Source organism: Pseudomonas sp. BAV 4579 (genome assembly GCF_009765395.1).
Classification (GTDB): Bacteria; Pseudomonadota; Gammaproteobacteria; order Pseudomonadales; family Pseudomonadaceae; genus Chryseomonas; species Chryseomonas aestiva.
Map to the genome: position 1 here is coordinate 1 of NZ_WHOV01000035.1, position 56,311 is coordinate 56,311.

The window sequence follows — 56,311 nt, forward strand, 5'->3', positions numbered from 1 at the left end:
AGATGTGTATAAGAGACAGGGCTTGAGCAGGGCTTGCAGGCGAAGGGCCTCATGGGGCGGCAGGCGCAGGGCGGTGCCGTCCTGCAGCAGGGCGCCGTTCACGTCGCCGCGGGGACCGTGCAGCAGCTGGACGATCTGGCCCTGGAGGCTGTCGCCATCGCGCTCGGTGCCAGGTGCCGGGGGCGCCGGCGGACGGCGACCGCCCACGCGATCCGGGCCTTCATCGGTGACCGTCTTGCCGGTCTGGACATTGGTCAGGGAGACCGCCTGGACCAGTGGCAGGCTGGCGGCGCGCAGGCCGGCGACGTTGATGCTGTCACCCGGCTTGAAGGTGGCGGCCAGTTGCTCGGACAGGTGCGGCGGGGTGTTGACCTCGGTGCCGTCGGCCAGGATCAGGCCGTCGATATCGCCGCGGGGATTGAGCAGGAACTGCTTGAGCTGGCCCTGCTGGGTAGGGATCTGGGCGCTGGCTGCGGTGGTGGTGGCGGTACTGCCGGCGGGTGCGGTTTGTGCCAGGACGAGGCCGCTGACGGACAGCAGGGCGAAGGTCCCGATCACGAGGGTTTGGGTCTTGGTAGGCATGGATGACTCCTGCGGTGGTTGACGATTAGGCTATTGCAGGGCCTGTGCCAACTTTAATTTATTTTATAAATCAATAGCTTGCGAATTTAAGTGGCCATCCGGGCCAGGCATTGCGTCCGGCTGGCGGACAGTCCTGTCGGCAAAGCGGACAGCCTAGGCGGGGCTGTCGTCTGCACCGACACCCAGGCCGAGCCGACTCAGCTTTGTATAGAGCAACTGGCGATGGATGCCCAGGCGGCGGGCCGCTTCGGCACGATTGCCGTCGCTGCGCTGCAGGGCGCGCTCGATCAGCAGGCGTTCCAGGCGTGCGGTAGCTTCGGCCAGGGTCTCCTCTGGCCAGCTGGCGTCGATGGCTAACTCATCCGGCGTCTCGCCCTGTAGGAAGGCCAGGTCGGCGGCGACGATGCGCTCGCCCTGGGCCAGGGTCGCGGCGCGCTGGATGGCGTTGCGCAATTCCCGCACGTTGCCGGGCCAGGAGTGGCGCAAGAGCAGGGCGGCGGCATCGTCCGCCAGCACGCGACCGCTGGCGGCGAGGAAGTGCTCGGCCAGCGGCAGGATGTCGGCTCGCCGCTCGCGCAGCGCCGGCAGGTGGATGGGCACCACGTGCAGGCGATAGAAGAAGTCTTCGCGGAAGTCGCCGCTGGCGACCCGCTGGGCCAGGTCGCGGTGGGTGGCCGCTACCAGCCGTACGTCCAGCCGTACCGGTGCGCCACCCACTGGGGTCACTTCGCGTTCCTGCAGGGCGCGGAGGATCTTGGCCTGCATCGGCAGCGGCATGTCGCCGATCTCGTCGAGAAAGAGGGTGCCGCCCTGGGCCTCGCGAAAGGCACCGAGGCGATTGGCGGTGGCCCCACTGAAGGCGCCGCGCACATGGCCGAAGAGTTCGCTTTCCAGCAGGTCCGGCGGGATGGCGGCGCAGTTGACCGCCACGAAGGGCGCCCTGTGTCTCTTGCCGTGTTCGTGGATGGCGCGGGCCACCAGTTCCTTGCCGGTGCCGGTCTCGCCGGTGACCAGCACCGTGGCCTCGCTGTCCACCAGGCGGCCGATGGTCTTCTGCACCTGGCGCAGGGCGTCGCTGCCGCCCACCAGCGTATGGCCTTCGACCGCGGTCGGCGGCACGCTGGCCGGGCCGCGCTGGGCGGTCATGCCAGCCAGCACCCGGATTAGTTCTTCTCGGCCGATGGGCTTGGTGAGGTGGTCGAAGGCGCCCAGGCGCATGGCCTCGATGGTGTTGCCGGCGCTGGCGAAGGCGGTCAGCACCGTGACCGCGGGCGGCTCGGGGCGGGCGCGAATGCGCGCCAGCACCTCCAGGCCATCCAGCCCGGGCATGCGCAGGTCGAGCAGCACGGCGTCCACCGGTTCCTGCGCCAGGCGCTGCAGGCCCGCTTCACCCCCGTCGGCCTGCAGTACCCGGTAGCCCTGGTCTGCGGCGGTTTCCGCCAGGGCGTCGCGCAGACCGGCGTCGTCGTCGATGATCAGCAGGGTTGGCATGGCAGGAGGATCTCGAAGCGAGTGGGAACGGAGGGGTCGATCAGGCGCGCCTCGCCGCCGTGGGCGCGGGCGGTCTCGCGGACCAGGGCCAGCCCCAGGCCGGTGCCTTCGGGGCGACCGGTGACGAAGGGCTCGAAGAGCTGGGCGCGCAATTCTGCAGGTGGTCCCTGGCCCGCGTCTTCCACCGCCAGTACCAGCCAGTCGCCGCGGCGGCTGACGTCGAGGCGGATCTCGCTGGCGGCCGGGGCGGCCTGGAGGGCGTTGAGCAGCAGGTTGTCCAGGGCGCGGGCCAGGGCGTCGCGATCGAAATAGCCCTGCTCGACGGCCACCCTGGCGGTCAGGCGGATGCCGCGCTGGGCGGCCTGGTCTTCGTGACCGGCCAGCACCTCGCCGCAGAAGACCGGCAGTTCGATGGCGGTCGGTTGCAGGTGCAGCGGCTGGGTGAGATCGAGCAGGCGGCGCAGCAGGCGGTCGAGGCGGGTGACCTGCAGCAGGATGGCGCCCAGCGCGCGTTGCTGACGGCCGCTGTCGCCGGCCAGGGCGTTCTCGGCCTTGAGGCGCATGGCGGCCAGCGGATTGCGGATCTCGTGGGCGACCCCAGCGGCTACCCGGCCAAGGGCGGCTAGCCGTTCACTGGCGTGGACCTGGGTGGTCAGCCGCTGGGCCTCGTCCCGTGCCTGGGTCAGGCGCTGCCCGGCCTGGTTGAGCGCCGCCAGCACCCGATCCAGCTCGCGTTCGCCGGTGAGGGCGAGGGTGGGCAGGTCGTGGCTGTCGCTGGCGCCCAGATCGCGCTCGACTCGCGCGACATGCCGCGACCACTGCCAGGTGAGTCGACCGAGCAGCAGGGTGGCGGCGAGCATGGCCAGCAGCAGCAGGCCCAGGCCCAGTTTCAGCTGGCGCTGACCGCTGCCCTCGGCGAAGGTCAGGCGGGTCAGGGTCCAGGCGGCGAGATCGGGGATGGGGCCGGACAGTGGGCAGGCGGCGACCAGCACCGTGGCGCCGTCCGCGCTGAAGCTGTCGCTCAGGCTGCGTGCCTCGGCCAGGGTCGCGGCGGAAAGATCGGCCAGGTGCTGGCGTTCGGCGGCGGACAGGGGGAAGGGACTGGCATCGGCCAGCAGTCCCGCCTGTTCCTGCCAGAGACCGCCGGCCATGCCGTGATAACGCAGCAGGGCGACACTGGCCACGCCGCCGAGACTGCGCTGCAGCGCCGGATCGGCGAGGCCAGCGGTAGGGCCGGACCAGCCATTGCTGTAGAAACGATAGCTGCTGGCGATGGCCTGGCAGGCCTGCTCGGCCTCCACCGTGGCCTGGCCGAGCTGGGCGCTTTCCGACTGGCGCAAGAGCAGGATCATCAGCCAGCCGACCCCGACGGCCATGCCGCCGAGCATCAGCAGCAAGGCAATCAGACGACTGCGCAGCGATCCGAACATGGGCGTTCTCTTCCAGGCCTTGGCCTGGATAGAGTGCCACACCCCGGCGGAGTTCGAGTGCCAGAGCGAGGGTCAGGCGCGCCGGCCGAATTCCGCTTCCTGCGCCGTCCAGCCGGGTACCCGCTCGCTCAGGGACAGCCCGAGACCCGGACGGGTCGGTACCTGCATCCGCCCGTCACGGGTTTCCAGGCGTTCGTTGAACAGCGGCTCCAGCCATTCGAAGTGTTCCACCCAGGGCTCGGTGGGATAGGTGGCGGCCAGGTGCACGTGCAATTCCATGGCGAAGTGCGGTGCCAGCATCACGCCAGCCTGCTCGGCCAGGGCGGCCACCTTGAGGAAGGGCGTGATGCCGCCAACCCGCGGCGCGTCGGGCATCAGGAAGTCGGCACCGCGCAGGCGGATGAATTCCTGGTGCTCGGCAATGCTGGTCAGCATCTCGCCAGTGGCGATGGGGGTGTCGAAGGCCGCGGCCAGGGCGGCGTGACCCTCGGCGTCGTAGCAGTCCAGCGGCTCCTCGATCCAGATCAGGTTGAATTCCTCGAAGCGCCGGCACATACGCTGGGCGGTGGGTCGGTCCCATTGCTGGTTGGCGTCGACCATCAGCGGGAAGCTGTCGCCCAGGTGGCGGCGCACGCGGGAGACACGTTCCAGATCCAGGACACAGTCGGGCTGGCCGACCTTGAGCTTGATGCCGCCGATGCCTTTCTCGCGGGAGACATCGGTGTTCACCAGCAACTGCTCCAGCGGCGTGTGCAGGAAGCCGCCGGAGGTGTTGTAGCAGCGCACCGAATCGCGCTGGGCGCCCAGTAGGCGCGCCAGGGAAAGGTTGGCGCGACGGGCCTTGAGGTCCCAGAGGGCCACGTCGAAGGCGCCGATGGCCTGGGTGGCGAGACCGCTGCGCCCCACCGAGGCGCCGGCCCAGCAGAGCTTGGTCCAGAGCTTCTGGATGTCGCTGGGATTCTCGTCGAGCAGCACCGGGGCGATTTCCCGGGCGTGGGCGAACTGGCCGGGGCCACCGGCGCGCTTGGAATAGCTGAAGCCCAGGCCGCGCTGGCCGTCGCGGGTCTCGATCTCGACGAAGAGGATGGCGATCTCGGTCATTGGCTTCTGCCGGCCGGTGAGCACCTTGGCGTCGCTGATGGGGGTGGCCAGCGGCAGGAACACGGAAGCCAGGCGGACCCAGGCGATGCGGTCCTGGTCGGCGCTGTAGGAGGTGTCGGTCATGAGGATGCTCCAGGGTGAGGGATCAGGGACGGGTGGCAGGCAGGGCGGCGTCGGCGGTGGCGGCTGGCTCGTCGTTGAGTTCGCCAAGGTCCAGGCGCTTGAGCGGACCGACGATGACCAGGTAGGAGAAGGCGCCGAGCAGGCCCATGGCGGCGACGTAGGTGAGGGCCACGTCGAAGGAGCCGAGCTGGTTGATCATCAGGCCGATGGCCAGCGGGGTGACGATGCTGGCGATGTTGCCGCAGAAGTTGAAGAGGGCGCCGCTCACACCCATGGCGCGCTTGGGCGAGACGTCGCCGACGATGCACCAGCCGAGGTTGCCCACGCCCTTGGCGAAGAAGGCGATGGACATCACCAGGGTGACCAGGTCGATGGACTGGGTGTAGTTGGCCACCACGATGCTGCTGGAAAGCAGCAGGCCGACGATGATCGGCGTCTTGCGCGCGGCGGTGAGGCTGTAGCCGCGGCGCAGCATGCCGTCCGACCAGAGTCCGCCGATCACGCCGCCCAGGCAGCCCGCCACCGGCGGGATGGCGGCGATCAGGCCGACCTTGAGCATGGTCAGCCCCTTGGCCTCGACCAGGTAGGTCGGAAACCAGGTGAGGAAGAACCAGGTGATGGTGGTCAGGCAGAATTGCCCCAGGTAGATGCCGAGCATCATGCGGTTGCCGCTGATGGCCTTGAAGGTGCGCCAGCTGAAGGGCGCCCGGGTGTCGCCCAGGTCGGGCAGACCGCCGCCGGCTTCGATATGGTCCAGCTCGCTCTGGCTGACCCTTTTGTCGTGCCGGGGCTCCTGCACGGTGGCGAACCACAGCAGGCCGATGAGGATGCCGGCGCCGCCGGTCCAGAAGAACACGTGCTCCCAGCCGAACTGGTTGAGCAGGATCACCATCAGTGGCGTGAACACCGCCAGGGCGAAGTACTGCGCCGACTGGAAGATGGCGGTGGCCAGGCCGCGCTCCTGGCGCGGGAACCACATCACCGTGAGACGGTTGTTGGCCGGAAAGGCCGGCGACTCGGCCACGCCCATGAGGAAGCGCAGCACGAACAGCGCCAGCAGCGCCGAGGAGAAGAATTCGACGTAGCCCTGCAGGAAGGTCAGTACCGACCAGAGAATCAGGCTGGCGCCCAGCACCAGCCGCGAGCCGAAGCGATCGAGCACGATGCCGCCGGGAATCTGCATGGCGGTGTAGGCCCAGCCGAAGGCCGAGAAGGCCAGACCCATGGCCACGGCGTCGAAGCCGAGGTCGTGACGCAGGGCCGGCGCGGCGATGGAGAGAGTGGCGCGGTCGACGTAGTTGAATACCGTCACCAGAAAGATCATCGCCAGGACGAGATAGCGGACGCGAGTGCGCCGCGACGGCTCAGGGGAAGTGCGCATTGTTATTGTCCTTTTCAGCGGGCAAAGCCGGCGGCGAGGCCGGCACCTGCAGGAGGACGCTAAGCTGATTACGCAATCATTCAAGCGTCAGCGCGTACTCTCGCGCATGACCAGTTCGAAGCCGGTATCCCGTTGCAGCTGTGTCTCCGCGCCTGCCAGACGGGCGAGCAGGGCCCCCGCGGCATGGGTGCCCATCGCGGCGCCGCGCACGTCCACGGTGCTCAGCGCCGGGATCAGATGGGCGGCGCTGGCCAGGTTGCCGAAGCCCATCACGGCCAGCTCTTCCGGTATTCGCAAGCCGCGGGCATGGGCTTCGGCCAGCACTCCGTGGGCGAGGGTGTCGGAGCTGCAGACCACCACCTCGGGGTAGGCGCCAGCGGCGAGCAGGCGGGCCAGGCCCTGGCGACCCAGTGCCGGGGTGGCCGGCGGTGGCAGGCTGACATCAACTGGCGCGGCCAGTCCGTGGATGGCCAGTTCGTCACGGAAGGCATCGCGACGCAGCCGTCCGCGGGGATCGTCCAGGGTCAGGCTGACGAACTGGGAATAGCCGCGCGCCAGTAGCTCCTGGGCGACGGCCTGGCCCACCGCGACATGGGAAAAGCCCACCAGCATGTCCAGCGGTCGCTCGCCCTGGTCCCAGCATTCCACCAGCGGAATGCCGGCCTGTGACAGGCGCAGTCGGCTGGCGGCCGTGTGCAGGGTGCCGGTCAGCACCATGGCGTCGGGGCGGCGACGCAGTAGGGCGTCCAGCAGCCGCTCCTCGCGTTCGGCGGAATAGTCGGTCAGGCCCAGCAGGGTCTGGTGGCCGGCCTCGGTCAGGGTCTGCATGAGCGCCTGCACGGTGTCGGCGAAGATGGAATTGACGATGGTGGGTACCAGGATGGCGATCAGCCGACTCTCCAGGGGCGCGCTGCCGGTGGTGAGCATGGCCGGCTGGTAGCCGCTCTCGCGCACCGCGCGAAAGACTTTCTCACGCAATGCCGGGCGGACGATTTCCGGCTGGTTGAGGGTGCGCGAAACGGTGATCGGCGAGACCCCGGCCAGGCGGGCCACGTCCTTTAGGGTCGGTGGCTTGCCAGCGGGACGACCAGGCCAGGACGGGGCGTTGCGATCACCGGACAAGAGCGACTCCGCGACAGGACAGGGAATGGCCGATTCTGCCGAGTCATACGATGACTCTCAAGGTGAAAGAGCCACAGACGTACAAGCCAGGACCGGACGTGCTGGCTAGCCTGGGTCTCCTTCTCGAAGCCTGACAGGTGTCCCTTGGAAATCGTCCTCTATGCCCTGAGCGTCATGTACAGCCCCGGTCCGGTCAACGCCCTGGGGCTGAACGCCGGTCTGCGCGGCCAGGCCCGCCGGGCGCTGGGTTTCTATGCCGGGGTGGGCTGCGCCATGCTGATCCTGTTTCTGGCCCTGGGCTATGCCGGCGCGGTTCTGGTCTCGGGGGCGCTGCTGCCGTGGCTGGCGCTCCTGGGCGGTGGCTATTGCCTGTACCTCGGCTATCGCATCGCCCGGGCCGCGCCGCCGACGGCGGCGGGAGAGGAGGAGGGCGCCGCAACGCGGCTGACCTTCGCCCGCGGCTTGCTGATCCAGGGGCTCAATCCCAAGGGCTGGCTGGCGGTACTGCCCATCGCCACGGTGATGTTTCCGGCGGCTCAGGTGACCGGTGGCAAAATCGCCCTCTGGTCGCTGCCCCTGGCCCTGTCGGCGGGCGGTGCCCCGGCCAGCTACGCGGTGCTTGGCGCGCTGCTCGGGCGTTACCTGGTGCAAGGACGTGGCTTGCGCGGAGTAAATCTGCTGCTGGGGCTGAGTCTGGTCGCGTGTGCCCTGCTGCTGTTCCATGACGCCTGGCGCGGTCTGCTAGGCTGAGCGCCGGAGGAGTCGCCATGAGTACCCAGATCGAATTGCCCGGTGCCACGGACTGGGTACGTCACGCCCCGGCCTTTGATGAGCTGGAGTCCATCGAGGCCTTTTTCAGCGGCCATGCCTTCGATCCCCATCGCCATGCGACCTATGCCATCGGCCGCACCCTGGCCGGGGTGCAGAGCTTTTCCTATCGCGGCGCCAAGGCCAGCAGCCTGCCGGGCGAGACCATGGTGTTCCACCCGGACGAGGTCCACGACGGCCGCGCCGGCGCCGCCTGCGGCTTTCGCTATCGGATGCTCTATGTGCCGCCGGCCCTGGTGCAGGACATCCTTGGCGGGCGGCCCTTGCCCTTCCATCGTGAGGGTGTCTCCCTGGATCCGCGCCTGGCACGCGCCACCGATGCGGTGTTCGCCCGCCTCGACGAGCACCCCGATGCCCTGGGGCGCGACGATGCCCTCTATGGCCTGGTCGCCACCCTCGCGGAGGTCTGCCAGGCCTGGCCCAGTCGCGGGCGGGTCGATTTCGCCGCGGCGCTGCGCGCTCGTGAATACCTGGAGGACAACCTCGACCAGGCCGTCACCCTCGACGACCTGGCCCGTTGCGCTGGCCGTGACCGCTGGAGTCTGACCCGGGATTTTCGCGCCTACTTCGGTACCAGTCCCCATCGCTACCTGACCCTGCGCCGCCTCGACCGGGTACGGCTACACGTGCGCCTGGGACTGGGGCTGGCCGACGCGGCCGTGGCGGCGGGCTTCTACGACCAGAGTCACATGACGAAACATTTCCGCCAGGCCTTCGGCATGGCGCCAGCCCGCTGGTTTCGTGGATTGGCCAGAGCGCCCGCCAGGTAGGTCATGGCTGGCGCACCCAGCCCTTAGCGTCGCAACGATCAGGACGATCTCGCCAAGCGGCATGTGCCGTTCAACGGACGCCGTCAGCGAAACGATTCAGGCCGAGGGCAGTCAACCTGTGCGCACTTCATGAACAGGAGCCCTTTTATGACCGGCCAGGGAGAATCTGCCGCTCGTCCCACCTTCAGTCCTCCGGTCTTCTGGACCTCGACCTTGCTGCTACTCGCGCTAGTGCTCTATGCCAGCCTGTTCCAGGCGAATGCCCAGTGGCTGTTCGCCGCCATTCAGGGCTGGATCATCACCAACCTGAGCTGGTTCTACATCCTCGCCGTGGCCATCATCCTCGGCACCGTGGTGTTTCTCGGCATGAGTCGCTATGGCGACATCAAGCTCGGCCCGGACCACAGCGAACCGGACTACGCCAACACCACCTGGTTCGCCATGCTGTTTTCCGCCGGCATGGGCATTGGCCTGATGTTCTTTGGCGTCGCCGAGCCGGTGATGCACTTTCTCAATCCGCCCTATGCCGATGGCCAGACGGTGGACGCCGCGCGCCAGGCCATGCGCATCACCTTCTTCCACTGGGGCCTGCACGCCTGGTCGATCTACGCCATCGTCGCCCTGATCCTGGCCTATTTCAGCTATCGCCATGGCCTGCCGCTGACCCTGAGATCGGCGCTCTATCCGCTGATCGGCGAGCGCATCTACGGCCCCATCGGCCATGCGGTGGACATCTTCGCCATCATCGGCACGGTGCTGGGCGTCGCCACCTCCCTGGGCTTCGGCGTGTCGCAGATCAACACCGGGCTCAATGTGCTGTTCGGCGTGCCGGTGTCCACCCCGGTGCAGATCGGCCTGATCGTCATCACCACGGCGCTGGCCACCCTCTCGGTGGTCTCGGGGCTGGACAAGGGCGTGCGGCGGCTGTCGGAACTCAACCTGGGGCTGGCGGTGCTGCTGATGCTGACCGTGATCATCCTCGGTCCCACCGTGCTGATCCTGCAGACCTTCGTCGAGAACACCGGCGGCTATCTCAGCGAGATCGTCAGCCGCACCCTCAATCTCAACGCCTATCGACCCACCGACTGGATCGGCGGCTGGACGCTGTTCTACTGGGGTTGGTGGCTGGCCTGGTCGCCCTTTGTCGGGCTGTTCATCGCGCGCATCTCGCGCGGCCGGACCATCCGCGAATTCGTCTCCGGCGTGCTGCTGGTGCCGGCCGGCTTCACCCTGCTGTGGATGACCGTGTTCGGCAACACCGCCATTCACATGATCCTCACCGAGGGCATCACCGACCTGGCCGCCGCCGTATCCCAGGACAGCTCCCTGGCGCTGTTTGCCTTCCTGGAGCACTTCCCCTTCGCCAGCGTGATCTCGCTGATCGCCATCGTCATGGTGGTGGTGTTCTTCGTCACCTCGGCCGACTCGGGCGCCATGGTGGTGGATATGCTGGCCTCCGGCGGCCAGGACCAGACGCCGGTCTGGCAGCGGGTGTTCTGGGGCGCCAGCATGGGCCTGGTGGCCATCGCGCTGCTTCTCGCGGACGGCCTCAAGGCGCTGCAGACCGCCACCATCGCCAGTGCCCTGCCGTTCACCATCGCCCTGCTGTTCAGCATGCATGGCCTGCTCAAGGCCTTGAAGCTGGACGCCACCAAACGCGGCCTGCGCCATCAATCGCTGAGCCTCACCCCGCCGACCAGTCGCACGCCGGGGGGCTGGCAGCGCCGGCTGCGCGGCCTGGCGATGTTTCCGCGGCGTAGTCACGTGGTGCGCTTCATCGGCGAGGTGGCCAAGCCGGCCTGCCTGGCGGTGGCCGAGGAATGGCGCAAGCAGGGCTATGTCTGCGGCGTGGAAGACCGCGAGGATGGCGGGGTGCGGCTGTATGTCGGTCCGGCCGAGCAGCCCCAGTTCGTCTACCAGGTAAGACCCCACGCCTACGCCATGCCCAGTTTCGTCATGGGCAGCGAGCCGGGGGAGGAGCGCAAGTACTTCCGTGCCCAGGTCTATCTGCGCGAGGGGGGCCAGGACCATGACGTTATGGGCTGGTCGCGCGAGGACGTCATCGGCGACATCCTCGACCAGTACGAACGCCACATGCATTTCCTGCATCTGGTGGGCTGAAACGAAAAAGCCGGGCGCAGTGCCCGGCTTTTTCATGGTGCGGCGTCTGGGTCACTTCACCCGGAAGCGCCGGACCACCGCGATCAGCTGCTCATTGGACGACTGCACCGCCGCGGTGCTCTCGGCGGTGCGCTGCCCGCTGGTGACCAGATCGTCGACGATATAGCGTACGGCAACCATGTTCTGATTGATCTCGCCAGCCACCGCGCTCTGCTCCTCGGCGGCCGCGGCGATCTGGGTCGACAGGTCGCTGATGCGCACCACCGAACCGCTCATCTCGTCCAGGCCGTTGGTGACCTCGCGGGTATTCTCGGCGGTGCTCTGGCAACTGGTCTTGGTCACTTCCATGGCCGCCACCGCGGAACTCACGCCCTGCTGCAAGCGGCTGAGCATCTCGTTGATCTCGGCGGTGCTCTGCTGGGTGCGTCCGGCCAGGGCGCGGACCTCGTCAGCCACCACTGCGAAGCCACGCCCCTGCTCGCCGGCCCGGGCCGCCTCGATGGCGGCGTTGAGCGCCAGCAGATTGGTCTGGCCGGCGATCTCGCCGATCACCCCAAGGACATCGTTGATGCGCTGGGCATCGCCCTGCATGGCCTGCACCTTGAGGGTGGCGTCTTCCACCTGGTCGACCAGGGCGAACACGCTGGCGGAGGCCTGCTGGACCACGGCGCGGGAACGCTCGGCCTGGCCGTTGGCGGCCTGGGTGAGGGAGGCGGTATCGCTGGCACTGCGGGCCACGGAGTCGGAGGTGGCACTCATCTCGGTGATGGCGGTCACCGCCTGGTCGGTTTCGCTGGCATGGCGGGCCAGGATGGCACCGTTCTGCTGGGCCTGGCCGTGCAGTTGCTTGAGGCCGGTGTCGATGCGGTCGGTGGCGTCGCCCACCTCGCCGATCAGTCGCTGCAGATAGCCGATGAAGCCGTTGACCGCGCCGGCCACTGCATCCACCTCGTCCTTGCCGTGCACCGGGATGCGTCGGGTCAGGTCGGCATCGCCGGCGGAGAGCGATTCGATGTTGCGTTGCAGCAGGCCCAGGCGACCCATCAGCTTGCCGAGCGCCAGCACCATGATGCCCACCAGCAGCAGGACCAGCGGCAGCTGGATCGCCGCCAGGGTCTTGAGGATGCCGGTGTTGGTCGCCGCGATGAGCGAAGTGGGCAGCGCCGTGGCCAGCAGCCAGGGTGTGCCGGCCAGCGGGCGCAAAAAGAAGGTGTGCGGCGTGCCGTGCTCGTCGACATAGGTGTCGCGCACCACCGCCTCACCCTTGAGCTTGCCGAGGTTCTGCTGGATGGCGGCGACGAAGGGCGAACGGGCGGCATAGCCCGAGACGTTGTTCAGGATCTGCGAATCACCGAGTTCGCTGAGGTTGCTGAGGATCTTGCCATCGGCCTCGACGATCATCATGTCGGTGTCGTCGAGTTCCTTGCGCAGGCTGTCCACCAGGGGATTGAAGAAGCCCAGGGTGAGGTCGATGGTCGAGACGCCAAAGGCCTTGCCGTCGCGCTGGATGGCCATGGCGCAGTTGGTGCGCGGCTCGGCGCTGGCGGCGTCCTTGTAGGCGGCGGCCCAGACGCACTGGCCGGCGGGGCTCTTGAGGCCGGCCTGGAACCAGGGCTGCTCCCAGTAGTTGAGCGACTCGGGGGAGTTCCAGTGGGTGTTGACGATCAGCTTGCCGCCGGCATCGCGGTGATAGAAGGTGCTGAACTTGTCGCGCCCCTGTTCGCGCTGGTTGGGCAGCGGCCAGATACCGCCGCCGAACACCTTGGCATCGCCATACTGGTCCACCAGGCCGGGCAGTACCCGGTCGATGGCGGCGCTGTCCAGCAGCGGCACGGTCTGGGTGATGGAGCGCTGCTGCGCCTGGATCTGGTTGAGTTCGCGATAGATGCGGGTGCCCACCTCGTTGACGCGGGTGAGCACGGCGGATTCACCCGCGGCGACCAGATCCGGGGTCACCCACAGGCGGATGCCGATGACGGTGGCCGCGAGGGTCGCGCCGATGAAGCCGAAAAAAATCAGGGTATAGCGGGTCCGAATGGTGTTCAAGGCCATGGTGTCGCTCCTGCGGTTACAGCGTCTTTCACGCTGCGAAAGGCATCCTTGGCGATGTTCTGAACAGGGATGTCAGAGCCTTATCGGCGTGTGATGTGTGACCTTTAGTCGCAGAAGGATCGGGATATCAAATTGCCATTCCGGTCGTGGCGTGACCCGCTAGCCGCTTTTTAGTCAGAGGATTGCGCCGTGCAGCGATCAGGATCGCAAGGCGCGTAGCTCGCCCTGCCAAACACCGGCGTGCCGGCGGACGATCACCAGGCAGGGGCCGTCTCCTGGCGCCGCGACCAGGCACTGGCCATCGGCCTGCCAGAAGGCACTGCGACCCACGCAGGCATAGCCGCCGGTGGGTCCGCCGTGGTTGGCCATGAGCACGGCCATGTTCAGCCGCCGGGCATGGCCGGCCAGTTGGGCGCTGTCGGCGGGATAGCCGGTCGGACCTATCACTGCCGAGGCCAGGTAGAGATCGGCGCCCCGGGCGCGGGCGGCATCGACATGGGCCGGGTGATTGCTGTCGGCGCAGATGGCCAGGGCGGCCTTTACGTCCCGTACCTCCAGCAAATCCCCGCCGTTACCGGGGACGAAGGGCGGTGTCTCGCCTGGATGCAGGTATTGCTTGGTGTGGACGCGACAGCGGCCATCGGCGCCGAGGATCAGCGCACCGATCTGCAGCCCCGTCGGACCCTGGATCGGCGCCCCGACCACGGCCGTGAGCCCGGCGACGCGGCAGGCCTCGCGCAGGGGCCGCAGGCGCGCATCGGCACCGTCCAGCGTCAGCGCTGCCGCCAGGGTCGGTTCATAGCCGGTCAGGGACAATTCCGGAAACAGCGGGAGCTCCACTCCGGCGTCGGCCGCGGCAGCGATGAAGTCGAGATGGGTGCGCAGATTGGCGGCAAGATCGCCGGCGAGCGAAACGGATTGGGCGGCGGCCAGGGTAAGGGTGGGCATCGAGACTCCAGAGCAAGAGGTAGCGACCAGGCGATCCGGGCCCGTGCACCGCGGGTGTTGGGGCGTCCAGCGAGGGCGCACGATAGCTCCGCGCTACCTGAATACGCTGGGTTGCCTCCCGGTTATACCGCTATCGCTACCTCTCAGTATTTGGCGCGGAAGCGCCTCGCTATAGTCGGGCCGTCTATCAATTTCAAGAATAACAGGACGGGTCATGGCGATAATCAACTATGTAACGGAGATCCGCTTCGGCGCCGGCTGTGCGGCCGAACTGGCCGAGGTCAACGCGCGGCTGGGCTTCCAGCGACCGCTGATCGTCACCGATCGGGGCGTGGTGGCTGCCGGTCTCATCGAGCAACTGATGGCGCTCAATCCCCTGGCCGCCTACCAGGTGTTCGACGCCACCCCGGCCAATCCCACCGAGGCCGCCACCCGCGAGGGCGTCGCCTGTTTCCGGGACGCGGACTGCGACGGCATCATCGCCGTCGGCGGCGGGTCGCCCATCGACCTGGCCAAGGCCATCGCCGTGTCCGCGCGCCATCCCGGACCGCTGAAACAGTTCGCCCTCATCGAAGGCGGCCTGACGCGCATCACCGCGGCGACGGTGCCCATCGTGGCCATTCCGACCACGGCCGGCACCGGCAGCGAGGTGGGACGCGGCGCCATCATCATCCTCGACGATGGCCGCAAGGTCGGCATCCTCTCGCCCCATGTCATCCCGCGGGTGGCCATCTGCGATCCGCTGCTGACGCTCAGCCTACCGCCGCACCTGACCGCCGCCACGGGCATGGACGCGGTGGCCCACTGCATCGAGACCTTTCTCGCGCCCGGCTTCAATCCGCCGGCCGAGGGCATCGCCCTGGACGGCCTGCGCCGGGCCTGGCGCCATCTGGAGCTGGCGTTCAACGAGCCCAACAACCTGGAAGCCCGTACCCAGATGCTCAGCGCCTCGCTGCAGGGGGCACTGGCCTTCCAGAAGGGGCTGGGCTGCGTGCATAGCCTGAGTCACTCGCTGGGTGGCATCGATCCGCGGCTGCACCATGGCACCCTCAACGCGGTCCTGCTGCCGGCCGTGGTGGCCTTCAACCGGAGCGCGGAATCGGTGATCCGCGACGAGAAACTCGAACGCCTCGCCCAGGCCATGCAATTGCCGACGCAACTGTCGGTGGAGCAGGCGCTGGCGCACAAGGCCGAAGCCCTGCGGCTGCCGACGGGACTGGCGCAGATGGGCGTCGATACGGGACTCATCCCGCGCATCGTCAGCGGCGCCCTGGCCGATCACAGCCATCAGACCAATCCCCGGGAAGCCTCGGCGGAGGACTATGCCCAACTGATCAGGGCCTCGCTCTGAGGTCCTGTCGTCCGTAGCAGCAAGCCCTTCCGCTGCAGCGTCGTCCGCCGTCCTGCCTTGCGCCTCGACTCGTTCCGGGCGGGCAATGGGCTGCGGATGAGCGACGGCTGCCCTGCAACACCCTCGCGACAATCACAACAATTAAAGGACGCGAAACATCATGGCCCATCCCAGTACCACCACAGCCCCGGTGCCGTTCGATCCGCTCTATCGCAAGGTCGCCTGGCGCGTGCTGCCCCTGCTGCTGCTCGGCTACATCATCGCCTATCTCGATCGGGTCAATGTCGGCTTCGCCAAGCTCGCCATGCTCAGCGACCTCGGTATGTCCGACGCGGCCTACGGCCTGGGCGCCGGCATTTTCTTCATCGGCTACTTCATCTTCGAAGTCCCCAGCAACCTGATGCTGCATCGCGTCGGCGCCAAGCTGTGGATCGCCCGCATCATGATCACCTGGGGCCTGGTCTCGGCGCTGATGGCCTTCACCGGACCCATCGCCCAGTGGCTGGGCATCAGCCACGAGCTGACCTTCTACGGCTTGAGGTTCCTGCTCGGCGTCTGCGAGGCGGGCTTCTTCCCAGGGGTCATCCTCTACCTGACCTACTGGTTTCCCTCGGCGCTGCACAGCCGCATGATGGCCATCGTCATCCTCGGCAATCCGGTGTCCTTCATCTTCGGTGGTCCGCTCAGCGGCGCCATCATGTACTACATGGGCGGCAGCAGCCTGCTGGCCGGCTGGCAGTGGATGTTTGTCATCGAGGCCGTACCGGCCGTGGTGGTCGGGGTGGTGGTGCTTTGCCTGCTGGACAACGGCATCCAGGATGCCAAGTGGCTGAACGTGCAGGAAAAGGCCGAGCTCACCCGGCGCCTCGCCGTGGAGGCCGCGGAAAAGCCCCGCATCGCCCTGAAGCGCCTGTATGCCCTGCCCATCATCTGGCTGCTGACCGGCATCTACGTCTTGCTGATGCTCGGCAACTACGGCATCAATTTCTGGGTGCCGACCATCATCAGGAACGCCGGGGTGGCCTCGGTCCTGGACATCGGCCTCATCACCGCCATCCCCTATGTGTTCGGCGCGGCGACCATGGTCTGGATCACCCGTCAGGCCCAGCGCACGGGTAACCAGCGCGCCTATGGCGCCCTGATGTCGGTACTGGCCGGTATCGGCCTGATCCTCTGCGCGGCCTTTCCCCAGCACCTCCTGCTGATGATCCTGGGGGTCGCCTTCGCCGTGGGTGGCAGCCTGAGCGCCATCGCGCTGTTCTGGGGGCTGCCCGGCGCCTTCCTGCAGGGTGCCGCCGCGGCGGCCGGCATCGCCGTCATCAACTCCTTCGGCAACCTGGGGGGCTTTGCCGGACCCTATCTGCTGGGGCTGCTGACGACGCTGTTCGGCTCGGCGCAAGGGGGGCTGATGCTGCTCGGGGGTTGCCTGCTGGTGTGCGCGGCGCTGATGCTGTGGGTGACCCGGCGGCCCGGTCAGTCGACCACCGGGCTGCTGGCCGAGTAGCCACGCCGGGATCGCCGCGCGTTTTCGATCGGGAGCGACCGCCGTTCGCTTCCGCTTTCTTTACCAGTGAAGAGGACGTCATGGATCTGGTCAGCGAGTTGCAAACCATCGTCGGGCGGCGTCATGTCCTGCAGGGCGACGCCGCGACCCGGCGCTTCCGCCTGGGAATCCGCTATGGCGGCGGAGCGGTGCTCGCCGTGGTCCAGCCCGGCAGCCTGCTGGAGATGTGGCGGGTGCTGCAGCGTTGCCACGGCGCCGGGACCATCATCATCTGCCAGGCCGCCAACACCGGTCTGACCGGCGGCTCCACCCCGGTGGCCGAGGGCTACGACCGGCCGGTGGTGCTGATCAACACCCTGCGCCTGACCCGCCTGGCCCTGCTGCGCCAGGGCGAGCAGGTGCTGTCCCAGCCAGGCGTGACCCTGAGTCAGTTGGAGACGACGCTGAAACCCCTGGGGCGCGAGCCCCATTCGGTGATCGGCTCGACCTGCATCGGCGCCTCCGTCACCGGTGGCGTCTGCAACAATTCCGGCGGCTCGCTGATCCGTCGCGGACCGGCCTTTACCCAGCTGTCGCTGTTCGCCCGCATCGACGAGGCCGGGCACCTGCAACTGGTCAACCATCTGGGCCTGGCGCTGGGCGATACTCCCGAAGAGATCCTTACCCGGCTCGACGAGGGCCGCTTCGACGACAGCGTCGTGCAGGACCCGGTCGGGGCCATGGCCTCCGATCGCGAATACGCCCGCCATGTCCGCGACGTGGCCTCGGCCACCCCGGCGCGCTACAACGCCGATCCGCGGCGGCTCTACGAGGCCTCGGGCTCGGCCGGAAAGCTCGCCGTGTTCGCCCTGCGCCTGGATACCTTTGCCGCCGATCGCAACACCCGGGTGTTCTACATCGGCTCCAATCGAGCGGCCGACCTGGAAGCCATCCGCCGGCACATCCTGGTCAATTTCGCCTCTCTGCCGATTGCCGGCGAGTACATGCACCGCACGGCCTATGAGCTCAGTCGCACCTACGGCAAGGATCTGTTCCTGTTCATCCAGCGTTGCGGTGCGCAGCGGGTACCCCAGGCCTTTGCTTGGAAGACCCGCTTCGATGCCCTGAGCGAACGCCTGGGCCTGGGCGCCCAGCTCGGCGACCGACTCCTACAACGCCTCGCCGCGCCGCTGCCCGAGCATCTGCCAGCGCGGCTCAATGCCTTCGCCGAGCGCTTCGAGCATCACCTGCTGCTCAAGATGGGCGAAGAGGGCATCGACGAGGCGCGCGCCTATCTGCAGGCCTGGCTGCCCAGCGCGGACGCGGACTTCATCGAGTGCGACGCGGCGGAGGGCAACGCCGCCTTCCTCAATCGCTTCGCGGTCGGCAATGCCATCAACCGCTACCGGGCGGTGCACCGGGACCGCGTGGAAGACATCCTCGCCCTGGACATCGCCCTGCCGCGCAACACCCAGGACTGGTTCGAGACCCTGCCGCCGGAGCTGGCGGAGCAGATCGAGGTGACCATGTATTGCGGGCACTTCTTCTGCCATGTGCTGCATCAGGAATACCTGGTGAAGAAGGGCCGGGACTGCGCGGCGCTCAAGCGTCGCCTGCTGGCCCTGCTGGATGCCCGCGGCGCCCGGTATCCCGCCGAGCACAATGTCGGTCACCTCTACGCCGCGGCGCCGGAACTGGAGCGGCACTATCGCCAGCTCGATCCGACCAATGCCTTCAATCCGGGCATCGGGCAGCTGACGCGCCGTCATCGCTGGCAGGACGACTGCTGCGCGGAGCACTCCAGCGAAGCCATCGCCGCGGCGGCGAAGGCGGCCCGAGCGGCGCCTGCGGAGACGAGTCGCACGCCCTGAGCGGGAGTGCCGGACCGCTCAGTCCTCCTGCTGGATCGCGTAGAGCGATTCCACCAGCAGCGCGAACGCCGGATTCTGCTGGGCGCTGCGCCGCGAGACCAGCTCATAGGGTTCGCTAGGGGACCGGAGCTGCAGCGGCAGGCGACTGACCAGGCCATGCTGGCAGACGTAGTCCGCCACCTCGACCGAGACCAGCGCCACCAGCCGCGGATCGCGACTCAGCAGCGACAGGGTGGTCAGCGCCGAGGTGGTCTCGATCAGGTGCAGGGGAAAGGGTAGCTGCGCCTCGAAGAATTCGTGTTCCAGGGTGCGCCTCATGGGCATGTTGGCCCGATAGACCACCCAGCGACTGTCGGAAAGATCCTGCAGCTCGACCCGCTCGCGCCGGGCGGCCGGATGGGAGGCGTGGGCGATGACCGCGAGGGACTCGTCCTTGATGACCAGGGTGTCGTAGCTTTCCGGCCGCTCGCTCACCGACAGGCGACAGATGGCCGCGTCCAGCCGTCCCTGGTCGATCAGACCGAGCAGGGTCGTGCTGGTGTCCTCCACCACCTCGATGGACAGCCGCGGCTGCAATTCCAGCAGCCGCGAGATGGCGTGGGTGAGCAGGGGCACGGCGCCCATGATGGTGCCGATGGCCAGCTTGCCGCCCGAGCCGCTGGCGATGGCGTGCAGCTCATGGCGCAGGTTGTCCAGGTCGGCCTGGATCAGGCGGGCGAAGCGAATGGCGCAGGTGCCCGCCGGGGTCGGCAGCAGGCCGCGGTTGGTGCGCAGGAACAACTCGACTCCCAGGGTGGACTCCAGCTCCTTGAGCGCCTTGCTGGCGCCCGGCTGCGTGAGCCCCAGGCCTTCCGCGGCGTTGAGCAGTGAACCTTTTTCCGCCAGGGCGATGAGCAGGCGCAGCTGCCTGGCGTGCAGGCGCGACATGATGGCGTTGAGGCTGGCGAGATTCTTCATTGACTGAACGTTATATCGCAGTTGCTTATTGTTGGTCCCGAAGGCTCTAGCCTAGAGCAAGTCGTTGCTTGCGTATAACGGACTGTAATACGGGCCGGGCATGATCGGCCGCGAGCCTGCCTCTACGAGGCCTGGTTCGATTCGTTGGGCTTCGGCGATAGCGCCGCCTCAACCCCACCTACGGGTCCTGTAGGTGGGGTTGAGCGCCAGCGAAGCCCAACGGTTCGGCTTCAAGGAGCGCACTCTTTCCCTCACCCCAACCCTCTCCCGGAGGGAGAGGGGGCGGCAAAGGTGCGAAGGGAGGCGGTGGCATCTACCAGCAGGCTTTACCCCCTCTCCCCTGGGGAAGGGGGTAACGGGAGGCAGGGTGGCATTGAGGTGCCGGCTTCTACCCCCTCTCCCTTTGGGAGAGGGTTGGGGTGAGGGCGAGCAGGGAGGCAAGGCGGCATCGAGGCGCAGGCTTCTACCCCCTCTCCCTCTGGGAGAGGGTTGGGGTGAGAGCTGCTCCCCCCTAGAGCAGTGTGAAACTCCCCTCGCGCACCCGTTCCGAATCCAAGCCGACCATCACCTTGAATTCGCCCGGTTCCGAGACCAGCTTGAGGTCGTTGTTGTAGAAGCGCAGGTCCGCCTCGGTGATGGGGAAGTCCAGCTCGCGGCTTTCGCCCGGTTGCAGCATCACCTTCTGGAAGCCCTTGAGCTCCTTGACCGGTCGCGCCAGGGAGGCGGTGACGTCGTGCAGGTAGAGCTGCACGACGGTGGCGCCAGCACGATTGCCGGTGTTCTTGACCGTGACCCGAGCAGTCAGGGTGTCGCCCTTCTTCAGGGTGGCGCTGGACAGCAGCGGCGCCGAGACGTCGAAGGTGGTGTAGCTCAGGCCGTAACCGAAGGGGTAGAGCGGACCGTTGACGATGTCGAAGTAGCGCGAGGTGTACTTGTTCGGCTTGGCCGCATCGAAGGGGCGACCGCTGCTCAGGTGGTTGTAGTACAGCGGCACCTGGCCCACTTCGCGGGGAAAGGTCATGGTCAGCTTGCCGGAGGGGTTGTGGTCGCCAAACAGCACATCGGCCACGGCGTTGCCGCCTTCGGTGCCGGGGAACCAGGCTTCCAGCAGCGCACTGGCCTGCTCCTGTTCCCATTCCAGTGCCAGCGGGCGGCCGTTCATCAGCACCAGCACCAGCGGCTTGCCGGTGGCCTTGAGCGCCTTGATCAGCTCGCGCTGGGTGTCGGGCACGCTGATGCGGGCGCGGCTGGAGGCCTCGTGGGCCATGCCCTGGGATTCGCCGACCACGGCCACCACCACCTCGGCCTGGCGCGCGGTGGCCACGGCTTCGGCGATCAGCTCGCTGGCGCTGCGCGAGTCCACCGCGACCGCCGGTTCATAGGAGTTGAGGTAGGCCAGCACATCGCGGTCGTCCAGCAGGTTGGCGCCCTTGGCATAGAGCACCTTGCCCTGACCGGCCACGGCGTTTTCCAGGCCGCGGCGGATGGAGACGGCCTGGGCGGCCACGCCGGCGGCGGACCAGTTGCCCATGACGTCGCGCGGACTGTCGGCCAGCGGACCGACCACCGCCAGGGTGGCGCCCTTGCGCAGCGGCAGCACGGCCTTTTCGTTCTTCAGCAGCACCAGGCTCTCGCGGGCCACCTGGCGCGCCTCGGCGCGGTGCAGGCGCGATTCGGCGTTGGTGTCGACCGGATCCTGACCCTGCAGGCGGCGATAGGGATCGTCGAACAGGCCCAGGCGGTATTTGGTCAGCAGCATGTCGCGCACGGCCTGATCGATCTCGGCCTGGGTCACCTTGCCGGCGGCCAGCAGGGCGGGCAGCTGCTTGCCATAGACGTCGTCGTGCATGTTCAGCTCGACGCCGGCCTTGAGCGCCTGTTCGGCGGCGTCGCGGGTATCCTTGGCCACGCCGTGCAAGACCAGTTCGTTGATGGCGCCATGATCGCTGATCAACAGGCCCTGGTAGTTCCAGTCCTTGCGCAAGAGGTCCTGCAGCAGCCAGCGATTGGCCGTGGCCGGCACGCCATTGATGCTGTTCAGCGCCACCATCACCGCGCCGGCTCCGGCTTCGGCGGCGGCGCGATAGGGCGGCAGGTAGTCCTGCATGAGCCGCTGCGGACTCATGTCGACGTTGCTGTAGTCTCGTCCGGCTTCCACGGCGCCATAGCCGCCGAAGTGCTTGATGCTGGCCATGAGGCTGTCGGGGGCGTGCAGGTCGTCGCCCTGGTAGGCGTGCACCAGGGTGGCGCCGATGCGCGAGGTCAGCCAGGTGTCTTCGCCGAAGGTTTCCGAGGCACGGCCCCAGCGCGGTTCGCGGGTGACGTCGACGGTGGGGGAAAAGGTCAAGTCGAGGCCATCGGCCGCCGCTTCCAGGGCGGAGATGCGCCCGCTGGTGGCGATGGCGTCGAGATTCCAGGTGCTGGCCAGGCCCAGGTTGATGGGGAAGACGGTGCGCATGCCATGGATGACGTCATAGGCATAGAACAGCGGAATCTTCAGCCGGCTGTGGACGACCTGGTCCTGCATCTGGCGGATGTCGGGGCGGGTCACGGTGTTGAACATGGCGCCCACCTTGCCGGCGCGGATGTCCGCCATGATGGCTTCCTTGGGATAGTCCGGCCCGACGCTCACCAGGTTGAGCTGGCCGATCTTTTCCTCCAGGGTCATCTTCGCCAGCAGGGCGTCGACATAGGCGCGCGCCGGATCCCTGTCCTGCGCCGGGGCGAGGGTGGCGCTGACCGCCAGTCCCAGGCCGAGCATGAGTGCGGTGAGGCGTGGTGCGTTCAACATCGTCCCCAATTCCCTGTGCGTGCTTTCTCGTTGTTCTTGAGCACCCTTGTGCGGAGGGGATTGTACAGCCGCGACGCCGGGATGCGGAGCCGTTGACGGCCGGCGGCAAGGCCGGTCGTCAGGGGCGTGGGAGCGGGGGGCGAAGGCCTAGAAACGCGGCTTGCGGGTTTCCCAGTCCGGCTGGTACTTGCGCATCTGGCGCACGTCGTCGCGGCTGCGGATATCGGTGGCGAGGAATTGCTCGTGCAACTTGGCGAGCTGGTCCTGATCCAGCTCCACGCCCAGGCCGGGGGCGTCGCTGATCGCCACGCAGCCGTTGCGAATCGGCAGCTTGCCGCCCCGGATGACCTCTTCGTCCTCTTCCTGCCAGGGATAGTGGGTGTCGCAGGCATAGGCCAGGTTGGGTACCGCGGCGGCCACGTGGGTCATGGCCATGAGGCTGATGCCCAGGTGCGAGTTGGAGTGCATGGAGACGCCCAGGCCGAAGGTGTCGCACAGCCGCGCGAGGATCTGGGTGTCCCTGAGGCCGCCCCAGTAGTGGTGGTCGGCGAGCACGATCTGCACGCTGTTCTGGGCCACGCTGCGGCGGAATTCGTCGAAGTCGGTGACCACCATGTTGGTGGCCAGGGGGATGCCGGTGCGCCGGTGCAGTTCGGCCATGCCGGCGAGGCCCGGGGTCGGATCCTCGTAGTACTGCAGGTCGTCCTTCAGCACCTCGGCGATGCGCAGGGACGTTTCCAGCGACCAGTTGCCGTTGGGGTCGATACGCAGCGGTGCCTCGGGAAAGGCCTGGCGCAGCGCCTTGATGCAGGCCGCCTCGTGATCCGGGCCAAGCAGGGTACCGGCCTTGAGCTTGATGCTCTGGAAGCCGTTCTCCTCAATCATCCGCGCCGCCTGGGCCACCACCTGCTCGGGGCTGATGGCTTCGCCCCAGCGATCGGGCTGGTAGGGCGCATCGATGTGCTCGGCGTACTTGAGGAACAGGTAGGCGCTGAAGGGCACCTCGCGGCGCACCGCACCGCCCAGCAGCTCGACCAGGGGAATGCCCAGGGAGCGTGCCTGCAGATCGAGGAAGGCGACTTCGAAGGCGGAATAGGCGTTGGCCACCTGCTTGCTCGGATGGGAGCCGGGAGCCAGCTCGGCACCGGCCACCACGCCACCGGCGAGGCCGGCGACGGTCGTCACCACCCGGGCACGCAGGCCATTGAGGTCCCAGGCGGAGAGGCCGACCAGGCTGCTTTCCATGGCCTTGAGTACCGCCAGCACCGGGGCGTCGCCATAGCTCTCGCCGAGACCGATGTGGCCGTTGTCGCCCTCCACCTCGATGATGGATCTCAGCGCATAGGGTTCATGGATGCCGCTGGCGTTGAGCAGCGGGGCATCGCGAAAGGCGATGGGGGTGACGGTGATCCGTTTGATCTTCACGCTCAGACTCCTGGACTTGTCATTGTGGTGGTCTTTGTCAGTCATCGTATGACTAGCGGTCGGGATCTTCAACCGAAAGAAGTGCCAGGATCCTGATGGCATGACCGCATATCGCATCGGGGTTGCCCGCTCCGGTCGGGGCTGGATAAATAGCCAGCCGCCATCTCATTCGTCCGTTTCGCATGAAAGCTCCGCTCGAAGATCCCTTCTACTATCTGCACAACTTCCAGCGGGTACTGGACTGGGTCGCCCTGCGCTATCCCGACCTGCTCGACGACCGCGAGCAGGCCTTCATCGCCGCCTTCGCCGATCTACCGCAGCCTTCGCGGGCCCTGCTGGTGCGCCTGGTGATGCGCAAGGGCGAGGTGTTCCGCGCCAGCAAGCTGGTCTATGGCGAGATCGGCTGCCCCCGCGCCGCGGCGACCCCCCTGGTGGGCCTCGGCTGGCTGCTGGCCGATCCGGAATTGCACCTGATCGAACTCTTCGCCCTACTGCGCAAGGAAGAACTGCTCGGCTGTTTCGGCGCCCGCCTGCCCAAGGCCGGCCGCAAGGAAGACTGGCTGGCGCGCCTGGAAGCCGAGCAAGCCACGCCCCTGGCCTTCAGCGGCTGGGCCGGCACCGTGCCCGAGCTGGTGGAGGAGGGCGTCTGGCGGCTGACGCTGATGGATCTCTGCGATCGCCTGCGTCTGCTGTTCTTTGGCAACCTGCACCAGGACTGGACCGACTTCGTGCTGGCCGACCTGGGGATCTTCCAGTACGAGACGGTTGCCTTCAGCGCCGAATCCCGCGCCTTCGGTCAGCGCCAGGAGGTGGATGCCTATCTGCACATCCAGCGCTGCCGGCAGGCGCTGCGCGACGGGCTGCCGGCCGCCGAGCTGCTGCCGCTGCTGCCCGCCGAGCGCTTCGCCAACACCTGGCTGGAGTTGCGCCGCGGCAAGCTGCTCCACGAACTGGCGCAGCACCACGAACGCCTCGGCGAACTGGCCCAGGCGCAGGCGCTCTATGCCGCCTCGGCGCATCCCGAATCGCGCATCCGCGCCCTGCGCATGCTCGAACGGCTGGAGGACTGGTCCGCCGCCCAGGCACTGGCGGAAGCCATCGTCGCCGCGCCGGCCCATGACGCCGAGCGCCAGCAGGTGGCGCGCATCCTGCCGCGGCTGGTGCGCAAGCAGGGTGGGCCGCCCAATAGGCGCCGCCCGGCCAGTCCGGTGCAGCGGCTCGATTTCGAACTGGTCAACGACGGCCTGCGCCGGGTCGAGTGGCTGGTGCGCGAGCACCTGGGCCGCGACGAGGCGCCGGTGCACTATGTGGAAAACACCCTGCTCACCAGCCTGTTCGGGCTGCTGTGCTGGGACGCCATCTTCCTGGCCATCCCCGGCGCCTTCTTCCACCCCTATCAGCGCGAGCCGGCCGATCTGCGCCTGCCGGGCTTTCGCGAGCGACGGGCCGAGGCCTTCGCCGCCTGCCTGGCGCGCCTGGACGACGGCTCCTATCCAGCGGTGATCCGCGAGCGCTTCGCCAGCAAGCGCGGCCTGGCCTCGCCCTTCGTCGCCTGGGGCATCCTGAGCAGCGACTTGCTCGACCAGGCCCTGGCCTGCCTGCCGGCGCGGCATCTACGGCTGTGCTTCGAACGACTGCTGGAAGATCCGGACAACAATCGCACCGGCTTGCCCGACCTGATCCAGTTCTGGCCGGCGGAAGGGCTCTACCGGATGATCGAGGTCAAGGGCCCGGGCGACCGCCTGCAGGACAACCAGCGCCGCTGGCTGGACTTCTTCGCCGCCCATGACATCCCGGTCAGCGTCTGCCACGTGCAGTGGCAGGTGGCCGCGAGCTCCGCATGAGCTATCGCATCGCCGTTCGCGCCCTCTGCGAATTCACCGCCAAGGCCGGCGACCTGGATCTCAGGTTCACCCCGTCGCCCACCGCCCTGGAAGGCATCGAGGGCCACCAGCGGGTGGCCGCCCGGCGCGGTCCCGGCTATGAGTGCGAGGTCAGCCTGCAGGGCGATTTCGAGGATCTGCAGGTGCGCGGTCGCGCCGACGGCTTCGATGCCGCCGCCAATCGCCTGGAAGAGATCAAGACCCACAGGGGCAGCCTGGACTGTCAGCCCGGCAACCATCGCCACCTGCACTGGGCCCAGGCCAAGGTCTATGGCCATCTGCTCTGCCAGAGCCGCAAGCTGGCGGAGCTGACCCTGGCGCTGGTCTATTTCGATATCGGCACGGGCGCCGAGACCGTCTTCACCGAGCAGTGGACGGCCGCGGATCTGGCCGCGCATTTCGAGCTGCAGGGTTCGCGCTTTCTCGCCTGGGCGCGCCAGGAACTGGCCCATCGCGCCGCGCGTGATACGGCGCTGGCGACCCTGGCCTTTCCCCATCCCGACTTTCGCCACGGCCAGCGGCCCCTGGCGGAAGCCGTCTACAAGGCCGCCAGCGTCGGCTGCTGCCTGCTGGCCCAGGCGCCCACCGGCATCGGCAAGACGGTGGGCACCCTGTTCCCGCTGCTCAAGGCCATGCCGCGGCAGAACCTGGACCGGCTGTTCTTCCTCGCCGCCAAGACCCCCGGCCGCGCCCTGGCCCTGCACGGTCTCGATACCCTGGACGCGCCGGTGCGGGTGCTGGAACTGGTGGCGCGGGACAAGGCCTGCGAGCACCCGGAGCTGGCCTGCCATGGCGAGTCCTGTCCGCTGGCCCGTGGCTTCTATGACCGGCTGCCGGCCGCGCGCGCCGCGGCCCTGGCCGCGCCCACGCAACTGACCCGGGCACGGGTGCGGGAGACGGCCCTGGCCCATCAGGTCTGTCCCTACTACCTGGCCCAGGAACTGGCGCGCTGGAGCGACGTGGTGGTGGGCGACTACAACTACTATTTCGACGGCAGCGCCATGCTCCATGCCCTGGCCCAGACCCAGGAGTGGCGGGTCGGGGTGCTGGTGGACGAAGCCCACAACCTGCTCGACCGCGCCCGTGGCATGTACAGCGCCAGTCTCGACCAGCGTCGCCTGGCGGCGGGCAAGGCGGTGGCGCCGCCGGCCATCGCCAAGGGCCTGCAGACACTCAATCGCGAATGGAATCGCCTGCACAAGGAACAGCAGGTCGACTACCAGGTGCAGGCGGAATTGCCCGCTGCCTTTCTGACCGCCCTGCAACGGGTGGTGGGTCTGCTCACCGAGCATTTCGGCGAATCCGGGCAGCCACCGGCGCCGGAGCTGCAGACGCTGTTCTTCGACCTGCTGCAGTTCATGCGCCTGGGCGAGACCTTTGGCGATCACTCGCTGTTCGACGTCACCCTGCTCAGGGGCCGCGGCAAGGCGCAGTCGCAACTCAATCTGCGCAACCTGGTGCCGGCGCCCTTCGTCGGTCCGCGGCTGGCGGCGGCGCACAGCTGCACCCTGTTCTCGGCCACCCTGATTCCCCAGCATTTTCACCGCGACCTGCTCGGGGTCCCGGCCGGCAGTGCCTGGGTCGATGTCGCCTCGCCCTTCGCCGCCGAGCAACTGGAGGTGCGCCTGGTGCGGCTCTCCACCCGCTACGCCGACCGCACCGCCTCCCGCGCACCCATCGCCGCCCTGATCGCCAGTCGCTATCGCCAGCGACCGGGCAACTACCTGGCCTTCTTCAGCAGCTTCGACTACCTCGACCAGGTGGCCGAGGCCCTCGCCGAACTGGCGCCCGACGTGCCCCAGTGGCGCCAGTCCCGCGGCATGGACGAAGCGGCCCGCCAGGCGTTCCTTGACCGCTTCCAGGCCGACGGCCGCGGCATCGGCTTCGCCGTGCTCGGTGGCAGCTTCGGCGAGGGCATCGACCTGCCCGGCGACCGCCTGATCGGCGCCTTCGTCGCCACCCTGGGCCTGCCCCAGCTCAATCCGGTCAACGAACAGCTGCGCCAGCGCCTGCAGCGGCGCTTCGGCGACGGCTATCGCTACGCCTACCTCTATCCGGGCCTGCAAAAGGTCATCCAGGCCGCCGGCCGGGTGATCCGCACCGTGCAGGACCGCGGCTGCCTCTACCTCATCGACGACCGATTCACCCAGCCCGAGGTCAGGGCGCTGCTGCCGACCTGGTGGCAGGTGGAGGAGGGCGCGGTGCCCACGGGCGAACCTGCGCCCGCTTGAAGGCTATCGTGGTCATGGCCGCCCGCCGATGCAACTGATCCCATGGCACTCCGGTGTTTTGTTGATCGCGGCCATGGGCCGCTCCGACGATTACATCGAGCCTGTAGGAGCAACTGCCTTGGCCGTTATAGGGTGCACCAGTTGTAGAGCCGTAGCGTGGAAAACGGCGCAGCCTTCTCCACTGGGGACTTCGTGGCGAGGGTTGCCCTCACCCCAACCCTCTCCCGAGGGGAGAGGGAGCCATCCGCGCAGGCGGTCATCTCCATCATCGAGCCTGTAGGAGCGGCCCATGGCCGCGATCACCGTACAGCCGTTGCTTAGGCCTCCGGCGTCTCCTCGCAAAACCTCAATCTGTTGCCAAAGGGATCGGCGATCTCCATCACCAGGCCCCAGGGCAAGGCCTCGATACCCGGGCGGGCGAAGCCATAGTTCCTGGCCAGCAACTCGGCCTGGAAGGCGCGGATGCCGATCATTCGGACGAAGACCGTCGAGCCCGGGCAGGCGTCGCCGTGGTGACCGGACAGGTGCAGGCGCAGGCCGGCGCGCTCGACTTCGGCGTAGAGCGGCAATCCCGGCTCGAAGCGATGTTCCCAGACCAGGCGGAAACCCAGGAACTGGCAGTAGAATTCACGCGCCTTTTCGTCATCGAAGATGCGCAGGATGGGGCTGGGTTGCCCGAAGGCGATGGCGGCATTGACCATGAGCGTTCTCCAGGGGCGCGAGGAGTGTCGATGATGCCCATTCCACCGCGTCCGGCAACCCGAAGTGTGATCCGGAAAGCTTTGGTAACCGCTCTGGCAGGCCAGAGCGTGCGCTAGGCGGCAGTTCACCGGTGCGATGGCGAACCTATCCGGGTATCGTGCATTCTTTTCCTTTCTGGCGGTTCGGCTGGGCCGAATCTTTCATCCTTTGTGACCAAGGTTGATCCATGCAGCGTAGACACCTGCTCAAAGCGTCCCTGGCCCTGGCGGCCTACACCGGCATTCCCTCCACCGGGCTGTTCGCCCTCCAGGCCTTTGCCAATCCGGCCAATGGCGATGGCCAGGCCTTCGATTTCGACTGGCTCAAGCAGCACGCCAAGGAGCTGGCCGGCCAGGCCTACCAGCCCACCGCCCAGAAACTGCCCGACACCCTGGCGAACATGACGCCCCAGCAGTTCAATGCCATCGGCTACGATGCCCAGCATTCGCTCTGGCACGACCTCAAGGGCCAGCTGGACATACAGTTCTTCCACGTCGGCATGGGCTTCAAGACGCCGGTACGGATGTACTCGGTGGACCCTAAGACCAACGAGGCCAAGGAAGTCCACTTCCGCCCCGAGTTGTTCAACTACAACGACAGCGGCGTCGACAAGAGCCAGCTCAAGGGCGACCTGGGCTTTGCCGGCTTCAAGCTGTTCAAGGCGCCGCACCTGGCCCAGTACGACATCGTCTCCTTTCTCGGCGCCAGCTACTTCCGCGCCGTGGACAAGACCCGCCAGTACGGCCTCTCGGCCCGCGGCCTGGCCATCGACACCTATGCCGATCGGCCCGAGGAGTTCCCCGACTTCACCAAGTTCTGGTTCGTCACCCCGAACAAGAACAGCACCCGCTTCGTGGTCTATGCGCTGCTGGATTCGCCCAGCGCCACCGGGGCCTATCGCTTCGACATCGACTGCCTGAACGACCGCGTGGTGATGGACGTGGACGCCAACGTCAACGCCCGCCGCGACATCAAGCAGCTGGGCATCGCGCCCATGACCAGCATGTTCGGCTGCGGCACCCACGAGCGCCAGACCTGCAATACCTACCACCCGCAGATCCACGACTCCGACCGCCTGGCCATGTGGAAGGGCAACGGCGAGTGGATCTGCCGTCCGCTGAACAATCCGCCCAAGCTGCAGTTCAACGCCTTCAAGGACGACAGTCCCAAGGGCTTCGGCCTGGTGCAGACCGATCACGAATTCGAGAGCTACCAGGACGTCATGGTCCGCTACGATCGCCGGCCGAGTCTGTGGGTGGAGCCCACCTCCGCCTGGGGCGAAGGCGCCATCCAGCTGCTGGAGATCCCCACCACCGGCGAGACCCTGGACAACATCGTGGCCTTCTGGGCGCCGGCCGAGACCATCACCGCCGGCAAGTCGCTGCACTATGGCTACAAGCTGCACTGGAGTGGGCTGCCGCCGGTGAGCACGCCGCTGGCGCGGGTCAATGCCACCCGCTCCGGGATCGGCGGCTTCCCCGAGGGCTGGGCGCCCGGTGAGCATTGGCCCAAGGTCTGGGCACGGCGCTTCGCCATCGATTTCAACGGCGGCGGCCTGTCGTTCCTGCCCGAGGGTACCGGCATCGAGCCGGTGGTGACCGTCACCGACGGCAAGGTGCAGGATTTCCACGTGCTCAAGATCGACGAGATCGGCGGCTACCGGGTGATCTTCGACTGGTACCCCACCAGCGACAAGGCCGATCCGGTGCAGATGCGCGCCTTCATCCGCACCCAGGACCGCGCCCTGAGCGAAACCTGGCTGTACCAGTACTTCCCGCCGGCCGCCGACCAGCGCCGTTATCCGGACTGGAAGCAGTCCTAAGCGGCGGCTGGGAAAAAGCCGCTGTGCCTCTCCGGCACAGCGGCTTTTTCATGCCCGGAGCAAGGGCGCAGAGCCTGACAGCTCGCTGTGATCAGTCGGCCAGCACCACCTGGTTGCGCCCTGCGCGCTTGGCCCGGTAGAGGGCCGCATCGGCCAGGCCGTAGGCGAGCTCGAAGTCGGTGCCCGGGGGGTTGAGGCTGAGGCCGAAGCTGGCCGTCACCGGCGCCATGCCGGTCGCCTCCCGGGCGATGCGCAGGCGCAGGCATTCGGTCATGGCCAGGGCCTCGTCCCGTGCCAGGGTCGGCAGCAGCACGGTGAATTCCTCGCCACCCACCCGCCCGACGATGGCCGGCGCCTGGACCAGCTCCTGCAGGCAGCGGGCGATGGCCTGGATCACCCGATCGCCGGCGGGATGACCGAAGTCGTCGTTGATGCGTTTGAAGTGATCGATGTCCAGCACGATCATGGCACCGCCCCGCTGTCGCAGCGCCTGGCCGGCCTGGTCGATCACCGCGCCGCGATTGAGCATCCCGGTGAGGGCGTCGTGGGTGGCGCGGTATTCCAGCTGCTGGCTGAGGGTCTGCAACTGCTGGTTGAGGGCGTTCATCTCGCGTTCGGCGCGATCGCTGCGGGCGATCAGCCGGCGGGTCTCGCGCATCAGGCGTTCGAAATGCAGCGTCAGGTCGCCCAGGGCGGCGCGGTAGCACTCGGCATCGGCGTCATCGGCCACATAGAGGGCGCGCGCCGCCTGCAGCACCCCGGCTTCCTGTTCGAACAGGTCGGGGTCCGCTTCGACCGGGCTGCAGCGCCTGACGCTGGCGGTCATGCCGGCAGCTCGGGATGCTCGACGAACGTCAACGCCTGGAAGTCCAGTCGCAGCTCTTCGCCGAACTCCTGGATGGTCTCGTCCTCGGCATCGTACTACCAGTGCAGCTCCACCTGATTGCCGGCCTGGGCCGCCTGGTCCAGGGCATCGAACAGGGTGAACAGCATCTTGGTGCTGGAGCTGTTGAAGTAGGCCAGGGCCACGTGCACCCGGATGCTGGCGTCCTGGCGCTGGTCGAGATAGGCCCGCAGCGATTCGATCACCGGCAGGTAGAAGGCCGCGGCGTTTTCCGGAAAGGATTCGCCCTTGAGCCAGAGTTCGTCCTCGGCGAAACGGAAGTCCACCTCCGGAGAGGTGGCGGTGGGCGCGATGAACACGGTGTCCATACGAGGTCGGAGTCCCTGTCAGATGATGGCTTTCAGGCAGAACAGGGTGGTGCCCGGCGTCTGCATGGAGGGATGGAAGGCGAATTCCAGGGGGGCGCTGGCATCGCGCGCCATGGTCAGGAAGCCGAGGCCGGCGCCCTTGCTGTCGGCCGGGGTCTCGGCGCGCAGGGATTCGCGATAGGCCTGCTTGATCTGTTCCAGCGACATGCTGCACAGCGGTTCGAGCCGTGCGCGCAGGGCGTCGACCTTGTCGCTGGCGATGGGATTGGCACAGAGCATCTGGTAGTTGCCGTCCTGGCGGGTGATACAGACCGAACCCTGACCCAGCTTGGCGTCCGCCAGGGCGTCCGGGGGCAGGGCATCGGCGGAATAGTGCAGGACGTTCTGTGACAATTCGATGAAGGAGGAAAACAGCTTGCGCCGGGTGGCGCTGCTGATCCCTTCGAATTCCAGTTGCAGCTTCACCACCTCGGCCATGGCGGCGACGATGCCATGGGAGAAATAGCCGCGGTGATAGAAGATCACGTGCTGCTGCTGGGCGATTTCGAGAAAGGCGCCGTTCGCGGGAAAGGAGGCGGTCATGTCGGTCAGGCCACGCGGATGCAGAGAAAGGTGAGGTCATCGCGACGCAGTTCGTCGCCCTGCCAGCGGGCGAGGTCCGCGCTGAGCTGTGCGCAGAAGGCCGCGGTGGGCGCCGTGCGCGATTCGCTCAATCGGGCCAGGGCGCGGCGCTTGCCGAAGGAGGTGCGCCGCGGACCGCCGATCTGGTCGATCAGGCCATCGGTGGTGGCGAACAGCAGGCTGCCCGGTTGCAGCGGCAGGGTGGTGGCCGGCCAGCACTGGTCGAGCGGGCTGTCGGCGTAGCCGATGCCCAGGCGCAGCGGCGCCAGGGTCAGGACCTCCGCGGCGTCGGGCGCCAGGAGGTGGAGGGGCATGCGGGCGCCGGCGTAGGTCAGGCTGTGGCTGTGTCTGTCCACCCAGAAGCAGGCCAGGTCCAGGCCGTCGTTGGATTCGGAGATGCCGCCGGACTGCCCCAGCATCGCCTTGACGCTGCCGTTGATCGCCGCCAGCAGCGCCGAGGGATCGCGCGGTCCCAGCTGTTGCAGGGCCTGGGTCAGGGACGCCGAGGCGATCAGGGTCATGAAGGCGCCGGGCACGCCGTGGCCGGTGCAGTCGGCGATGGCGCCGAACCAGCCGTCCTCGTGCTGGGCGAAGTGATAGAAGTCGCCGCCGACCACGTCGCGCGGCTGCCAGACCAGGGTGGCGTCCTGCTCCATCACCGCCAGGGCCTCGCGCGAGCTGCGCAGCATGGCACGCTGGATGACGCTGGCGTACTCGATGCTGTGCATGATCTGGCGATTCTTCTCGGCCTGCAGATCCGCGACCATGCGCATCAATTGCACGCCCAGGCCGAGTCCGACGAAGCGACCCTCGCGGGTGACGATGAAACCGTCGGCCAGGGCCTTTTCGCCCACCTCGACGGTGCGCCGGGTCAGCTCCTCGATGGACAGGGCGGCGTCCACCACCAGCGGCTCCTTGTCCATGAAGGCGATGCAGCTCTTGCGATCGTAGACTTCGCGGTGATACGGCTTGCTCATCTGCGAGAGAAAGATGTCGCGGTTGATCAGCCCGATCGGACGGTCGTGCTCGATCACCGCGAGACTGGTGATCTCGCGGCGTGCGTTGAACAGCTCCATGACCATGGCATTGGTGTGCTCGGCCTCGACCGCGGGCCACTGGGTGCAGAGGTCGAGGGCGCAGCCCTGGCTGGGACGGGAGGAGGTACGCGCGGAGGGCAGGGGAGCGGACGACATCGTTACGAATCCGTTCTCGGGAGGTCGATGCAGCCTAGGGGCTCCGTATTGAGCTTTGATGACAGAGGATGGCCAGGCGCCAGTATGGAGTGGCGCCTGGTCAGGGGGACGGCGTCAGCCGGTCAGGATGCCCAGGGCGGCGCGGGTGAACGGCGCGGGCGGCACGGCGTTGAGCACCGCACCCTGCAGCTGCAGACCGCTGTGGGCGAAGTGGCGCTGGGTCGCCTCGATTTCCTTGGCGGTGTTGCAACCGTAGCGCGACACCAGCAGGCAGGTGCCGGCCTGGGCGGCCAGCAGCACGGCATCGGTCACCGCCAGCACCGGCGGGGTGTCGAGGATGACCAGCTCGTAGTCCTGCTGCAGACCGCGCAGCAGTTCGGTACAGCGCGCACTCATCAGCAATTCGGCCGGATTCGGCGGACGGATGCCCCCCACCAGGCAGTCCAGGCCGGGTATCGCCGAGGGCTGGATCGCCTGCTCGGGCGTCGCCAGTCCCGCCAGCACCTCGGCCAGACCCGGACGACGAGCCAGTTGCAGGCGCCGGTGCAGGCGCCCGCGCCGCAGGTCGGCATCCACCAGCAGCACCCGCATTCCGCCTTCGGCCAATACCCGCGCCAGTTGCACGGCCACCGACGACTTGCCGGCGGCAGGGCTGGCGCTGGTGATCAGCAGCAGATCGTTGCGCGCCTCGGTGCGGGCGAAGGCCAGGCTGGTCCGCAGGATCCGCAGGGCTTCCTGGTAGCCGCTGTCGAGCGAGGTCTGCAGCGGCCCGCCGACCTGGCGACTCGGTGCCAGCGGCAGTTGCGCCAGCACCGGCAGGCCGAGATCTTCCAGGCCCTCGGCGTCTTCGATACCGCGCTCGAGACTGGCACGCAGATAGACCCAGGCGGCGCCGGCCAGGCAGCCGAAGAGCAGCGCGCTGAGGATCAGCAGGGGTTTCTTGGGATAGACCGGGGCGATCTGGGTATAGGCGCTGTCGATGATGCGCACATCGCTCACCGTGCCGGCGCGCACCACCGACAATTCCTGGATGCGCTTGCTGATCAGCGCATAGACCTTGTCCGCCGCCTCCACGTCGCGCTGCAGGCGCAGCACCTCCTGCTGGGTCTGGGGCAACTTGGCCAGGCGCTGCTGCAGGGCCTGACGCTCGCCGTTGAGCACCTGACGGCGCGCCAGCAGGCCCTGGTAGAGCGGATGGGTGGGAGTGAAGCGCAGGGCCAGGCCCAGGCGCTCCATTTCCAGCGCCGACAGCTGGGCGTCGAGCTCCACCGCCTGGCTCAGCAGGCTGCGTCCCTCCGCGCCGATGGCGATGGAACCCCGTTGCCGCTGGTAGCGGTCCAGGGCCTGGCGACCTGCCGTCAGGCGCTGGTTCACCTGCGGCAGTTCCTGGCGCAGGAAGGCCAGCTGCTGGGTGGATTCATCGGCGTTGCGGGTCACGTCCTGGCGCACATAGGCCTCGGTGATGCCGCGCAGGATGCGTTGCGCCCTGAGCGGATCGGTGTCCTGCAGCTGGATCGAGAGGATGCCCGAGCGCTTGCCGCGCTCGCTGACCATGAGTCTTTCCTGCAGCGCCTGGATGGTCACGCCACGACGCTGCTTGACCAGGATGAATTCGGTGCCCGGATAGGCGTGCAGCTGGGCGATGTCCAGGTGCAGCTCGCCGGCGCTGGCCGGCTCGCCCAGCCGACCCTCCAGCAGCCGCTTGCCCTGGGCATCGCTCAGCAGGAAGCGATCCGGGGCCTCGGCGGTGAGGGTGAGTGGCTGGCCATAGAGGGCATCGGGCACGCTCAGGCTGGCGATGGTCAGCTGCTCGCCGCCCCAGCCAAACTGCTTGAGGCCGAACAGCGGCGGGGCGACGGCCCCACCGGCTCGCTCGTGACGCCGGGCCAGCCAGTCGCCCAGCAGCGGCAGGCGCCGCGGGGTGACGCTCAGGTCCAGGCCCTCGGCGTCCACGACCTCGCCGACCACCCGCCGCGAGGTAAGCAGCTGCATTTCGGTGATGGCTTCCGGCGGTGGCATGGGCCGGCCATTGTCGGATTCGTCCAGACGCACGATGCCGCGCTGGTATTCGATCTGCACCGTCGCCACCGCCTGATAGCGCGGCGCGGCCAGCTGGGTATAGGCCACGCCCAGCAGGGTGCAGAGGGCGATGCAGACGAGCAGGCTGCGGCGATGGCGCCAGAGTGCGGCGCAGTAGCGGGCGAAGCCGATGTCCGCCGCCTGGGTGGCAGCGGGTAGCGAGTGATGCGACTGGTCCATGCAGGAGCGGGCCTTGGGCAGGTACGGAGGAGGACAGCCGTCGCGGCCGCGCGCTGTCGGGCAGACACCGCGCGGCGAACCGGGGGCGAAATCGTCACGCCAGGCAGGGCACAGCTTGGAACACCAGGCGCTGGATCAGGGATCCGCACCTTGTCGGCTGGAGTGCTGCGTCGACTCTAAGCGAAAGCAAAAGCCAAAAATGTGACACTCCATGCAGAACGTGACAGATGCCCGCTTGGCAGTCTCAAGGTGCTAAGGCAGTCTTCTTCGCGACCTGTCGTGTCTCCGGACGACAAGCCCTGGCTCGCGCCGGGTTTTCCGGAGCCGCTGGTGCCCTGCCGAGGCTGGCGGACGCCCCCAGGTATCAGATGCAAACGCCGCTGCCTCCCGGCAACGGCGTGTTCCTGATGGCTTCTTGAATGTAGTCAGCGGTTGAAGCCCGGTTACCCGCCCATGCGCCACCTGGCCTGCGTGGGCGGTCTTGCACCGGCTGTACCAGGCCTGCGGAAGATGGCGCCTGGTTCTTCACTGCCCTGGACGGCGTTCGCGACTGCATGGCTGTCAGGAGACAGGACAATGAGCGTGGTATCTGACGTTACCCATCCCGGGGTCCGGGTGGGACGGTGGCCGTTCTGGCTGGGCGGTCTGGCGGTCGGCCTGCTGTTATTGCTGGCCCTGCTGTGGCGCCTGCCGGATTTCCGCGACGGCACCGGGGCGCAGAATCTCGAAGCCAGCTATCACGTCCTGCTCAGCCTCAATGCCCTGGACGAGTCCGGCGTGGCCCGGCACTGGTGGTTGCCCACGGTGACCCTGGGTGGCAGTCACGACAAGCAGGTGTCCTGGGGCGCGACCATTCCCACCCACAGCGGCGACTATGTCTACACCAGCTTCAGCAGCTACGGCTTCCTCGCGCCCTATTTCGGTCTCAAGGCCGCGGGCCTGACGCCTTCGCTGCACAGCCTCGCCCTGTTCAACGCCGCCCTTGGCGCCCTGACCGCGCTATTGCTGTTTCGCCTGCTCTATCTGGTGCTGCGCAGCCACGGCGCCAGCCGCGCCCTGGCCACCACGAGCGCGGTGCTGGGCTGCCTGATCGCGATCTTCAGCCGCGAGGCGCTGCTCTCCCAGGGCCTGCTCTACTGGGTGCAGAGTTTCTACCAGGTGCTGCTGCTGGCCAGTCTGCTGACCTTCTTCCACTACCTGCGGGCGCCGGCTGGCCAGCGCAACCGCCTAGGCTGGCTGCTGGCCGGCCTGGTCTGCTTCGGCGCCCTGACCGAATGGACCGGCTACGTCTTTGGCGGTGGACTGGTCGCGCTGTTCTGGCTGCAGCACCGGCACCTGCCGGAAGGCCGGCGGATGGCCTGGCGCCTGGCCTTCGCCACGGCGCTGGCCGGCCTGCTGGTGCTGTTGCACTACAGCCTGGCGGCGGGTCTGTTGCCGACGCTCAAGGCCTTTGCCCGACGCTTTCTCGCCCGCAGTCCGAACAATGCCCACCTGGCCGATTTCTTCGCTGGCTACGGGCTGTCCTTCGGTCTATTCCTGGCCGCGGTGGCCATCGCCCTGGGGGTGCTGCTCTGGAAGCGCAAGTCGCTGAACTGGCCACGCAGCACCGCGCTGCTGCTGGTCGCCGCCAGCGTGCCGCTGCTGGAGAATCTGCTGCTGCTGCAGCACGCCACCCAATTCTCCTTCGATCGCCTCAAGTTCATCTTTCCCGCCGCGCTGCTGCTCGGCCTGGCCTTCCTGGCGCTGAAGACCCCGGGGCGCGCCGCGCTCGCCGTGGTGCTGGTGGCCGCAGCCCTGCAGAACGGCCAGACCTATCGCCAGGACCTCGCTAGCTATGCCGGCTGGGGCGCCATCGACCGGCAGAACCAGGCGCTGGTGAGCCTGGTGAAAAGCCAGGTCGCGCTGGATTGCACCCTCATCGCCACCGACATGACGGTGCGCGGCTACGCCAACCTGCTGTTCCACCGCAGCATCCACGAATTGCAGCGCCAGCCGCTGGACTACCATGGCGAGCCGGGCGCCTGCGGCGGGCTCTATCTGGAAGGCCGGGAATTCCGCGTCGACCTGCCGGAATACACCCGCGCCCGCCTGAGTCTGGCGGATGGCCGCCAGCTGACCTACGCCAAGGTCGAGGGTGACTGGCGCCTGCAATGAACGCCCTATCCATGAACACGCTGCGAGGAAACCGGGCATGCCGGGTACGCTGATCAATCGACTGAGTTTTCTGGCCCTGGGTGGCCTGATGGTCCTGCAGTTCGGCGTCTTCGAACAGAGCCCGACCAATCCGGTGGGCATCCGCTACGTGGGTGAACTGTACCTGGCGATCTGCCTGGGCTTCTTCGCGCTCTTCACCCTGAGCACCTGGCATCGGCCACAGCGCGACTACCGGCTGCTGATGGGCTTCTGCCTGTTTTCCACGGCGATGTTCGTCGGCCTGCCGGCGGTGTTCGCCCAGCTGTTCTGGGGCCAGCCGCTGGTCTACGGCCTCATCGAGGAGCGGCGGGTGCTCTACTGCTTCAGCGCCTTCCTGGTCCTGTACCTGGCCAAGCGGCTGAATGCCGTGCAGTTCGAGAATCTGATCATCCTGGTCGGGCTGCTCTCGGCACTGCTGTGCTGGCTGTCCTACTTCAAGATGCTGCCGGACCTGCGCGAGGAGGTGAAGGACCTCAGCCGCCCCGGGCGGGCTTCCACGGGAGCGGGCGCCATCTTCTTCGGCTATTTCATCTGCATCTACTTCGCCGGTCGCGGGCGTTCCTTCATCGACGGCCAGTTACGGCCCAAGCTGAGGCACGGCCTGCTGGCGCTGTTCTTTCTGGCGACCATCGTGGTGGTGTTGCAGACCCGCCAGCTGATCGTGGTCTGCCTGGTGTTCACCATCCTCGCCCTGCGCGCACGCCTGATCGGACCGGCGCTGTTCGGCGCCATCATCATCGCGCCGCTGATCCTCTATCCGCATCTCCTGGAAACCCTCGGCTTCAACCTGGATTTCTATGCGCGCTCGGTGCAGGAAGGCCCCACCGACAATGTCCGGGAAAACACCATTTCCCAGATCATCAACCACCTGCAGCTGTACAACGGCCTGCCCAGCGGCAGCCTCAGCCTGATGTGGAACGACGGCTTCAAGCCGATCTTCGGCGACTACTTCTTCCTCTCCGATGTCGGCATCTTCGGCACCGTGTTCCGCTTCGGCTTCCTGTCGATCCTGGTGATTCCCATCGGCCTGGCGGTCCACTACCTGGTAGCGCGCAAGCTGAGCCGCGACCTGGAATTCACCCTGGCGGTATTTCTCGCCTTCATGACCATCTGGCCGCTGCAGGGACTGTTCGAATACCAGGGCACCGCGGCTCTGCTCTTTGTCATGCAGGCACTGAAGACCTACCACGGCGCGCCCCAGTACGGGGTGGTGAGCCTGCCGGAGCGACCGGGGGCGCTGCCGCCCGGTCGCCAGGTCTTGCCGGTCTAGCAGCCGGTCAGGCGTTCGACGCGGCGTTCGCCGGGAAAGAAGAAGGGGCGCAGGCGCACGCCCAGACTGTTGCCGAAAAAGGCGGCTACCAGCCACAGCCAGCCATGCAGGCTGCCCGAGGCGATGCCGCTGAAGTAGGCGCCGATGTTGCAGCCATAGGCCAGCCGTGCACCGTAGCCCAGCAGCAGGCCGCCGAGCACCGCCGCCACCAGCGACCGCGCGGGGATGCGCAGGCTGGGGGCGAAGCGCCCGGCGAGGCCTGCGGCGGCCAGGGCGCCCAGCATGATGCCAAGGTTCATCACGCTGGTGACGTCGAACCAGAAGGGCTCGGCCAGCGCCCGCGCATTGGCCGGTTGCTGCCAGAAGGCCCAGCCGGAGACGTCCAGCCCGAGCAGACCGGCACCCTTGGCGCCCCAGAGGGCGAAGGCCGAGGTGACGCCCCAGGGGCGACCGGCCAGGGCCAGGGTGACGAAGTTCAGCACGGCCAGGGCGATGGCGCCCCAGACCAGCGGCCAGTTGCCGCGCAGCAGGCGTGCCGCGCCCTGGTGTTCGCCGGGGACCGTGGCTTCCAGTCTGCCGTGGCGACGGCGTTCCAGCACCACCGAGATCCAGGCGATCAGGGCGAAGGCCGCCAGGCTGACCAGGATGCCGGGCAGCACGCCCAGGCGGGTCACCAGGGAGGTGGGCGGCAGGCTGGGCAGGGCGAACCACCAGCCCAGGTGGTGGGTGGCGATCAGCGAACCGATGACGAAGAACAGCAGGGTCACCAGCATCCGCGCATTGCCGCCGCCGGCGGTGAACAGGGTGCCGGAGGCGCAGCCACCGCCCAGTTGCATGCCGATGCCGAACAGGAAGGCGCCGATCACCACCGAGGTGGACAGCGGCGAGACATTGCCGCGCACCGCCTCGCCGAACAGACTGCCGGCGCCGAGGGCGGGAAAGAACAGCAGCACCGCCAGGGCCAGCATCACCATCTGGGCGCGTAGGCCGGCGCCGCGACGATCAAGGATGAACACCCGCCAGGCCGAGGTGAAGCCGAAGGCGGCGTGGTAGAGGGTCAGGCCCAGGGCGCCGCCGAGCAGCAGCAGCAAGGCCTGACGACCGCCCACGGCCTGGTTGAGAAAGACCATGCCCACGGCCAGCAGGCAGGTCGCCCACAGGGCCGCCCAGGGCAGGCGAGGAGAGGAGAGCGTAGAGGTCTGCTGCATCATGGTTCCGGTAGCTTCGAACTAAAGTCCGACTATTTTAGTGGGACTTGTTCGGGAATCCCAGCGGACATCCACTGCTGGTTGAATGAAAAGGTTACATCGATATAACCAGAAGTTATTGAGGTGACAATACAGCCATTTGCTCAGCGCTGTGGTCAAAGCGGCCAAAGGAATCTCCCGGAGTCGCCGTGTCCGCTGCTGTCACCCTGTCCGCTTCCGCTTTGCCCACCCTGTCGCAGCTGCGCGGCTGGACTGCTCTGGTTGCTGCACTGGTACTGGCCGGTTGCAGCCTGACGCCGACCTCCCAGGGACCCACGCGCTCGCCGGCCGAGGTGCGGGCCGAACTCTTGCGGCTGTTGCCCGCCAGCGTGGCGGATCGGCAGGGCTGGGCCAGCGATATCCAGACCGCCTTCAGCGCCCAGGGTCTGGAGCCCTCGACGGACAACCTCTGCGCCGTACTGGCGGTGGCGGAGCAGGAATCCACCTATCAGGTCGATCCGCCGGTGCCGGGACTGGGGCGGATCGCCCGGGAGGAGATCGATAGACGCGCGGCGCGGGCCTATGTCCCCCAGCTGCTGGTGCGCACCGCGCTCAATCTCAAGTCGCCCAGCGGCAAGACCTACGCCCAGCGCCTGGACAGTGCCCGTACCGAGCGCGAGCTGAGTCTGATCTTCGAGGATTTCATCGCCATGGTGCCCCTGGGTGGCCAGCTGTTCGGGCGCTTCAATCCGGTACGCACCGGTGGCCCCATGCAGGTCAGCATCGACTTCGCCGAGGCCCATGCCCGTGGCTATCCCTATGCTCGCGACGGGTCCATCCGCCACGAAGTGTTCAGCCGCCGGGGTGGTCTCTATTTCGGCACCGCGCACCTGCTGGGCTATCCGGCGGACTATTCCACGCCGCTGTATCGCTTCGCCGATTTCAACGCCGGCTGGTACGCCAGTCGAAATGCCGCCTTCCAGAGCGCGGTAAGCCGAGCCACGGGGATGAAGCTGGCGCTGGACGGCGATCTGGTGGTGCCCGGCTCGCGCACCCAGGGCGAGACCGAGCGGGCAGTGAATCGCCTGGCGCCGGCCCTGGGCATGAGCGACATCGCCATCCGCCATGACCTGGAAGCGGGCGAATCCGCGGACTTCGCCAAGACCGATCTCTATGCCAAGGTCTATGCCCTGGCCGAGCGCAAGGTCGGTCGCAGCCTGCCGCGCGCCATCCTGCCGGGCATCACCCTGGAAAGTCCCAAGATCACTCGGACCCTGACCACCGCCTGGTTCGCCCAGCGGGTGGAGGAACGTTGGCAGCGTTGCCGGGGCCGTGCTTCGCGCTGAGCGGGCAGGGGGCCGAACGGCGTTTTCCAGGCGATGAGGGTCGGGGCGAACTATGGCAATTGGCCAGACTATTCGCCTACCATGGGGCGATGAAGCGGCCTCGCGCCGTGCGGTTCTGGTGTAGTCCCTAGAGGTCCAGATGACCGATATCCCCGGCTCCCGGTTGACGCTCGTCGTCGACCAGCCCACCCCCTCGGCGCGCCATCGGCTGCCGCCCCGCGAACAGGCCAAGGCCCTGCGCCTGCTGCGCACCCTGGGTCTCGAAGCCGATACCCCGCCGGAACTGGTGCTGGCCTGGCTGGAGCGCCGCGATGGCGGCTGCTCGCTGGCGGAAGCGGCGCGCCAGATCGGCCTGGGCAACTGGCTGGGGATCACCACCAGCCTGGCCGATCTCGCCCAGAATCTGGCGCGCTTCGAAGCGGCCTACGCCCTGGACAGCGTGCTCGACTCCCTGAACGTCCTGGTCGAGCAGTCGCCGCCCGAGTCCCGCTAGCCGCTAGAGTCCGGCTCCGCGGATGTTGACGTAGAGGCTATAGAGCGAGTGGGAGCCGGCCATGAACAGCCGGTTGCCTTCCGGGCCGCCAAAGCACAGGTTGGGGCAGCGTTCCGGCAGGTGGATGTGGCCCAGCGCCTTGCCGCTGGGATCGAAGACCCGCACGCCATCGAGCACCTCGGGCTTGGCCGCCGGGGCGCCACTGCTGCCCCAGCCGCACCAGAGGTTGCCCGCCACATCGCACTTGATGCCATCCAGGGCGCCGTATTCCAGCGCCTCGATGTGCTTGCGGCGCTCGCCCAGGCTGCCGTCGTCCTTGACCGTATAGGCCCACACCAGGCGATTGGGCTTGGCGCGGCCCTCGACCACATAGAGCAGCTGCTCGTCCGGCGAGAAGGCCAGGCCGTTGGGGCCGTTGAGATCGCCGATCACCCGCGTCACCGCCAGGCTCTCGCCGTCAATGCGATAGACCCCGTCGGGCTGCTCGGTCTTGACTCTGTGGCCCTCGTAGTCGCTGTTGGCCTGGAGCGGCGGATCGCTGAACCAGATGGAGCCGTCACTCTTGACCACCACGTCGTTGGGCGAGTTGAACGGCTTGCCTTCGAAGCGATCGGCCAGCACCGTGAGGCGCCCGTCGTGCTCGGTGCGGGTGACCCGGCGACCGAGGCCGTGGGTGGTCGAGCCTTCGCAGGCGATCAGCCGGCCCTGACGGTCGCGGGTCAGGCCGTTGGCGAAATTCGACTGGGCGCGATAGGTGTCCAGCCGGCCACTGACCTCATCCCAGCGCACGATGCGGTTGTTGGGGATGTCGCTCATCAAGAGGTAGTTGCCGTCGCCGATCCAGACCGGCCCTTCGGCCCAGCGCAGACCGGTGGCCAGGCGCTCGACGCTGGCGTTGAACAGGCGCAATTCCAGGAAGCGGTCGTCGAGGATCTCGATCAGCGGATCGGGATAGCGTTGGCTCAGGGGTTCGGCGGCGCGGGCGAGGGTGGGCAGCGCGAGGGCCGCGCTGCAGACCAGGCCGCCCTGAAGCAGACGACGACGCGACAACGGCTGGGCGAGCCCCGGGGAAGAGTCAGGCATGGTGCAGGTCCTTGATTGTTATTGTTCAGACGAGGCTATGCGGATCGACCTGCGGCAGCAGACCAATTGTCTGACATCATATGTTTTGTGGCGCAGGGCGCCAACCCGCGATCCGCGCTACTCGGCGTCCAGCACCAGGCAGGTACGGCCACGGCCCTGGCGCTTGGCCTGATAGAGGCGGCGGTCGGCTTCGTGGAGGAAGCCTTCGAGGTCGTCGGCGAGGCCGCTGAAGACCCCGGCGCTGAACGACAGCGGCGGAGCACCGGGGGCATAGGTCTGGGCGTGACAGTAGCGACGCAGCAGGTCCAGTGCCTGCAGCAGCTGCTCCGGCGGCATCCGACTGACCAGGGCGAATTCCTCGCCGCCCAGGCGACCGGTGAGATCCTGGGGCAGGGTCCGGGCCAAGGCCTGGGCAAAGACCACCAGGGCGCTGTCACCGCTGGCGTGGCCGTGTTCGTCGTTGATGCGCTTGAAGTGATCCAGGTCGAGCATGGCCACGCTCAGCGAGTGGCCCTCGCGTTCGGCCTGGCGGAACAGCTCCAAGGCCTGATCCTGAAAGGCGCGCCTGTTGCGCAATCCGGTGAGGGAATCGTACTGGGCGGCGTGGGTGAGGGCGCGCATCAGATCCCGCCGCTCCAGGGTCGAGACCACCCGGCAGTTGAGCTCCTCGGGGCAGAAGGGCTTGCGCAGGAAGTCGTCGGCGCCCTGCTTGATGAACTTGGCGCTGAGCGAGCCCTTTTCGTCGGCCGACAGGCCGATGATGCTGAGGTCGTGGCGGCGCAGCTTCTGTCGCAGCAGCTGCACCAGTTCGGAGCCGCTGATGCCGGGCATGCTGTGGTCCACCACCAGCAGGTCGATGTCCGGCTGCTCCTGCAGCAGGCGCAGCGCCTCGTTGCCGTCGCAGGCGTCCAGCAGCTGGTAGCGGTGGGGCGTCAGCACGTGGCGGATGTAGTTGCGGGTGGCGTCGGAGTCCTCGGCGATGAGGATCTTGACCGCGGTGTTGCTGTCCAGCCGGCGCAGCAGCCGGAAGGCGAATTCGTAGGAGTACTGGCTTTCCTTGAGCACGTAGTCGACCACGCCCTTGGTCAGCAGGTCATCGCGCCGGCGCTCGTCGTAGGAGCCGCTGAGGACGATGCAGGGCAGGCGATAGCGCAGCACCAGATCGACGCTTTCGCCATTGGGCGCATCGGGCAGGTTGAGATCCACCAGGGCGGCAAAGAACAGGTTGGCCGAGGTTTCCAGCATCAGCTCGGCTTCGGCCAGGGTGGCGCAGAACACCGGCTCGAAGTCACGCTGCTGACGAAACAGGTGCGCCAGAATCTTGAGGACCATGGGACTGTCTTCGATGACCAGGATGGAGCGCACCGGTAACTCCTGCAGGACAAGGATCGGCCGAGAGCCGGTCTGGCGTCAGATGAAGCGATCATTCGCCTAGGCGTATCGGCCAAAGACTCGGCGACTTGAATGGTCGCCCAGCCTTTGCGCTTCAGCTGTCCGGCCGGCCTTCCAGCTGGCGCTTCCGGGGCAGGCGCAGGGCGTCGTCACGCGGCAGCGGACGGCTCAGCAGATTGCCCTGCACCTTGTCCACCTGCAGCGCCTTGAGCGCTTCCAGTTCGGCGAGGGTTTCCACGCCCTCGGCGATCACTTCCTTACGTGTTTCGCGGGCGAAGGCGATGATCGCCGAGGCCAGCGCCCGGCGTTCGGCGTCGCTGTCGATGTCACGGACCAGACTCATGTCCAGCTTGATCATGTCCGGCCGCAACCGGAGGATGTGCCTCAGGCTCGAATAGCCGGCGCCGGCATCGTCGATAGCCAGGCGCACGCCCTGGGCGCGCAACGGTTGCAACTGGGCATGGAGGGCGTCGTAGTCGTCGACCTCGGCGTGCTCGGTGATTTCCAGCACCAGCCGGCCCGGCGGAGTACCTGCCAGCAGCGCGGGCAGGCGACCGGCCAGGATGGTCTGCGGTGAACAGTTCATGGTCAGGTAGGTATCGTCCGGCAGGCTCTGCAAGCCTTGCAGTGCATAGCGCATGGCGCTTTCTTCGAGTTCGTCGCCCAGGCCGACCGCGCTGGCCTCGGAAAACCACAGGTCGGGACTGCGCTGCGGCGGGCAATGGAAGCGCGACAGGGATTCCCAGCCAGAGATACGCAGATCGGCAAGATGATAGATCGGCTGGTAGACGATACTCGGTTGGTGCGCGGCCACCGCCCCCTGGATGCGCTCGCGCATCTCCACCTGGCCGCGGCGAGTGGAAACGTCCAGGCTGAGGCGATCGGCCACCAGTTCGGCGAAGGTCCGCACCAGCTCCAGGTCACGGGGACTCAGGGTCGGATCGGGCTGGTACTTGAAACAGCAGAAGGTGCCATAGAGTTCGCCATCGCTGAGTCGCACGGGCACACTCAGGTGCGCACCGATGGGCACGCTGCGGGTTTCCGGAATCAGCCGGGTGGCGCCGACGGCCCGGGTATCGGGGATGAGTTCGGGCAGATGGCCGGTGACCACCTGCTGGCAATAGCCCTGACTGAGCGGCAGGGCATCGCCGGCCTTGATCGGTGCATCGGGCACGGCATCGACATTGCGAAAGACCCGGTCCTGCTGGCGAAATTCGGCCAGGAAGGCCACGTCCATGTCCAGATGGGTGCGAACCGCGTGCAGCACCTTGTCGATACAGCCTTGACTGCTCAGGTTGCCGGTATCCAGTCCGACCACATCCAACAACTCGGTACCTGATTCCCTCATGTCCCCACTCCCGGGAAACTACGACCTGAACCAGTGTAGAGCCTGGAATGAATTTGTCAGTCAAATGACCTCATCCATTCGGCTTAACCCTGTTCGGCGTACCAGGCCTCGAAGGCGGGCAGGGCCATGGGGCGGGCCAGCAGATAGCCCTGAACCTCGTCGCAGCCGGCTTCCTGCAGGAAGGCCAGCACCTCGGGCGTCTCTATCCCCTCGGCGACGCTGCGATAGCCGAGTTTGCCGATCAGCGCCAGCAGCGCCCTGACCACCTCCTGCTTGCGCGGATCCTGGGGCAGGTCGTGGATCAGCGAGCGGTCGAGCTTGACGCTGGTGACCGGCAATTCGTACAGGTAGGCGAAGTTGCTGTAGCCGCTGCCGAAGTCATCGATGGCGATTTCCAGGCCCAGCGCGCGCAGCGCATGCAGCTGGGCGATGGCTTCCGGATTGCGTCTGAGCCATTCGCCTTCGGTGATCTCCACCTCCAGCCGGCGGGGATCGACGCCCTCGCGCCGGCAGGTCTCGCGCAGCAGCTCGACCAGATCGCCCTCGTCGAAATCCCGTGGCGACAGGTTGAGCGACAGGCGCCCCTGGTAGCGAGTGTCCCACTGCGCCAGCTGGCTGACGGCGGTGCGGATCACCCAGCGGGTGACGCTGTGGATCAGCGCGGTCTTCTCGATCGCCGGAATGAAGTCGCCAGGCGCAATGGGGCCGAGTTGCGGATGGGTCCAGCGCAACAGGGCTTCGGCGCTGCACAGTCGGCGTCCGGGCAGGGCCAGGCGTGGCTGAAAGGCCAGGCTGAAATCGCCGCGTTCCAGGGCTTCGGGAATCTGCCGGACCAGCTGGAAGATGCGCTGGAAGGCCTCGTCCTGCGGACGTTCGTAGACGACCCAGTGACGACTGCTCAGCGTCGCCTGATCGACCGCCACCATGGCCTTGCGCAACAGGTCACGGACTTCGCCCGAGTCGAGTAGGAAGGGCACCATACCGGCCTTGACCGGCGGATCGATGGGAATGCGGTCGGCCTGGACCGGCATCCGCAGCTGGGCGATGAGCGCGTCGAGCAGCGGCGGATAATCGCAGTCCTCCGGCAGCAGGAAGGCGAACCTCTTGGTGTCCACGTGATAGACCTTGGCCCGGTCCTTCAGGGCGTCGCACAGCCGCAGGGCCAGGCTGCGCAGGAAGGTTTCGAAGGGCCACATGCCCTGGGCCAGGATCAGTTGCTCCTTCCAGTGGGTCTCCAGCGGATCCACCAGCACCAGCAGGCGTCCTTCGTCGGGCAGGATGTTTGCCAGCCGGGCGATATCGGCCTGGAACTGCTGACGATTGGGCAGGCCGCTGACCGGATCGCGGCGGCGCAGATGCTGGCGCAGGCCGATGAGCCTCATCACCTGGGCGGCGAAATCGTCCAGGCGCTTGCGTTCCGCGGCGGTCAGTTCGCGCGGCTGGCTGTCGAGGATGCAGAGGCTGCCGATGGCGTAGCCGCCTTCGGTCACCAGCGCCGAGCCGGCATAGAAGCGTACATGGGGCGCTCGGATCACCAGCGGATTGTGGCTGAAGCGGGTATCGCAGCAGGCATCGTTTATCTCCATCCGGCCGTCCTCGGCCTGGATGGTGTGGGCGCAGAAGGCGTCCTCGATGGGCATCTGCGCCAGGTCGAAGCCAACGCGGGCCTTGAACCACTGACGGTCACGGTCCACCAGACTGATCAGCGCGGTCGGCACCTCGAAGCTGCTGGCGACCAGTTCGCAGAGGTGATCGAATTCCTCCGCCGGCGCCGAATCGAGCAGCTCCAGGGCGTGCAGCGCGTTGAGGCGGTCATCTTCGTGCTGTAGTGCATCGGCCATCGGGCTATCTCGGAAATGTCGACGAGCCTGGCAAGAGCAACAGGCCCGTCTGCGAGGAACTACCGCCACCCGAGCCGGGCGGGAGCGGCAAAAAAGAGGCAGGTCAACTGAGGTATCGGCTGAAAATCGTAAGACTTTAACCTGTTCCTCGCGCCCACCAAGCCTGCAAACCTTAACGCGGCTGCACGGCGGCCGCGAGTCCTGGTCGAACAGGCATCCTCTGCCGAGTAGCGACCATGACCCTGACCTGCCTGTTCGACATCAACGAGACCGTGCTCGACCTGTCCGCCCTGGATGGCCTGTTCACCGAGCTGTTCGGTGATCCCGGCAGCCGCACGCTATGGTTCGCCCAGACCCTGCAGAACGCCATGACCGCCGAACTCTGTGGCCGGCACGCGCCCTTCGAGGCCCAGGGCCAGGCGGCGCTGGAGATGATCGCTGCACGACTCGGACGAAGGCTCGGCGACGCCGACAAACAGCGGGTCGCCGACGCCCTCAAACAGCTGCCCGCCCATGCCGATGTCCGCGCGGGCCTCGATTTCGCCCGGGCGCAGGGGGTGCGCTGCATCGCCTTTTCCAACAACGCGCGCGCCGCCACCCAGGCGCAGCTGGCCTACGCCGGCCTGAGCGATGCCTTCGCCGGCATCCTCTCGGCCGAGGACGCCGGTGCCAGCAAGCCCGCCACGGCGGCCTATCGCCAGGCCGCCGTCAGCCTGGATCAGCCGGCCGAACAGCTGTGGCTGGTCGCCGTCCATGCCTGGGACATCGCCGGCGCCCAGGCGGCCGGTTTCAAAGGTGCCTTGCTGCAGCGGCAGGCCGAGCAGGTGGCCAATCCCCTGGCGCCGCCCGCGGTGATCGCCGGCACGCTGCAAGAGGCAGTGGCGCGCATTCTGGCGCACGAGGGCCGCAGTCAGCGGCCCGGCGTGCTAACGTCCGCGCCATCACCGGCGGGTGCCGGGTTTTCAAGACAGTGAGAGTCGCTTTCCCATGACGGATACCCTTGCCCGGCTGCGTGCCGGCGAACTGGCCGGGGCCACGCGCCTGACCCTGCGTGCCGACCTGACCGAATTCCCCGAAGAGATCTTCAGCCTGGCCGACAGCCTGGAAATCCTCGACCTGTCGGGCAATCGGCTGACCCGCCTGCCCGCCGGTCTGGGCCGGCTGCCCCGCTTACGCATCCTCTTCTGCTCGGGCAATCCCTTCACCGAATTGCCCGAGGTGCTCGGCACGCTACCCAACCTGGAAATGATCGGCTTCAAGGCCTGCCAGCTGGAGCGGGTGAGCGCTGCGGCCCTGCCGCCGCGCCTGCGCTGGCTGATCCTCACCGACAACCGTATCGCCGAGCTGCCCGCCGCCCTGGGTGAACGCCCCGCCTTGCAGAAACTGATGCTGGCCGGCAACCAGTTGCAGAGCCTGCCGCCGTCCATGGCCGACCTGCACCAGCTAGAACTGCTGCGGCTGTCGGCGAATCGCTTCGCGGCGCTGCCCCCGGCCATCCTCGACCTGCCGCGGCTGACCTGGCTGGCCTATGGCGACAATCCCCTGGGGGCGGAGCGCGAGCGCGCGGTACGCACCCAGGCGGCGCGGCAACAACGCATCGCCTGGCGCGACCTGGCGCTGGGCGAGCGACTGGGGGAGGGCGCCTCCGGCATCATCCACCAGGCGCGCTGGCGGTCGCCCACGGGGCCGCGCGAGGTCGCCGTCAAGCTGTTCAAGGGCAGCATGACCAGCGATGGCACCCCGGAAAGCGAAAGCGCCGCCAGTCTCAGTGCCGGTACCCATCCCTGGCTGATCGGCGCCCTCGGTGATCTGGCCGAGCATCCGGAGCAGCGCAGTGGCCTGGTGCTGGAGCTGGTGGAGCCGGCCTTCGGCAACCTGGCTGGTCCGCCGAGCTTCACCACCTGTAGCCGTGACGTCTATCCGGAAGACACCCGCTTCACCGCCCGCGCCGTGCGCACCATGGCGTGCGGCATGGCCAGCGCCCTGGCGCACCTGCACGGGCATGGCCTGGTCCACGGCGACTTCTATGCCCACAACATCCTCTGGGACGGTGGCGCGCACTGTCTGCTGGGCGACTTCGGCGGCGCCTCGCTGCTGCCCGAGGACGCGGTTCAGGCGGCGCACCTGCAACGCTTCGAGAGTCGCGCCTTCGGCATCCTGCTGGAGGAGTGGTTGGCGCGGTGCAGCGAGCCCGTGGATCCGGCGCTGGCGGCCCTGGCCGCGGAGTGCCAGCAGCCCGCGCTCGATGGCCGTCCGCTGCTGGCCGAGGTGGCGCAGCGGCTGCAGGGCTAGTCCCGGGTCTCGTCCAAGGCCCAGTCCACGGCGGCCAGGGCGTGCAGTCGCGTGGTGTCGAACAGCGGCACCGCGCTGTCGCCCTGGTCCACCAGCAGCATGATCTCGGTGCAGCCGAGCACGATGCCCTCGGCGCCCTGGGCGACCAGCTCGGCGATGATCGCGCGATAGGCTGCCCGCGACTCGGGGCGCACCTCGCCACGTACCAGCTCGTCATAGATGATGCGGTGCACGATCTGGCGCGCAGCCGTGTCAGGCACCACCACGTCCAGGCCGAAGCGCTCGGTCAACCGCTCGCGATAGAAGGCCTGCTCCATGGTGAAGGCGGTGCCCAGCAGGCCGACGGTCCGCAGGCCCTTCGCCTGGATCGCCGACCCGGTGGGATCGGCGATGTGCAACAACGGTAGCGCTGTGGCCGCCTCGATCTCCGCCGCCAGGCAGTGCATGGTGTTGGTGCAGAGCACCAGCGCCTCGGCACCACCGGCGGCCAGTTGCCGCGCATGCGCTTGCAGACGTAGACCCAGCGTCGCCCAGTCGCCGGCGTGTTGCAGCGCGGCGATCTCGGCGAAGTCCACCGACAGCAGCAGGCAGGCCGCCGAATGACTGCCGCCCAGCCGGCGCCGGACCTCTTCATTGAGGATGCGATAGTAGTGAGCCGAACTCTCCCAGCTCATGCCGCCCAACAGGCCCAGGGTGCGCATGGTCGTTCTCATGGTGATTGGCGAACGGACATCTTGGCGTCTGTTTAAGCGGTGCGTGAGGATCAGTAGGCCGGAGATCGAGCAGTACAGTGAGCGGCCTGGTAAGCCGCAAAAAAGTTGGGGGGCGGCGGGTGGTTTTCCGATGGAGCTGTGGCGGATGCTGACCCGAGGCCTTGAACGGCAGGTCAGGAAAAGCAGATAGCGCCCGACTCCTGGTTCGTCCAGGCAGGAGATGAACGCCCAGGGTCATGGCTAGGTGGAGCGCACTCAGGATGGCGAATGTGTTTTCAGCCAATCCTTGAGCGCGGCATCCATGCGGGTCTGCCAGCCTGAACCCGTCGCGCGGAAGGCGTCGACAACGTGCGGGGAAAGCCGAATGGTGATGCGCTCCTTGGTGACGCTGGCTTGGGGTCGGCCACGACGCAGCTTGGCTTGCAAGGTCGCCGGCAATGCACCGATGCGCACCGATTGCTCGACTTTTTCGTCGGTCCACTCCGGGTTTTCCACGTCGATCAATTCAGGATTGAGTGGCTTGCTCATAGCGTTTTACCCCGCGATTGTTTGCCTTGCGGAAGCTGATGACCCGGATGCCAGAGGCGGATTCGGTGAGCACCACGGCGTGCACCCGGCGCGCAATCAGGCCCAGGGGCGAATACCGTACTTCCGGATAGATCCTCCGGTCATCGACCCAGATCAGCGCCGTTTCGAAGTCGAAGTTGGCAACCCCTTCGAAGCTCAGTCCACGAGCGGCGATGTTGGCGGTGTTCTTGGCCGGATCGAAGCTTATGACCATGGATTTATTGTATGTACATTAATTGAGGCCGGCAAGACGTCCTTGTATAGAGGATCCCACGGAATGTGAGGCGGTCTGCCGCTAACGTCGACGAGCCTGGAAGAGGTGACCTCGACACCCGCCGAGCATGCCTGACATCGTCAGCTCCAGCGCCTGGATACGAGCCCTGATGTCAGCAGTGCCATGGCACACCCCACGTGCGCAAGCTACGCTTCGAGAGGCCACTCCCGGCCCTTGGAGGTGATCGTCATGCTCAAGCCCTGTTCGCCGCGGTAGCCCTGACCCTCTTCGCAGCCGCCAGTGTCCAGGCGGCACCCTGCCGGGATGCCCACGGCAAGTTCGTCAAATGCGACACGACCAAGACCAAGGCCGCGCAATGCAAGGATGCCAAGGGCAAGTTCGCCAAGTGTGGTACGCCCGGGGCCACACCGGTCAACTAGCGGCGGCCAGCTGGACATCAGGCAGGGTCTTGGTCATGACGCCTCGCCTGACGTCGCCACCTGCGCCTGCCAGCGCCCCGGCGCAAGGGCCGCTAGTCCTTTTCCGCCGACCCCGGCTCCGACCAGGCGCGATGGCGCTCGGCCTTCTGCGCCTCGCTTTCCACCCGGTTGAGCACCTCGCCCTCGTGCTGGACTTCGGGGCCGCCGCCATAGACATGGTCGAGGCCCTGCATCAGCGCGGCGTAGCCTTGCGCGGCCACCTGCACCGGATCGTGCTTGGGCCCGGCGCCGACGCTGGTGTCGTCTTCGCCGGCGCGGTGGAAGAAGTTGGTGTCGGTCTGGCCGGGCATGAGCACCGTGAGGGTCACGCCGCTGTCCTTGAGTTCGTTGCGCAGGGCGAAGGCGAAAGAGTTGATGAAGGCCTTGGAAGCACCGTAGACGGCCTCGAAGGGAATCGGCGCCGTGGCCGAGATGGACGACGTGAAGAGCACCCGGCCACGGCCGGCGGCGACCATCTCCGGCAACACCAGCTTGGCCAGGTGCACGGTGGACATGACATTGAGCTGGATCAGCGCCATCTCGTCTTCCAGCCGCGTCTGGCCGACGAAGGCGCCGCCCAGGCCGACCCCGGCGTTGAGTACCACAACGTCCAGCGGCCGCCCCTGGCGGCGCAGGAATCTATAGGTCTCTTCCACGCCCACAGCGGTACGCAGGTCGGCCGCATGACTCCAGACCTTGACTCCCAGGGCGCGCAATTCGCGCTCGGCGGCGTCAAGGCCGTCGCCGCGGGAAACCAGCAGCAGATCATGGCCATGGTGGGCCAGCTGCTTGGCCAGTTCGAAGCCGATGCCGCTGGAGGCACCGGTAACGGCGGCCAGTGGCCGGGTAACATTGCTCATGCTGAAATCCTCTGCAGACCTGGTGTAGCTGGGATCGTCGCGGAGAGCTGGTGCTCCCCGCGGCCGACGGTTGACCCCTGACGGCATGGCATAATCGCCAGGCCGTGTAGAGGAGACAAGCGATGCAACCCGCGGATCTGGACGCCCTGGTGACCTGGACCATGCCCTATGGCAAGTACGCCGGCCGCCTGCTGGCCGACCTGCCGGGCCACTACCTCAACTGGTTCGCCCGCAGCGGCTTTCCACCTGGCGAGCTGGGCCGGTTATTGGCGCTGATGCAGGAGATCGACCACAACGGCCTCAAGCCGCTGCTCGATCCGCTGCGCCGCCGGCGCTAGTCCGCCAGGCGACGCATGTCGATATGGGGAATCCCGTCCTCGTCGTACACCGCTGAGCAGGGCGTGAAGCCATAGCGGCCATAGTAGGCCTGCAGATGAGCCTGGGCGGAGAGAAACAGCGGGCGTCCGGGCCAGCGCTCGGCGCAGACGCGCAGGGCTTCCGCCAGCAGCAGATGCCCCAGGCCGCCGCCGCGGCCCTCGGGGGCGACGATCACCCGGCCGATCACCACGTCCTCGCGTACCGCCCCGAGCAGGCGCAGGTAGGCATGCAACTGGTCGTCACGCCAGCCGAACAGGTGCCAGGCGTCTTCCGCCAGATCCAGGCCATCGGCGTCAGGATAGATGCACTGCTGCTCCACCACGAACACCCGGGCGCGCAGCACTAGGGCGGCATAGAGCTCGGCGGTGGTCAGCGCCGATGCGGCGCGGCAGCTCCACTGGAGGGTCATGGTCAGTCCTTGCGGCGGCCGGACAGCATGCGGAAGCGGTTGCGGTTGAGCAGCACGTAGCCGGTCAGCTGCAAGCCCGCCGCAAACAGCAGGCTGCGCATGGCGCCGGGTTCGGTGGGACGCGGACCCTGGTAGAGGCCATAGAGGGAGAAGGCCACGCCCAGCAGGCCAAGGATGAAGAAGACCAGGCCGATCTTGGTCAGGCGGGGGAGGTTGCGCAGATTCATGGGCATGTCGTCAGAGGCGAAGGCCGCCACGCTAACCGTCCGCGCCGGGCTTGTCGAGCCGATAGGCAGGCGCGGCGGACTGGTCTAACGTGGCTTGATGACCCCTGCCAGCGGGAGAGTGTCCATGTTCAGCCATGTACAGCTAGGCGCGCGCGATCTGGAGCGCCTGATCGAATTCTACGACGGCGTCTTGCACGAACTCGGGCTGGTGCGCATGCCGACGGAAGACGACGGCGGCCCGCCCGGCTGCGGCTGGCAACGCCCAGGGCGGGCGTGGCCGCAATTCTATGTGCAGCTGCCCTTCAACGGCCTGCCGGCCTCCTGGGGCAATGGCGTCCAGGTGAGCTTCGCCGCGCCTAGCCCCGCGGCCGTGGAGGCGGCCTGGCATCGCGCCTTGCAACTGGGCGGCAGCGACGAGGGTGCGCCGGGCATACGAGCGAGCTACGGACCGGACTTCTATGCCGCCTATTGCCGGGATCCGGAGGGCAACAAGCTGTGTTTCGTCCATGCCGAGGGACTGGCCGCCGCCTGTGACTAGCACAGGGTCCGGCGCTCCGGCGCTCAGACGTTGGCCGCCAGGGCGACTGCGTCGGTACGGGCGGCCATGATGAAGTCGTTGCGGTGCAGGCCGCCGATGTTGTGCGTCCACCAGCTCACCGTCACCGCGCCCCATTCGGTGAGCAGGGCGGGATGATGGTCTTCGTCCTGGGCCTCGCGGCCGACGCGGTTGGTGAAGTCCAGGGCCTCGAGGAAGTTGCCGAAGGCATAGCGGCGTTCCAGCCGCGCAATCCCCTCGCGTTCCACCAGCGTCCAGCCGGGGACGGCTTTGAGCAATTCATGGCTGGCGGCCGCGCTCAGGGCCGGCTCGCTGGAGCGGCAGGGGACGCAATGGGAGTGGGCGAGATCGGCCATGGGGCGCTCCTTGGGGAAAGACAGTCACGAAAGGGCAAGGGTAACAGACCCGCCGGTCAGCTCCCGGCGCCCCGTCCGACCATGGTCGAATGGTCCGAAACCGGTGCGCGCCGTACAACGGAAGGCAACAAGAACAACAGTTTCCCGCCGAGGAGATCATCCCATGAGTGCCGCCTTTTACCCGGTCCGCGCGGAAGTCGCTTCCCGGACCCTGACCGATGAAGTCACCTATCGCCGGCTGTACCAGCAGTCCATCCTCAACCCCGACGGCTTCTGGCGCGAGCAGGCCCAGCGCCTGGACTGGATCAAGCCCTTCAGCCGGGTCAAGCAGACCTCCTTCGACGATCATCGCGTCGACATCCAGTGGTTCGCCGATGGCACCCTGAACGCCTCCTACAATTGCCTGGATCGCCACCTGGAAACCCGCGGCGACCAGACCGCCATCATCTGGGAAGGCGACGATCCGGCCGACAGCCGCCACATCACCTACCGCGAACTGCATCGCGAGGTCTGCCAGCTGGCCAATGCCCTGCGCGGCCAGGACATCCACCGCGGCGACGTGGTGACCATCTACATGCCGATGATTCCCGAGGCCGTGGTGGCCATGCTGGCCTGCGCCCGCATCGGCGCGGTGCACTCGGTGGTGTTTGGCGGCTTTTCCCCCGAATCCTTGGCCGGCCGCATCAGCGACTGCCAGTCCAAGCTGGTGATCACCGCCGACGAAGGCGTGCGCGGCGGGCGCAAGATCCCGCTCAAGGCCAACGTCGACGAGGCCCTGACCAATCCGGCCACCCACTCGGTGCACAAGGTGATCGTCTGCAAGCGCACCGGCGCCGACATCGCCTGGCACCGCCACCGTGACGTCTGGTACGAAGACATCACCTCGGTGGCCGCGGAGCACTGCGAGCCCAAGGAAATGTCCGCCGAGGCGCCGCTGTTCATCCTCTATACCTCCGGTTCCACCGGCAAGCCCAAGGGCATCCTGCACACCACCGGCGGCTACCTGACCTATGCCGCCCTGACCCACGAGCGGGTCTTCGACTATCGCCCCGGCGAGGTCTACTGGTGCACCGCCGACGTCGGCTGGATCACCGGCCACAGCTACATCGTCTACGGTCCCCTGGCCAATGGCGCCACCACCCTGCTGTTCGAAGGCGTGCCCAATTACCCGGACGTCACCCGCATGGGCCAGGTGGTGGACAAGCACCAGGTCAACGTCCTCTACACCGCCCCCACCGCCATCCGCGCCATGATGGCCCAGGGCGATGCGGCCATGCGCGGTGTCGACGGCAGCAGCCTGCGCCTGCTCGGTTCGGTG

At 67.3% G+C, this 56,311-nt stretch carries 48 protein-coding genes and 1 pseudogene (1 of these 49 cut by a window edge); 19 read left to right on the forward strand and 30 right to left on the reverse strand.

The annotated features are described in order from the left end of the window. The 6 genes from GSQ95_RS09330 to GSQ95_RS09355 all read right to left on the reverse strand — a co-directional run. A partial coding sequence (locus GSQ95_RS09330) for a hypothetical protein (RefSeq protein WP_158973783.1) occupies window positions 1–582 on the reverse strand: 582 nt, incomplete at its 3' end. Window positions 583–735: 153 nt separating this feature from the next. Continuing rightward, on the reverse strand, window positions 736–2,073 hold the full coding sequence (locus tag GSQ95_RS09335) for a sigma-54 dependent transcriptional regulator (protein ID WP_158894953.1): 1,338 nt from the start codon (window positions 2,071–2,073) through the stop codon (window positions 736–738). Further along, the gene (locus GSQ95_RS09340) at window positions 2,058–3,503 is read right to left on the reverse strand and encodes a PAS domain-containing sensor histidine kinase (protein WP_158894951.1); all 1,446 of its coding nucleotides are present in this window, start codon (window positions 3,501–3,503) and stop codon (window positions 2,058–2,060) included. Before GSQ95_RS09340 ends, GSQ95_RS09335 begins: the two co-directional genes overlap by 16 nt. Window positions 3,504–3,575: 72 nt before the next feature. Then, window positions 3,576–4,727 carry a mandelate racemase/muconate lactonizing enzyme family protein gene (locus GSQ95_RS09345; protein WP_158894949.1) on the reverse strand — a complete coding sequence of 384 codons (1,152 nt, stop codon included), beginning with the start codon at window positions 4,725–4,727 and terminating at the stop codon, window positions 3,576–3,578. A 22-nt stretch (window positions 4,728–4,749) separates the two neighbouring features. Next, window positions 4,750–6,108: an MFS transporter gene (locus GSQ95_RS09350; protein ID WP_158894947.1), complete on the reverse strand. Its 1,359-nt coding sequence runs from the start codon at window positions 6,106–6,108 to the stop codon at window positions 4,750–4,752. An 87-nt stretch (window positions 6,109–6,195) separates the two neighbouring features. Then, window positions 6,196–7,230, reverse strand: a complete 1,035-nt coding sequence (locus tag GSQ95_RS09355) for a LacI family DNA-binding transcriptional regulator (protein WP_158894945.1) — start codon at window positions 7,228–7,230, stop codon at window positions 6,196–6,198. A gap of 144 nt (window positions 7,231–7,374) precedes the next feature. Here GSQ95_RS09355 and GSQ95_RS09360 point away from each other — a divergent pair, with 144 nt between their 5' ends. The 3 genes from GSQ95_RS09360 (at window position 7,375) to GSQ95_RS09370 (ending at window position 10,949) form a co-directional block, all read left to right on the forward strand. Beyond that, the gene (locus GSQ95_RS09360; RefSeq protein WP_158894943.1) at window positions 7,375–7,980 is read left to right on the forward strand and encodes a LysE family translocator; all 606 of its coding nucleotides are present in this window, start codon (window positions 7,375–7,377) and stop codon (window positions 7,978–7,980) included. A 17-nt stretch (window positions 7,981–7,997) separates the two neighbouring features. Continuing rightward, on the forward strand, window positions 7,998–8,828 hold the full coding sequence (locus GSQ95_RS09365; protein ID WP_158894941.1) for an AraC family transcriptional regulator: 831 nt from the start codon (window positions 7,998–8,000) through the stop codon (window positions 8,826–8,828). A gap of 147 nt (window positions 8,829–8,975) precedes the next feature. Continuing rightward, complete coding sequence (locus GSQ95_RS09370; protein WP_133859933.1) at window positions 8,976–10,949, forward strand: choline BCCT transporter BetT; 1,974 nt, start codon at window positions 8,976–8,978, stop codon at window positions 10,947–10,949. 51 nt (window positions 10,950–11,000) lie between these two features. On the opposite strand, the gene GSQ95_RS27120 is transcribed toward GSQ95_RS09370, so the two are convergent. From GSQ95_RS27120 to GSQ95_RS09380, 3 genes and pseudogenes are all read right to left on the reverse strand, one after another. Continuing rightward, the gene (locus GSQ95_RS27120) at window positions 11,001–11,708 is read right to left on the reverse strand and encodes a methyl-accepting chemotaxis protein (protein WP_372241637.1); all 708 of its coding nucleotides are present in this window, start codon (window positions 11,706–11,708) and stop codon (window positions 11,001–11,003) included. A gap of 153 nt (window positions 11,709–11,861) precedes the next feature. After that, window positions 11,862–13,001: pseudogene (locus tag GSQ95_RS27125) on the reverse strand (cache domain-containing protein); the annotation flags it as partial. 198 nt (window positions 13,002–13,199) lie between these two features. Further along, window positions 13,200–13,949 carry a carbon-nitrogen hydrolase family protein gene (locus tag GSQ95_RS09380; RefSeq protein ID WP_158894937.1) on the reverse strand — a complete coding sequence of 250 codons (750 nt, stop codon included), beginning with the start codon at window positions 13,947–13,949 and terminating at the stop codon, window positions 13,200–13,202. A gap of 214 nt (window positions 13,950–14,163) precedes the next feature. On the opposite strand from GSQ95_RS09380, the gene GSQ95_RS09385 reads away from it, so the two are divergent. The 3 genes from GSQ95_RS09385 to dld all read left to right on the forward strand — a co-directional run bounded on the left by GSQ95_RS09385 (window position 14,164) and on the right by dld (window position 18,654). Next, window positions 14,164–15,300 (forward strand): iron-containing alcohol dehydrogenase, encoded by a 1,137-nt coding sequence (locus GSQ95_RS09385; RefSeq protein WP_158894935.1) that lies wholly within the window; start codon window positions 14,164–14,166, stop codon window positions 15,298–15,300. Between the two features lie 160 nt (window positions 15,301–15,460). Further along, window positions 15,461–16,804 carry an MFS transporter gene (locus tag GSQ95_RS09390; RefSeq protein ID WP_158894933.1) on the forward strand — a complete coding sequence of 448 codons (1,344 nt, stop codon included), beginning with the start codon at window positions 15,461–15,463 and terminating at the stop codon, window positions 16,802–16,804. Between the two features lie 80 nt (window positions 16,805–16,884). Next, the gene (gene dld, locus GSQ95_RS09395) at window positions 16,885–18,654 is read left to right on the forward strand and encodes a D-lactate dehydrogenase (RefSeq protein ID WP_158894931.1); all 1,770 of its coding nucleotides are present in this window, start codon (window positions 16,885–16,887) and stop codon (window positions 18,652–18,654) included. Window positions 18,655–18,672: 18 nt separating this feature from the next. On the opposite strand, the gene GSQ95_RS09400 is transcribed toward dld, so the two are convergent. From GSQ95_RS09400 to GSQ95_RS09410, 3 genes are all read right to left on the reverse strand, one after another. Next, entirely contained in the window at window positions 18,673–19,611 is a 939-nt protein-coding gene (locus tag GSQ95_RS09400; protein WP_158894929.1) for a LysR family transcriptional regulator, read from the reverse strand. A 511-nt stretch (window positions 19,612–20,122) separates the two neighbouring features. Further along, a complete protein-coding gene (gene bglX, locus GSQ95_RS09405) occupies window positions 20,123–22,402 on the reverse strand; it encodes a beta-glucosidase BglX (protein WP_158894926.1) in 2,280 nt (759 codons plus the stop codon). Between the two features lie 147 nt (window positions 22,403–22,549). Next, window positions 22,550–23,827, reverse strand: coding sequence for a glucarate dehydratase family protein (locus tag GSQ95_RS09410; RefSeq protein WP_158894923.1), 1,278 nt, complete (start codon window positions 23,825–23,827; stop codon window positions 22,550–22,552). Between the two features lie 182 nt (window positions 23,828–24,009). Here GSQ95_RS09410 and GSQ95_RS09415 point away from each other — a divergent pair, with 182 nt between their 5' ends. Further along, window positions 24,010–25,671, forward strand: a complete 1,662-nt coding sequence (locus tag GSQ95_RS09415; protein ID WP_158894920.1) for a VRR-NUC domain-containing protein — start codon at window positions 24,010–24,012, stop codon at window positions 25,669–25,671. Continuing rightward, entirely contained in the window at window positions 25,668–27,941 is a 2,274-nt protein-coding gene (locus GSQ95_RS09420) for an ATP-dependent DNA helicase (protein ID WP_158973785.1), read from the forward strand. The genes GSQ95_RS09415 and GSQ95_RS09420 overlap by 4 nt, the downstream gene beginning before the upstream one ends. 317 nt (window positions 27,942–28,258) lie before the next feature. On the opposite strand, the gene GSQ95_RS09425 is transcribed toward GSQ95_RS09420, so the two are convergent. Then, window positions 28,259–28,642: a glyoxalase superfamily protein gene (locus GSQ95_RS09425; protein ID WP_158892091.1), complete on the reverse strand. Its 384-nt coding sequence runs from the start codon at window positions 28,640–28,642 to the stop codon at window positions 28,259–28,261. A 227-nt stretch (window positions 28,643–28,869) separates the two neighbouring features. Between GSQ95_RS09425 and GSQ95_RS09430 the strand changes: the two genes are divergently transcribed. After that, window positions 28,870–30,504, forward strand: a complete 1,635-nt coding sequence (locus tag GSQ95_RS09430; protein WP_158892093.1) for a glucan biosynthesis protein D — start codon at window positions 28,870–28,872, stop codon at window positions 30,502–30,504. Between the two features lie 91 nt (window positions 30,505–30,595). Here GSQ95_RS09430 and GSQ95_RS09435 read toward each other — a convergent pair whose 3' ends face one another. The 5 genes from GSQ95_RS09435 to GSQ95_RS09455 all read right to left on the reverse strand — a co-directional run bounded on the left by GSQ95_RS09435 (window position 30,596) and on the right by GSQ95_RS09455 (window position 35,789). Continuing rightward, complete coding sequence (locus GSQ95_RS09435) at window positions 30,596–31,330, reverse strand: GGDEF domain-containing protein (protein WP_158892095.1); 735 nt, start codon at window positions 31,328–31,330, stop codon at window positions 30,596–30,598. A gap of 95 nt (window positions 31,331–31,425) precedes the next feature. After that, window positions 31,426–31,716, reverse strand: a complete 291-nt coding sequence (locus GSQ95_RS09440; protein ID WP_256664525.1) for a DUF1987 domain-containing protein — start codon at window positions 31,714–31,716, stop codon at window positions 31,426–31,428. An 18-nt stretch (window positions 31,717–31,734) separates the two neighbouring features. Then, on the reverse strand, window positions 31,735–32,298 hold the full coding sequence (locus GSQ95_RS09445) for a SiaB family protein kinase (protein ID WP_158892097.1): 564 nt from the start codon (window positions 32,296–32,298) through the stop codon (window positions 31,735–31,737). A 5-nt stretch (window positions 32,299–32,303) separates the two neighbouring features. Beyond that, the gene (locus GSQ95_RS09450; protein WP_158892099.1) at window positions 32,304–33,530 is read right to left on the reverse strand and encodes a SpoIIE family protein phosphatase; all 1,227 of its coding nucleotides are present in this window, start codon (window positions 33,528–33,530) and stop codon (window positions 32,304–32,306) included. 114 nt (window positions 33,531–33,644) lie between these two features. Continuing rightward, complete coding sequence (locus GSQ95_RS09455; protein WP_158892101.1) at window positions 33,645–35,789, reverse strand: polysaccharide biosynthesis tyrosine autokinase; 2,145 nt, start codon at window positions 35,787–35,789, stop codon at window positions 33,645–33,647. A 576-nt stretch (window positions 35,790–36,365) separates the two neighbouring features. On the opposite strand from GSQ95_RS09455, the gene GSQ95_RS09460 reads away from it, so the two are divergent. Together GSQ95_RS09460 and GSQ95_RS09465 are read left to right on the forward strand one after the other, a co-directional pair. Further along, the gene (locus GSQ95_RS09460) at window positions 36,366–37,943 is read left to right on the forward strand and encodes a hypothetical protein (RefSeq protein WP_158892103.1); all 1,578 of its coding nucleotides are present in this window, start codon (window positions 36,366–36,368) and stop codon (window positions 37,941–37,943) included. 37 nt (window positions 37,944–37,980) lie between these two features. Then, complete coding sequence (locus tag GSQ95_RS09465) at window positions 37,981–39,252, forward strand: hypothetical protein (protein WP_158892105.1); 1,272 nt, start codon at window positions 37,981–37,983, stop codon at window positions 39,250–39,252. On the opposite strand, the gene GSQ95_RS09470 is transcribed toward GSQ95_RS09465, so the two are convergent. Continuing rightward, window positions 39,249–40,460, reverse strand: coding sequence for a YeeE/YedE family protein (locus tag GSQ95_RS09470; protein WP_158892107.1), 1,212 nt, complete (start codon window positions 40,458–40,460; stop codon window positions 39,249–39,251). The genes GSQ95_RS09465 and GSQ95_RS09470 overlap by 4 nt on opposite strands. Window positions 40,461–40,648: 188 nt before the next feature. On the opposite strand from GSQ95_RS09470, the gene GSQ95_RS09475 reads away from it, so the two are divergent. Beyond that, window positions 40,649–41,785: a DUF1615 domain-containing protein gene (locus GSQ95_RS09475; protein ID WP_372240054.1), complete on the forward strand. Its 1,137-nt coding sequence runs from the start codon at window positions 40,649–40,651 to the stop codon at window positions 41,783–41,785. A 139-nt stretch (window positions 41,786–41,924) separates the two neighbouring features. Then, entirely contained in the window at window positions 41,925–42,278 is a 354-nt protein-coding gene (locus GSQ95_RS09480; RefSeq protein WP_158892109.1) for a hypothetical protein, read from the forward strand. Window positions 42,279–42,281: 3 nt separating this feature from the next. Here the strand turns inward: GSQ95_RS09480 and GSQ95_RS09485 are convergent, their stop codons facing one another. The 4 genes from GSQ95_RS09485 to GSQ95_RS09500 form a co-directional block, all read right to left on the reverse strand. Further along, entirely contained in the window at window positions 42,282–43,361 is a 1,080-nt protein-coding gene (locus tag GSQ95_RS09485) for an SMP-30/gluconolactonase/LRE family protein (RefSeq protein ID WP_158892111.1), read from the reverse strand. Between the two features lie 117 nt (window positions 43,362–43,478). Further along, window positions 43,479–44,726, reverse strand: coding sequence for a diguanylate cyclase (locus GSQ95_RS09490; RefSeq protein ID WP_158892113.1), 1,248 nt, complete (start codon window positions 44,724–44,726; stop codon window positions 43,479–43,481). A 121-nt stretch (window positions 44,727–44,847) separates the two neighbouring features. Next, window positions 44,848–46,101, reverse strand: coding sequence for an EAL domain-containing protein (locus tag GSQ95_RS09495; protein WP_158892115.1), 1,254 nt, complete (start codon window positions 46,099–46,101; stop codon window positions 44,848–44,850). A gap of 83 nt (window positions 46,102–46,184) precedes the next feature. Continuing rightward, entirely contained in the window at window positions 46,185–47,942 is a 1,758-nt protein-coding gene (locus GSQ95_RS09500; protein ID WP_158892117.1) for a bifunctional diguanylate cyclase/phosphodiesterase, read from the reverse strand. Window positions 47,943–48,178: 236 nt separating this feature from the next. Here GSQ95_RS09500 and GSQ95_RS09505 point away from each other — a divergent pair, with 236 nt between their 5' ends. Both GSQ95_RS09505 and GSQ95_RS09510 read left to right on the forward strand, forming a co-directional pair. Next, the gene (locus tag GSQ95_RS09505; protein WP_178118405.1) at window positions 48,179–48,916 is read left to right on the forward strand and encodes a haloacid dehalogenase type II; all 738 of its coding nucleotides are present in this window, start codon (window positions 48,179–48,181) and stop codon (window positions 48,914–48,916) included. Window positions 48,917–48,929: 13 nt separating this feature from the next. After that, a complete protein-coding gene (locus GSQ95_RS09510) occupies window positions 48,930–50,234 on the forward strand; it encodes a leucine-rich repeat-containing protein kinase family protein (RefSeq protein ID WP_158892119.1) in 1,305 nt (434 codons plus the stop codon). Here the strand turns inward: GSQ95_RS09510 and GSQ95_RS09515 are convergent. From GSQ95_RS09515 to GSQ95_RS09525, 3 genes are all read right to left on the reverse strand, one after another. Beyond that, entirely contained in the window at window positions 50,231–50,935 is a 705-nt protein-coding gene (locus tag GSQ95_RS09515) for an aspartate/glutamate racemase family protein (protein ID WP_158892121.1), read from the reverse strand. The two genes, GSQ95_RS09510 and GSQ95_RS09515, sit on opposite strands and share 4 nt — an antisense overlap. 267 nt (window positions 50,936–51,202) lie before the next feature. Continuing rightward, window positions 51,203–51,475 carry a BrnA antitoxin family protein gene (locus GSQ95_RS09520; RefSeq protein WP_158892123.1) on the reverse strand — a complete coding sequence of 91 codons (273 nt, stop codon included), beginning with the start codon at window positions 51,473–51,475 and terminating at the stop codon, window positions 51,203–51,205. Beyond that, the gene (locus GSQ95_RS09525; protein WP_158892125.1) at window positions 51,453–51,728 is read right to left on the reverse strand and encodes a BrnT family toxin; all 276 of its coding nucleotides are present in this window, start codon (window positions 51,726–51,728) and stop codon (window positions 51,453–51,455) included. Before GSQ95_RS09525 ends, GSQ95_RS09520 begins: the two co-directional genes overlap by 23 nt. Window positions 51,729–51,925: 197 nt before the next feature. Between GSQ95_RS09525 and GSQ95_RS09530 the strand changes: the two genes are divergently transcribed. After that, entirely contained in the window at window positions 51,926–52,168 is a 243-nt protein-coding gene (locus tag GSQ95_RS09530; protein WP_158892127.1) for a hypothetical protein, read from the forward strand. 92 nt (window positions 52,169–52,260) lie between these two features. On the opposite strand, the gene GSQ95_RS09535 is transcribed toward GSQ95_RS09530, so the two are convergent. Next, window positions 52,261–53,067, reverse strand: coding sequence for an SDR family oxidoreductase (locus GSQ95_RS09535; protein WP_158892129.1), 807 nt, complete (start codon window positions 53,065–53,067; stop codon window positions 52,261–52,263). Between the two features lie 122 nt (window positions 53,068–53,189). Here GSQ95_RS09535 and GSQ95_RS09540 point away from each other — a divergent pair, with 122 nt between their 5' ends. After that, window positions 53,190–53,405, forward strand: a complete 216-nt coding sequence (locus GSQ95_RS09540; RefSeq protein WP_158892131.1) for a DUF3820 family protein — start codon at window positions 53,190–53,192, stop codon at window positions 53,403–53,405. On the opposite strand, the gene GSQ95_RS09545 is transcribed toward GSQ95_RS09540, so the two are convergent. Both GSQ95_RS09545 and GSQ95_RS09550 read right to left on the reverse strand, forming a co-directional pair. Next, a complete protein-coding gene (locus tag GSQ95_RS09545; protein WP_158892133.1) occupies window positions 53,402–53,854 on the reverse strand; it encodes a GNAT family N-acetyltransferase in 453 nt (150 codons plus the stop codon). The two genes, GSQ95_RS09540 and GSQ95_RS09545, sit on opposite strands and share 4 nt — an antisense overlap. A gap of 2 nt (window positions 53,855–53,856) precedes the next feature. Beyond that, window positions 53,857–54,081, reverse strand: coding sequence for a hypothetical protein (locus tag GSQ95_RS09550; RefSeq protein ID WP_133859899.1), 225 nt, complete (start codon window positions 54,079–54,081; stop codon window positions 53,857–53,859). Between the two features lie 124 nt (window positions 54,082–54,205). Between GSQ95_RS09550 and GSQ95_RS09555 the strand changes: the two genes are divergently transcribed. After that, window positions 54,206–54,619 carry a VOC family protein gene (locus GSQ95_RS09555; RefSeq protein WP_158892135.1) on the forward strand — a complete coding sequence of 138 codons (414 nt, stop codon included), beginning with the start codon at window positions 54,206–54,208 and terminating at the stop codon, window positions 54,617–54,619. A 23-nt stretch (window positions 54,620–54,642) separates the two neighbouring features. Here GSQ95_RS09555 and GSQ95_RS09560 read toward each other — a convergent pair whose 3' ends face one another. Continuing rightward, window positions 54,643–54,993: a 4a-hydroxytetrahydrobiopterin dehydratase gene (locus GSQ95_RS09560; protein WP_158892137.1), complete on the reverse strand. Its 351-nt coding sequence runs from the start codon at window positions 54,991–54,993 to the stop codon at window positions 54,643–54,645. A 163-nt stretch (window positions 54,994–55,156) separates the two neighbouring features. On the opposite strand from GSQ95_RS09560, the gene acs reads away from it, so the two are divergent. Then, window positions 55,157–56,311, forward strand: partial view of an acetate--CoA ligase gene (acs, locus tag GSQ95_RS09565; protein WP_158892139.1) — the 5' portion only. Its footprint extends 804 nt past the window's final position; the window shows 1,155 of its 1,959 coding nt (coding positions 1–1,155); its start codon is at window positions 55,157–55,159; the stop codon falls past the right edge of the window.

What these genes read in the sequence shown, in the direction of transcription:
- GSQ95_RS09445 (WP_158892097.1), bottom strand. Translation starts at nt 32,298, where the DNA reads ATGACCGCCTCCTTTCCCGCGAACGGCGCCTTTCTCGAAATCGCCCAG.
- GSQ95_RS09550 (WP_133859899.1), bottom strand. Translation starts at nt 54,081, where the DNA reads ATGAATCTGCGCAACCTCCCCCGCCTGACCAAGATCGGCCTGGTCTTC.
- GSQ95_RS09365 (WP_158894941.1), top strand. Translation starts at nt 7,998, where the DNA reads ATGAGTACCCAGATCGAATTGCCCGGTGCCACGGACTGGGTACGTCAC.
- GSQ95_RS09480 (WP_158892109.1), top strand. Translation starts at nt 41,925, where the DNA reads ATGACCGATATCCCCGGCTCCCGGTTGACGCTCGTCGTCGACCAGCCC.
- GSQ95_RS09380 (WP_158894937.1), bottom strand. Translation starts at nt 13,949, where the DNA reads ATGCCCACCCTTACCCTGGCCGCCGCCCAATCCGTTTCGCTCGCCGGC.
- GSQ95_RS09350 (WP_158894947.1), bottom strand. Translation starts at nt 6,108, where the DNA reads ATGCGCACTTCCCCTGAGCCGTCGCGGCGCACTCGCGTCCGCTATCTC.
- GSQ95_RS09545 (WP_158892133.1), bottom strand. Translation starts at nt 53,854, where the DNA reads ATGACCCTCCAGTGGAGCTGCCGCGCCGCATCGGCGCTGACCACCGCC.
- GSQ95_RS09450 (WP_158892099.1), bottom strand. Translation starts at nt 33,530, where the DNA reads ATGTCGTCCGCTCCCCTGCCCTCCGCGCGTACCTCCTCCCGTCCCAGC.
- GSQ95_RS27120 (WP_372241637.1), bottom strand. Translation starts at nt 11,708, where the DNA reads ATGAGTGCCACCTCCGACTCCGTGGCCCGCAGTGCCAGCGATACCGCC.
- GSQ95_RS09520 (WP_158892123.1), bottom strand. Translation starts at nt 51,475, where the DNA reads ATGAGCAAGCCACTCAATCCTGAATTGATCGACGTGGAAAACCCGGAG.
- GSQ95_RS09485 (WP_158892111.1), bottom strand. Translation starts at nt 43,361, where the DNA reads ATGCCTGACTCTTCCCCGGGGCTCGCCCAGCCGTTGTCGCGTCGTCGT.
- GSQ95_RS09470 (WP_158892107.1), bottom strand. Translation starts at nt 40,460, where the DNA reads ATGCAGCAGACCTCTACGCTCTCCTCTCCTCGCCTGCCCTGGGCGGCC.
- GSQ95_RS09385 (WP_158894935.1), top strand. Translation starts at nt 14,164, where the DNA reads ATGGCGATAATCAACTATGTAACGGAGATCCGCTTCGGCGCCGGCTGT.
- GSQ95_RS09555 (WP_158892135.1), top strand. Translation starts at nt 54,206, where the DNA reads ATGTTCAGCCATGTACAGCTAGGCGCGCGCGATCTGGAGCGCCTGATC.
- dld (WP_158894931.1), top strand. Translation starts at nt 16,885, where the DNA reads ATGGATCTGGTCAGCGAGTTGCAAACCATCGTCGGGCGGCGTCATGTC.
- GSQ95_RS09460 (WP_158892103.1), top strand. Translation starts at nt 36,366, where the DNA reads ATGAGCGTGGTATCTGACGTTACCCATCCCGGGGTCCGGGTGGGACGG.
- GSQ95_RS09435 (WP_158892095.1), bottom strand. Translation starts at nt 31,330, where the DNA reads ATGACCGCCAGCGTCAGGCGCTGCAGCCCGGTCGAAGCGGACCCCGAC.
- GSQ95_RS09430 (WP_158892093.1), top strand. Translation starts at nt 28,870, where the DNA reads ATGCAGCGTAGACACCTGCTCAAAGCGTCCCTGGCCCTGGCGGCCTAC.
- GSQ95_RS09515 (WP_158892121.1), bottom strand. Translation starts at nt 50,935, where the DNA reads ATGCGCACCCTGGGCCTGTTGGGCGGCATGAGCTGGGAGAGTTCGGCT.
- bglX (WP_158894926.1), bottom strand. Translation starts at nt 22,402, where the DNA reads ATGTTGAACGCACCACGCCTCACCGCACTCATGCTCGGCCTGGGACTG.
- GSQ95_RS09465 (WP_158892105.1), top strand. Translation starts at nt 37,981, where the DNA reads ATGCCGGGTACGCTGATCAATCGACTGAGTTTTCTGGCCCTGGGTGGC.
- GSQ95_RS09425 (WP_158892091.1), bottom strand. Translation starts at nt 28,642, where the DNA reads ATGGTCAATGCCGCCATCGCCTTCGGGCAACCCAGCCCCATCCTGCGC.
- GSQ95_RS09335 (WP_158894953.1), bottom strand. Translation starts at nt 2,073, where the DNA reads ATGCCAACCCTGCTGATCATCGACGACGACGCCGGTCTGCGCGACGCC.
- GSQ95_RS09400 (WP_158894929.1), bottom strand. Translation starts at nt 19,611, where the DNA reads ATGAAGAATCTCGCCAGCCTCAACGCCATCATGTCGCGCCTGCACGCC.
- GSQ95_RS09345 (WP_158894949.1), bottom strand. Translation starts at nt 4,727, where the DNA reads ATGACCGACACCTCCTACAGCGCCGACCAGGACCGCATCGCCTGGGTC.
- GSQ95_RS09525 (WP_158892125.1), bottom strand. Translation starts at nt 51,728, where the DNA reads ATGGTCATAAGCTTCGATCCGGCCAAGAACACCGCCAACATCGCCGCT.
- GSQ95_RS09415 (WP_158894920.1), top strand. Translation starts at nt 24,010, where the DNA reads ATGAAAGCTCCGCTCGAAGATCCCTTCTACTATCTGCACAACTTCCAG.
- GSQ95_RS09510 (WP_158892119.1), top strand. Translation starts at nt 48,930, where the DNA reads ATGACGGATACCCTTGCCCGGCTGCGTGCCGGCGAACTGGCCGGGGCC.
- GSQ95_RS09340 (WP_158894951.1), bottom strand. Translation starts at nt 3,503, where the DNA reads ATGTTCGGATCGCTGCGCAGTCGTCTGATTGCCTTGCTGCTGATGCTC.
- GSQ95_RS09440 (WP_256664525.1), bottom strand. Translation starts at nt 31,716, where the DNA reads ATGGACACCGTGTTCATCGCGCCCACCGCCACCTCTCCGGAGGTGGAC.
- GSQ95_RS09370 (WP_133859933.1), top strand. Translation starts at nt 8,976, where the DNA reads ATGACCGGCCAGGGAGAATCTGCCGCTCGTCCCACCTTCAGTCCTCCG.
- GSQ95_RS09390 (WP_158894933.1), top strand. Translation starts at nt 15,461, where the DNA reads ATGGCCCATCCCAGTACCACCACAGCCCCGGTGCCGTTCGATCCGCTC.
- GSQ95_RS09505 (WP_178118405.1), top strand. Translation starts at nt 48,179, where the DNA reads ATGACCCTGACCTGCCTGTTCGACATCAACGAGACCGTGCTCGACCTG.
- GSQ95_RS09540 (WP_158892131.1), top strand. Translation starts at nt 53,190, where the DNA reads ATGCAACCCGCGGATCTGGACGCCCTGGTGACCTGGACCATGCCCTAT.
- GSQ95_RS09560 (WP_158892137.1), bottom strand. Translation starts at nt 54,993, where the DNA reads ATGGCCGATCTCGCCCACTCCCATTGCGTCCCCTGCCGCTCCAGCGAG.
- GSQ95_RS09495 (WP_158892115.1), bottom strand. Translation starts at nt 46,101, where the DNA reads ATGAGGGAATCAGGTACCGAGTTGTTGGATGTGGTCGGACTGGATACC.
- GSQ95_RS09500 (WP_158892117.1), bottom strand. Translation starts at nt 47,942, where the DNA reads ATGGCCGATGCACTACAGCACGAAGATGACCGCCTCAACGCGCTGCAC.
- GSQ95_RS09420 (WP_158973785.1), top strand. Translation starts at nt 25,668, where the DNA reads ATGAGCTATCGCATCGCCGTTCGCGCCCTCTGCGAATTCACCGCCAAG.
- GSQ95_RS09535 (WP_158892129.1), bottom strand. Translation starts at nt 53,067, where the DNA reads ATGAGCAATGTTACCCGGCCACTGGCCGCCGTTACCGGTGCCTCCAGC.
- GSQ95_RS09455 (WP_158892101.1), bottom strand. Translation starts at nt 35,789, where the DNA reads ATGGACCAGTCGCATCACTCGCTACCCGCTGCCACCCAGGCGGCGGAC.